Origin of the sequence: Pseudomonas sp. UBA6310 (genome assembly GCF_002438225.1) — a bacterium.
GTDB classification, from domain to species: domain Bacteria; phylum Pseudomonadota; class Gammaproteobacteria; order Pseudomonadales; family Pseudomonadaceae; genus Pseudomonas_O; species Pseudomonas_O kuykendallii.
On sequence record NZ_DJTK01000085.1, the window covers coordinates 52,739 to 105,497 of the forward strand.

Sequence of the window (52,759 nt, forward strand, 5' to 3'; positions counted from 1 at the left end):
TGAGAACCCCGCCAACGGTGACCGCGCAGGCCTGCACCGCCGCACCTACCCGGACGGCGCCGTGATCGAGTACGACTTCCTCGCCCACGTGCTGCGCGCTGAACTGCCCGAGGGCGGCGTCAGCCACTTGGTCAGTACCGGCGGCATCAACATCGTCGGCCCCATCAATCACCAGGGCGACTACACCCAGCAGGGCGACCAGCACGTCACCGGAACCGTGACCGTCAGCGACGACGTCATCGCCGCCGGCATCAGCCTCAACAGCCATCCGCATGGCGGCGTGCAGGCCGGCAACAGCCTCTCCGGCGGCCCACGATGATTGGTATGAGCGCGGCGACCGGCCGACCACTTGCCAGCAGCGCACACCTCGCGCAGTCGATTGCCGACATCCTCACCACGCCAATCGGCAGTCGCGTCATGCGCCGCGAGTACGGCAGCTACCTGGTTGATCTGATCGACGCCCCGCTCAACAGCGCCACGCGCCTGCAGGCCTATGCCGCCGTCGCCATGGCGCTCATGCGCTGGGAACCGCGCCTGCGCCTCAGCAGCGTGCTGCTCACGCCCAGCACCACCCCGGGCCAGGCCGTGCTGGACGTCGAGGGCACCCTCACCGACACCAACGAGTCGCTCAGCCTCCGCGTGCCGCTCAGCCTGGGGGCCGCATGACCACCTTCAGCCCCATTGACCTGTCGCAGTTGCCCTCACCCGACGTCGTCGAAACCGTCGACTTCGAGACCATCCTCGCCGAGCGCAAGGCCTACATCGTCAGCCTCTACCCCGACGCCGAGCAGGAAGCCATCGCCGCGCTGATCGAGCTGGAATCGGAACCGCTGAACATCCTTGCCCAGGAAAACGCCTACCGCGAGGTGCTGCTCCGTCAGCGGGTCAACGATGCAGCCCGCGCCACCATGCTGCCGTACGCGAACGGCGCCGACCTAGACAACCTCGGCGCGCTGCTCAACGTCGCCAGGCTCGTCGTCACCCCGGCCGACGCGACGGCGGTGCCCCCTGTAGCCGCGGTGATGGAGTCGGACGCGCGCTACCGCGCTCGCATCCAGCTGGCACTGGAAGGGTTCAGCACCGCCGGTCCTGTTGGCGCCTACACGTACCACGCCCTGGCGGCCTCGGCCGCGGTGAAGGACGTCGACATCAGTTCCGCGACCGCGGGCATCGTCACCGTCACTGTGCTGAGCACCGCCGGCGACGGCACAGCGGATGCCGCGCTACTCGCCACCGTGAACGCGGCGCTCAACGATGAGGACGTGCGGCCGCTCTGCGACACCGTCGAAGTACAGGCCGCCGAGATCGTCCCATACCAGGTCGCCGCCACCCTCACCTTCTACAACGGCCCGGACCTTGAGCTTGTCCGCGCCGCGGCCGAAGCCGCCGTGCGCAAGTTCGTAGCAGAGCAGCACGCCCTGGGCCACGATATCGCCCGCTCCGGCCTGTTCGCCGCACTGCATCAGCCCGGCGTGCAGAACGTCACCCTTGCCCAGCCGGCGGCGGACATCCACATCGACAGCCACCAGGCGGCCTACTGCACCGTGGTGTCAGTGCTCAGTGGTGGCGTCGATGTCTGACCAGCTGCTCCCGCCGAACGCCAGCGCACTCATGCGCGATATCGCCGCCGGGTTCGCGGGTATTAGCGACCTGCCCGTGCTCGGCCGCTACGTGCGCAACCCCGCCAGGTGTCCGGCAGCCCTGCTGCCGTTCCTCGCATGGGAACTCTCGGTTGACGAGTGGAACCCCGCCTGGGGCGAGGACGTGAAGCGCCGCGTGATTGCGGAGTCAGCCGCGGTGCACCGCCACAAGGGCACCCTCGGTGCCGTGCGGCGTGCGCTGGAGGCGATCTTCGTAGACATCCCCTTCCAGATCATCGAAGGCGCGGACGCAGGTTTCTACGACGGCAGCAAGCGCTACGACGGCCTGCACTTCTACGGCCGCGAATCGAACTGGGCGAAGTACTCCGTACTGATCAGCAGGCCGATCACGATCACTCAAGCAGCAAGCGTTCGCCGAATCCTCGCGTGGATCGCACCAGCCCGCTGCCACCTGCTCGCACTCAACTTTGAACAGGCCCTCAACGCATACGACGGGGCCATCCGCTACGACAACTCCTACACGTACGGTGTCGCCTGATGAGCAATCTGAATGAAACTCCAATCTGGGAAGAGGGCATTTACCAGCTCGAGCGACTCGACCCGGTGGCCGGCGGCGCTGACGGGATGGCCAACCGACAGGCCAAGCAACTGGGCAACCGGACTGCGTTTCTAAAGGCGCTGGTCGAGGCGATCCAGGAAGCGCTGGACCTCAAGGCGCCATCGACAAACCCAACCCTCACCGGCACGCCGAAAGGCCCCACAGCTCCGGTCGGGACCAGCACTACGCAGCTCGCCACGACCGCGTTCGTGCAGGCCGCAGTGGCCGCCCTGGTCAACCAGTCGCCGGCCACGCTGGACACTCTCGCAGAGCTCGCCACGGCGCTCGGTAACGACCCGAATTTCGCCACTACCATCACCACGCTTCTTGGACAGAAAGCCCCGCTGGCGTCGCCAGCGCTCACCGGAACGCCTACAGCGCCAACCGCAGTGGCTGGCACGAGCACCACCCAACTCGCGACCACGGCGTTTGTTGCCGCTGTACAAACGCTCCTGACCACGTTGATCAACGCCCGCGCGCCTACGGCCAGCCCCGCCTTCAGCGGTACGCCTACGGCCCCCACCGCCGCGACGGGAACCAGTACCACGCAGCTCGCAACCACGGCGTTCGTGCAAGCCGCCATTGCGGCGCTGGTGAATGCATCGCCGGCGACGCTCGACACCCTCGCCGAGATTGCTTCGGCGCTGGGCAACGATCCCAATTTCGCCACCACCATCACCACCCTCATCGGGCAGAAGGCACCCCTGGCATCGCCGGCACTCACTGGCAAGCCTACGGCCCCTACTGCGGCTGTAGGCCTGAGCGACGGGCAGCTCGCGAACACAAATTTCGTGCAAATCGCAGTGCAGAACGCTATCGCCGCCCTCGTTGCCGCGCTGCCAGTCGCTAATTACTACGAAACAACAGTCAGCTACACGAACGGGGGCACGTTGACTATCACGCACGGTCTCGGCGTGGCTCCGAAGCTTGTCATGTTTGAACTTGTTGCTATTGCCGCAGTAAACGGCTTGGCAGTGGGCGAGAGCGCTGAATTGGGGGCTCAAGACTGCAGCAATAACCTGAATTCCTGGGGCATCGAAGCGCGCAAGAAAACTTCATCGACCGTTACGGTCGTGATCGGTTTTAACGGCCTGACGATGTTCGCGGCAAATGGTGCTGTTAGCGGCGTAACAAGCGCGCAAGTACAAGTGAAAGTGAAGGTTTTTGCGTAATCAAGGGGTAAAGGCATGGAGTTAGATCAAGCAGTGGCCCAGGGCGAGCGGCTGAGCGTCCAGCGGTTCTATGTGAACGCTAACGGGGCATTTATCGGGTCGTGGGTGGATGCTCCCGAGCCTCCCGCAGGGGGAATCGAAGTGCCACTTGGCCCGGAATGGGCCGATCAGGTTTGGAACTTCAGGACAGAAACCTACGGCCCGAGCTTGTACGGGTCCACATCAGATGAGGACGCTTGGCGAGAGTCCGAACTGCTGCTCATCGCAGAGCAGTTGCTGATGATCGAAGACAACGATCCGGCTGCGGCACCGGGTTCAGCAGCCCAGTGGAGGGCCTACCGCGTCGCCGTAAGAGCATGGAAGGCAGGAAGCGGCGACTTCCCATTTGGAAGCCGGCCGACCAGCCCGGCCGCCCTTGAAGGAGCAACAGCATGACCACACTCGTTTTACCCTCTGGCCTCACCTGGCGCCTGCTCGCCTCTGGCCTGGTCCAAACCCTCGGCTTGCTCGCGCTGCGCCTGCTGCTGATCGCCGTAGGCCTGTTCGTCGTGCCGATGGCGCTGCCCTGGTGCAATACGAACCAATCGACCCGCACTCCTTTCACCGAAGCCCTCGGGGACTGGTTGCTCATCACCCTGCCCGGCTGGGCATGGCTCTGGAGCAACGACCGCGACGGCGCCGCCGGCGACAAGCGTGGCTGGTGGCATACCCATGCGCCCTTCGCCCTGGGCGCCTATCACTGGCTGTCACAGTTGCTCTGGCTCGCCTACCGCAACCCCGCGAACAACAGCAGGTTCACCCGCCTGATGGGCTGCCCTGTCACCGAGTGCGACATGCAGTTCTGGGGCGACGAGACCGTCGAGGATGATCCCAACAAAGGCGGCCTGCGCCTGCTGGTGGCCACCCATCGCGAAACCGGCCGGCGCTACGTCGGGCTGTACTGGGTGCACGAATGGTCACCGCGGCGCGCCCTGGTCGTGCAGATCGGATTCAAGGGCGAGCCCAGCGACTGGGCCGAGGACTACACCGCGGACCCGCTGCGGCAGTGGAAGGGCTTCACGTTCGAGATCAACCCGTTTAAGTCGATCGGCTCCACGCTGATCGCCTAACCCGAAACCCTGGGGAGGGGATTGCCCGGCTTCGGCTGGGCTTTTTTATGCGCGGCCCTGTAGCGCCTCCCGCTACAGCTCCGAGCGCTCGCCCCGCTTGCGCGCGCGCGTCACCCTCAAGGCTCACTGAAACGGCATCACGCCCACCAGGAGCCTCCAATGCCCAGCGACTTCCATCACGGCGTCCGCGTCCTCGAAATCAACGAGGGCATCCGCCCGATCCGCACTATCGCCACCGCCGTGGTGGGCATGGTCTGCACCGGCAGCGATGCCGACGCCGCCACCTTCCCACTGAACACCCCTGTCCTGCTCACCGACGTGCTCACCGCCTCCGGCAATGCCGGCGAACTCGGCACCCTGGCCCGCAGCCTGGACGCCATCGCCGACCAGGCCAGCCCTGTTACCGTGGTCGTGCGCGTTGCCGATGGCGAAGGCGAAGACGCCACCGCCAAGGCAGCGGACCAAACCAGCAAGATCATCGGCGGCGTCACCGCCCAGGGTAAGTACACCGGCCTCAAGGCCCTGCTGGCAGCAGAAGCGCAGCTCGGCGTGCGCCCGCGCATCCTCGGCGTACCGGGCCTGGACAACCTCGCCGTCACCACCGAACTGGCATCCATCGCCGAGCAGCTGCGCGCGTTCGCCTACGGCAGCGCCTGGGACTGTGAAACCGTCTCGGAGGCGATCGCCTACCGCGAGGGCTTCGGCTCGCGCGAGCTCATGCTCATCTGGCCGGATTTCGTGAACTGGGACACCGCCACCAGCGCCAACGCGCCGGCCGCCGCCGTCGCCCGCGCCCTTGGCCTGCGCGCCAAGATCGACGAGCAGGTCGGCTGGCACAAGACCCTGTCCAACGTGCCGGTCAACGGCGTCACCGGCCTGTCGAAGGACATCTTCTGGGACCTCCAGAACCCCAACACCGACGCCGGCCTGCTCAACGCGGCGGACGTCACCACGCTGATCCGCCGTGACGGCTTCCGCTTCTGGGGCAACCGCACCACCAGCGCCGACCCGCTCTTCGCGTTCGAGAACTACACCCGCACCGCGCAGGTGCTGGCCGACACCATGGCCGAGGCGCACTTCTGGGCCGTGGACAAGCCCATGCACGGCAGCCTGGTGAAAGACATCGTCGACGGCGTGAACGCCAAATTCCGCGAGCTCAAGACCGGCGGCTACATCATCGACGGCCAGTGCTGGTACGACCCGGCCGCCAACGACGCCACCACGCTCAAGGCCGGCAAGCTGTTCCTGGACTACGACTACACCCCCGTCCCACCGCTGGAGAACCTGCTGTTCCGCCAGCGCATCACCGACCGCTACCTGATGACCTTCGCCGAAAGCGTCCAGGCCTGACCCCATTCACCGCGCGGCACCGCCGCGCCGTAGGAGACCACCACCATGGCGCTGCCCAAGAAGCTCAAGCACCTCAACCTGTTCAACGACGCCAACAGCTACCTGGGCGTCGCCAAGACCCTCACCCTGCCCAAGCTGTCGCGGAAGATGGAAGCCTACCGGGGCGGCGGTATGGATGGCCCTGTCAAGGTCGACCTGGGCTTCGGTGACGACGGCCTGCAGCTCGAATTCACCCTCGGCGGCTGGGACCTGATCGCCGTGCGCCAGTTCGGCGCCGTGCGTGCCGATGGCGTGCCGCTGCGCTTCGCCGGCTCCGTCCAGCGCGACGACACCGGCGACATCAGCGCGGTGGAGGTCACCGTCCGCGGCCGCCACGAAGAGATCGACTTCGGCGAGGCGACCCCCGGCGAAGACACTGAACACAAGATCACCACGACCTGCAGCTACTACAAGCTCACCGTCGACGGCGAAGTCATCGTCGAGATCGACCTGCTCAACTTCGTGTTCATCGTCGACGGCGAAGACCTGCTTGCCGAGCACCGCCAGAACATCGGCCTCTGATCCACCGCCGCCGGCTCGCCGGCAGCGTTCCCCCCCTGAACCCGGAGCATCACCATGGAAACCAGTACCAACCCGAACGAAGAAGTCGTCACCCTCGACACCCCGATCACCCGCGGCGAAACCAAGATCGAGCAGCTCACCCTGCGCAAGCCCATGAGCGGCGAGCTGCGCGGCGTCACTCTGGCCGACCTGGCGCAGATGGACGTGCTGGCCCTGCGCAAGGTCCTGCCGCGCATCACCAGCCCCGCCCTCACCGAAATCGAGATCGGCCGCATGGACCCGGCCGACCTGCTGCAGTGCGGGGTCGCCGTCGGTAGTTTTTTGCTGAAGAAGTCGGACAGGGAAGCTATCCGCGGTGCGTAGAAGAGGCCATGGCCGACCTGGCCATGGTGTTTCACTGGGGCCCGGCGGAAATGAATCCGCTGGCCCTGTCTGAGCTGATGGAGTGGCGCGAGCGGGCCCGGACACGCTGGGAGAAGAACCATGGCCAATGACCTGAAAATGGAGCTGGTGCTCCAGGCCATCGACCGCGCCACCCGCCCCATTCGCGCCGTTACACAGGGCAGCGTGGGCCTTGCCGCCGCGCTGAAAACCAGCCGTGACCAACTCAAGGTGCTGCAGGCGCAGCAGAAGGACGTCAGCGGCTGGCGAACCCTGCGCACCGCCAGTGCCCAAACGGAAACCGCCCTGCAGGCCGCCCGCGACCGCGTGAAGGCCCTGGGGCAGGAAATGGCGGCCACCGGCGTCCCAACGCGCCAGATGACCCGCGACCTCAAGTCCGCCATCCGCGAGGCCACCGCCCTTAAAACGCAGCACCAGGAACAGCAGGTTCAGCTGCAGGGCCTGCGCACCCGGCTCAGCGCCGCCGGCATCAGCACGCGCAACCTGAGCCAGGCCTCCCGCGACCTCAAGCAACGCATCGACGCCACCAACGAATCCATCAGCGCCCAAGGACGGCGCATGCAGCAGCTGGTAGTGCAGCAGAAGCGCCTGAGCGCCGCGCGCGGCCAGTTCGACAAGGCCCAGCAGGTCGCCGGGGGCATGGCCGCCGGCGGCGCTGCCGGGCTGGGCACCGCCTACGCCATCTCCCGGCCGCTCAAGGGCATCGTCGATGCCTTCGCGCCGGCGGAAAACGCCGCCACCCAGCTCAAGGTGGCGATGATGGACAGCGCAGGCCAGGTCCCGGCCGAGTTCGAGAAGATTTCCACGCTGGCCACCGAGCTGGGCGACCGCCTGCCCGGCACCACGGCGGACTTCCAGGAAATGATGACCATGCTGCGCCGCCAGGGCCTCAGCGCGGCAAACATCCTGGGCGGTACCGGGGAGGCGGCGGCCTACCTCGGCGTCCAGCTGCAGATGCCGGTCACTGCCGCGGCCGAGTTCGCCGCGAAGATGCAGGACGCCACCCGCACCACCGAGGGCGACATGATGGGTCTGATGGACACCATCCAGAAGACCTTCTACCTCGGCGTCGACAGCAACAACATGCTGCAGGGGTTCAGCAAGATCAGCCCGGTGATGAACATCATCAAGAAGCAAGGGCTGGAGGCCACCAAGGTTCTTACGCCGCTGCTTGTGATGATGGACCAGGCTGGCATGGAAGGCGGGTCGGCGGGCAACGCCTACCGCAAGATCTTCCAGGGCGCGATGGCTAACGGTGACATCCAGAAGGCCCTGGACGGCCTGAAGGTCACCAAGGGCATCGACCTCAAGATGGACTTCACCGACGGCAAGGGCGAGTTCGGCGGCATCGAGAACATGTACGCCCAGCTGGAGAAGCTCAAAGGCCTGAGCACCGAAGTGCGCCTGGAAGTGATCAAGGACCTGTTCGGCGACGACAGCGAAACCCTCACCACCCTGAACACCATGATGGACAAGGGCATCGGCGGCTACCGCGACGTCGAAGCCAAGCTGCAGACCCAGGCCGACCTGCGCACCCGCGTGAACGAACAGCTCAGCACGCTCACCAACACCATCGAGGCCGCCGAGGGCAGCTGGACCAACGCCATGAGCGAGATCGGCGCCACCATCGCCCCGCAGCTCAAGGAGCTCATCAACGGCGTCGGCGAACTGGCCGTCAAGGTCAAGGATTGGGTCAAGGAACACCCCGGCCTCACTGCCGCCATCGTCAAGACGGCCGGCGGCCTCGCGATGCTGCTCGCCGCCGGCGGCGGCTTGACGCTGATGCTGGCCAGCTTCCTGGGACCCTTCGCAACGGTCCGCTACGGCCTTTCCCTCATCGGCATCAAGGGGCCAGGCGCCGTCATGGCGATCAAGGCCGTGGGTAGCGCACTGCTCGGGGTCGGCCGGGTGCTCATGCTCAACCCTATCGGCCTCGCCATCACCGCGCTGGCGGCCGCCGCCCTGATCTACGAAAACTGGGAGCAGATCGTCCCCTTCTTCAAGAACCTGTGGGCAAGCGTCACAGCAGGTGCCCTCGTGCTCTGGAGCGAGATCCAGACCGGCTTCTCCGGCGGCCTGTCCGGCATCCTGGAGGTGCTGACCAACTTCAGTCCGCTGGGTCTGTTCTACCGAGCCTTCGCCGGTGTGATGAGCTACTTCGGCATCGAGCTGCCGAGCAAATTCACCGAGTTCGGAGGCAACCTGATTCAGGGCCTGATCAATGGCTTCACCGCCATGTTCCCCAAGCTCTCCGCAGCCATCGGCGGCGTGGCGGACAGCGTAGTCGGCACCTTCAAGAACCTGCTCGGCATCCACTCGCCGTCCCGCGTCTTCGCGACCCTGGGCGGCTTCACCATGGCCGGCCTGGAGCAGGGACTGCTCCAGGGCCAACGGGGGCCGCTGGCCGCCGTTGTCGGCATGGGCAAGCAGCTCGCCACGGCGGGCGCCATCGGCATCGGCGCGGCCGGCAGTGCAATGGCCATGGACAACCGTCCGCCGTTATCTGCCAGCGCCGGCGCCCCAACCAGCATGCAGGCGGCAGCGCCCATCAGCATCACAATCAACCCAAGCCCGGGCATGAACGAACAGCTGCTCGCGAAGCTGGTCGCGGCCGAGGTCGCCAAGATCCAGCGATCGAGCCAGGCCCGGGGCCGCAGCTCACTGAGCGACCAGGAGTAACCCGCCATGATGATGGCCCTCGGCATGTTCGTGTTCGGCCTGCCCACCCTCGCCTACCAGGAGCTGCAGCGCACCACCGAATGGCGCCACGGCTCCACCAGCCGCATAGGCACCAACCCCGCCAGCCAGTTCCTCGGCCGCGGGGAAGACACCATCACCCTGCCCGGCACCCTGCTGCCCGGGCTGGCCGGCTCGCCGCTGGGCCTGGACACGCTGCGCATGATGGCCGACACCGGCAAGTCGTGGCCCCTGGTCAGCGGCACCGGCAAAATCTACGGCGCCTGGGTCATCACCCAGATCAGCGAGACGCAGCAGATCTTCTTCGACGACGGCACGCCCCGCCGTTACGAGTTCACCATCAACCTCAAGCGCATCGACGACGGCCGCATCGACCTGCTCGGCACCGTCACCGGCGTGCTCGGCGGCGTGCTGCGGCCGATCCTGAGCCGCCTGCTGTGAGCATCGTCACCCAAGCCACCGAGCTGCTCGACGCGGCCGCCCAGCGCTACCGCGAGCTCACCGCCTACCCGCGGCCGATCTGCCGCGTGGTGGTTGCCGGCAACGACATCACCGGCGCCGTGGTCGAGCGGCTGATCAGCATCGAGCTCACCGACAACCGCGGCATGGAGGCCGACCAGCTCGACATTGCGCTCAGCGACCATGACGGCCTGCTGGCCATCCCCCCGCGCGATGCCGCCATCGACCTCTGGCTCGGCTGGGACGACACCGGCCTCGTCTACAAGGGCCGCTACAACGTCGACGAAACCGAGCACAGCGGCGCGCCGGACACGCTGAACATCCGCGCCCGCAGCGCCGACCTGCGCGGCGCGCTCAAGGTCAAGCGCGAACGCAGCTGGGACAGCACGCCCCTGGCCACCATCCTCAACGCCGTCGCGGCAGCCCACGGCCTCACGCCGCTGATCGGCGCCGCCCTGGCCGCCCTCAACATTGCGCACCTGGACCAGACGAACGAATCGGACGCCAACCTGCTCACCCGCCTCGGCCGCGATCACGACGCCATCGCCACCATCAAGGCGGGCCGGCTGCTGTTCATGCCCACCGGCAAGGCCGTCACGGCCAGCGGGCTCAACCTGCCCCACGTGGTGCTCGCCCGGGCGGACGGCGACCAGCACCGCTTCCTGCAGGCCAACCGCGATGCCTACAGCGGCGTGAAGGCCTACTACTACGAGGTCAACAGCGCCAAGAAGCTGGAGGCCATCGCCGGCGCCGGCGAAAACCTCAAGGAGCTACGCCACACCTACGCGGACAAACACAGCGCCGTGCGCGCCGCCCGCGCCGAATGGAAGCGCCTGCAGCGCGGTACCGCGACGCTCAGCTACACCCTCGCCAAAGGCCGCCCCGACCTGGTACCGGACCAGACCTACAGCCTCACCGGCATCAAGGCCGAACTCACGGAAATCATCTGGCTCGGCGGCAATATCCGCCATTCCTTCACGGCAGACAGTTACACCACCTCGCTCGACCTGGAATCGCAGCTGCCCGACGACGACCTCGCCGCCCTGGCCGACTCCATCGAAGACATCAACGCGGGCTACACGGGCATCGTCGCCGTCTACCGCGACGCCAAGACCGGCAAGCAGAAGACCCTCACCGGCGGCGACCAGACGAAGCCCCGGCGCCTGGTGCACCTGTACGCCACCAAGGCCAGCGCCAAACGGGCGGTGGACCGCGAGCTGAAGAAGCTGCAGGCGGCGAAGGCAGGCTAGTCCGCGCGCGGTTCATCGGCTGGGTATTGCTCAGCGGCTGCGTCCCACAAATACTGTCTACACATACAGTATTTGGCAGCGCAAGCGATGGGCCGAAACACCATCCCGACCAACCCCCGAGCCCCATCGGTCAGCAACTGGCGTCGCCTGCTGGCAGACGAGCGCGAGCGGTTGAATTTTCCCGACCTGTTCTATCGCCAGCTCGAGGCCATGGCTGACGCGCTGCTGGCCAGCGGCGAGGTGGACGCCCCAGAGCACCAGAACATGATTCATCTGGCCGCCGCCGGCCGAGAGCACGCCCAGGACTACCAGCGGGAGGCCCACCAGGTGCACTGGCGCAACGGCACCTATCAGCTGGTCAACGCGGCGGGCGAATCCCCTGGCAAGCTGGTGGGCGGGCGCTACGTGCCGGACTACACCGCCGCCGAGGACGACCTCACCGCCAACGGCGTCGTCGAGCTCACACCCGAAGGCCTGCGCGTGGTGTGCCGCACGCTGGGCCACACCCAGGCGAGCATCGTCGACCTGCAGCTGGTCACCGCCAGCGGTTCGCTCTACGTGCTGCATCCGCTGAGCGTCCACCGGAACGGCGTGGACCTCCCCGTGCTGACCGATCCGGATGCCTTCGGCGCCCTGCTCGACGTCCTGTTCGCCGGCGAGCACCTTGGCGAAGCGCGGCGCGCGCACATCCGCCAGCGCCTTGAACTGTCCCTGTTCCACGTGTGCCAGCGCTGCCGCAACACCCTGCAGCGCGAGGATTGCCCCATCTGCTCCGGGCGCGGCTTCCTGCCGAGGGTCACGGCCGATGGAGTGCTTGCCAGGGCATCGGAAGATGAAAAAAGACTTGTTGAATACTTATATAATACTTATAATGGCCTCACCAACAACGAGGCGGACCATGAACACGATCAACTGGACACGGAAGGCAGTGAAACAGCTTGGCAAGGTAGCCAAGGCTGATCAGGCGAAAATCTACGACGCCGCCCAGGCGCTGGCCGCCATGCCCAACGTCCAGAACGTCAAAGCCCTGGTCCGCCACCAATACGGCTACCGCCTGCGGGTCGGCAACTACCGTGTCCTGTTCGATTGGGACGGCAGCGTCCGAATCGTCAATATCGAAGAGGTGAAAAAGCGCGATGAACACACCTACTAACGTCCAGATCATCAACGGCCCCGACGGGGCCCCGGCGTTCGTCGTCATCCCCTATGCCGACTACCTCGCCAGCCACCCGGCCGACGACCTGGTGCCGAACGAGGTCGTCGGGCTCATGGTGAAGGAAGGGCTGACCGCCATCGGCGCCTGGCGCCGCTACCTTGACCTATCGCAGCAGGAAGTGGCCGAACGCATCGGCATCACCCAGCCGGCCTACGCGCAACAGGAGCAGGCGGCCAAGCCGCGCAAGGCCACGCGGGAAAGGATCGCCCAGGCCTTCGGCATCGCGCCGACCCTGCTGGATCTATAGCGCGATGACGAACCGGTCCGACATGCTGAAGGCCAGGATCGAGCAAGCCTTCAAGCCGTTGAATTGCGAAATCACCGAGCAGCTCAGCAGCTTCGACCTGCGCATCTTCGATCTCGTTACGGGCGAGACCCGGCTAGTGGTTACCGGCATGCACATCGGCAAACTTGAATCGCCGTCGTCCGTGGACGAACTCATCAGTGAACTGGGCGTAGAGCTGCGCCTGACCACCTTGAGCGGCTGGCCGCCGGAGCGGTAGGGCGAAGCCAGATGCAAAAAGCCCCGGCACTGCCGGGGCTTTTCGTTTACGCGGTCATCTGTTCCAGCGCCTCCATGAAAAGGAGGATATCCTCCTGCGCTTTCGCCCCCAGGCACCGAAACAGCGCCAGAAACGCCCGTTCCCGCGCGCTCAGCGCATCCGATTGGCTGGGCTTGGCTGAGGTTTCAGGCTGACCGATCTGCTCCAACATGCTGATACTCCATCATCATCGGGCGCCCCGGCGCCACCTTGGCACCGACCACAACGCCCGGGAGCGCCGCATGCTGTGAGTGGCAGGCGGCGCAAGCCTAACCCTGCCAAGATGTCGCACCTTGCGCGCCGACAATGCCTGTACGGACGGTCGTCGGGGGTAGCCGGCCCTGGCTAACTGAAGAGAATTTCACCCGTCTGCACATTGACTACCGAACCCATAATCCGGTCGAGCCTGAACGTTCGCTCAGCGCCACGTTCGTGGCAGTGCCCTTTCAGATAGGTGCCGGTGATCGAGTGCACAGTAACCCTCCGATTCGTGATATCGCCCTCCGCGTCCATGTATGTGAACTCCACCACGCCCATGCTCCAGCCCGTGCGCATTGCGCGGCTCTTGCTCGGCTTCGGCTTCTGGGCCTTGCGCTTTCGCCTATCACGGCGGAGCTCAACTTGAGGGGCGTCGGATGATGAGCGGCGCCGAAGCACCTCCCGTGCATTAGCTACGGACTCTTTCGCCATAGAGACGCACGCCAATGCGATAACGACGGCCAGCGCGACCCATCCCCAACCCATTTCGGACTCACCGTCGGAGGGCCATATCAGCTTCACGAGCAAGACGGCGCCAATCAAAGCGATGATTGTGGCGAGGACACCGCAAGGTTTGTCCTTGGTTCCTTCATCAGTTGCCAGGAGAAAATAGGCCGCAACCCAAAGACTGATCCCGCCCCCGCTAACCGCCAAAATCGCCAATGCTTCCTTCATCGCTCACTTCCTCCCTGTAGAGCGCATAGACGGAGGCCACGATCTGCAATCAAATCGCTAACAAAAAGTGGAAACTCAGTCGTTTTTTTTGTCGCCAGCGCGACTAGCCATCGCAGCCAGGGCAGTGGTCAGGCGGGCGACAGATTCGCGGTCTCGCTCTGGTAGAGAGCGGAATTGACTCAGGACAAGCGCTTCATCGGCTTGGAGGCTGTCCGCCGGAGCCGGCGTCCGTATCCCGGTAACCACATACAGGACGTCGACGCCTTTCTCGGCTACTGCGGCCAGATACACCGCATCGGGGCTGCGCTCGCCCTTCTCGTAGTTCAGTTGGCTGTTCTTCGCCACTCCAGCAAAGGCGGCGAAATCTGATTGGTTTAGGCCGAGGCGTAGCCGCTCTTCCTTCAGGCGTTCGCCAAATCCCACAAATGATTACCTCTGACCGTTGACAATCAAACAATCGTGGGAAATACTGCGGTCGTCATCACACGAAATCACACGAAACCGCACTATGCCGAACGGATACCCAACCGAGCAAGCGCTCGAAAAGGCACGGACCCAGATCAGTCTGGCGGGCCGCAGCACCAAGGAATGGGCAGAGGCGAACGACCTTTCACCCTCCACCGTCTACGCCGTGCTCAATGGGCAGAAGAAATGCCTGCGCGGCGAAGCCCACCGCGCGGCAGTACTGCTCGGCATCAAGGAAGGCGTGATCGCCGGTAAAGCGCCCCAACACGGGCGCCGCAAGACGGACACCCTGGCCGAGCGCCGCGGTGACGCCCTGCTGGCTGCACCCGGCATCAACCCCGACGTGGCGGAACAGTAATGGCCCGCCCAACTGCTGAAAACGAGAAGGCCGCCCGGCCAGTTCTCGACAGCCGCCGCCAGGTGATGAGCGCGGTGATCGCCGCCTACCCAGGCGGCCGCGAGGGCGCCGCCGCGCTGCTGGGCATCGACCTCAAGAAGTTCGACAACCGCCTCTACGAAAACCCCGGCCACCGCCCGCTGACGGACGACCAGATTCGCCAGCTCGAACGCGTAACCGGCACCACCTTCCTGGCTGACTACATGTGCGGCCTCTACGGCGGCGTGTTCGTCGCCATGCCCGACGACACGTCCCTGGACAACCTGGACCTCTACGTCCGCTCGCTGGCCACCGACGTGGCCGAGGGCCGGGTCGATCAAATCATTGCCAAGGCGCTGGAAGATGGCCGCCTCGACGAGGGCGAGCTCGCCGACATCGTCGCCGCTCACCGCCAACACATTGCTGCACGCCACGCCGAAGTCGGCGCCGTTATCACGCTGCACCGGAAAAATCCGGGCAGCCAGGAACCGTAGTAGGCGCATGAAGCGCCGCCATTACTGGCGAAAGCCATGGCCGCACCTGGCGGTCGGGGAGAGAACGATGAGCACCAACCACGGCGGCGGGTACAAGGCCTTGTGCCCGGCTTGCGGCAGCCGAATGCGCATCCGCAATTCGGAAGAGCAAACACCCACCTTCAAGACCATGTACGGCGAGTGCACGAACCTGGGTTGCGGCGCGACCTATGGTGGCTCCCTTGCCTGGGAATACGAGCTGAACCCGTCAGGCGTGGACCGCCCCCGCGTCCGGCTACCGGTGGCCCCTTCCTTGAAGCGGATGCAGGCCATCCGCGACAGCGCCAGGAAGACCGATCAGCTCGACATGCTCGCCGTTCTGGAGGCTTGACCATGCAACCCGTTCAACTGACCCCATCGCTCGACGACTACCGCAGCGGCATGCAACGCCATGCGGCAGCCTTCATCGCTCAGCACCAGGCCGAGCACCTGGACGAAGAAGGGCTCTTCGACCGCACCGTTTCGCACCTGGTGCATGCCTGGAGCGTGCCGGTGTTCCTGGCCGACCGCATCGTCCATCTGGCGATGACTGAGCGCCTGCCCAAGGGCGCCCGCTGGATCGGTATCGACCTCGCCAGCGGCCCCGACTGCTGCCTGCTGCACGACTACCGCATCGGCAAGACCATCCCTGTGCGGGCGCGCGTGCTGCCGCAGCGCTATCAGGCCCAATTCCTTGCCCAGCTGGGTACGCGCGCCTCTCTAGCTCTCCCCTGAATCCTTAAATCGCCCTGCCCCATCCCGGTGGGTTTGGGGAAGTTGCACCCGTAATTCGAGGACGCGCCATGCACAACGCCGTTGCCATCCAGCTGGACATGCCCAAGCCCGTAGCCGAAGCGCTGCTCGCGAGCCTGCGCGCCGAGCTGCGCAGGGCGATCAATGAGCACTGGTACGAGGACCGCTACCGCACCGTCCCGGACGAACTGCGCACCCGCCGCATCCTTGATGATTTCCCGGCACTTGCCGGCCACAAACGCACCATCGGCGCCCTCCAGGCAGCCCTTGTCGCACCCCGTAAGGCTGTCCAATGAAGATGCAAGAGAAACTCCGGTTTGAGGTGCTGCGCCGGCTGGAGAGTGATTTCGGCCTCACCCACATGGCCGGTACGAACTACATGCGCAAGGGTGTTTGCCCGGCGCCGAACTGCGGCAAGAAGACCCTCTACACCTTCCACGATTCGCCCTGGATGCTGATCTGCGGCCGGCCGGAGAAGTGCGGCCACCGTGTTCACGTCAAGGAGCTCTACAGCGACCTGTTCAACGACTGGAGCGAGCAGGCGCCGTCAACGCCCGAAAACCCGACCGCCACGGCGCGTGCCTACCTTGAAATGGCGCGCGGCTTCCGCATCGAGCTCATCGACGGCTGGTTCACCCAGGAAAACTACTGGAGCCGCGACCTGGGCATCGGCAGCGCCACCGTGCGCTTCGCCTTGGACAAGGGCGGCTACTGGGAGCGGCTGATCGACCGCCCCGAGCGCTTCGGCAAGATGAAGGCCCGCTTCCGGCCAGTAGCGCCGGGCAGCGAGAGTTACAAGGGCATCTGGTGGCGCCCGCCGACCCTCGACCTGGTGCAGGTACAGGAGCTGTGGATCGTCGAGGGCATCTTCGACGCCATTGCCCTGATGCACCACGACGTGCCGGCCGTCTCCATGATGAGCAGCGCGCCATGCCCCACTGAGTCGCTCAGGGCTTTGAAAGCGGCCTGCCATGAGGCTGATACCCGCCTCCCGCGGTTGATCTGGGCGTTGGATAACGAGCCGGTGGCCAAGGCCAACATGCGGCGCTGGGCGAAGGAAGCCCGCGCCCTGGGCTTTACCTGCGAGGCAGCCGTCATCCCGCAGCGCGGTGCCAAGAAAACCGACTGGAACGACCTGCACCAACGCTGGCAATTCATCGAGGGCGACGACGAGCGCCTCGAACGCATCGAGCAGGACCTTACCGAGGCGCGCCATCAAGGCGCACTGCTACTGGCCGAGTCCGCCGAGGAAAAGGCCATGCTGATGTACGAGTGGGACGAGAAGAAGGAATTCCACTTCGCCTTCCGTTCCCGCCTCTACTGGTTCCGCCTGGACCTGGAGAAGTACGACCGCGCGATGCGCGACATGGAAACCGACGAAAGCCAGGACGCTGCCCTGCTCAACGACCGCCAGCGCCGCGACAAGGCGCTGCGCCAGAGCGGTTCGGTGATGCGCATCGCCAACTGCTACTTCCACGCCCTGTACTTCATGCGCAACGAGCAGACGGACGAGGCCTGGTACTACTTCCGCGTCGAGCGCCCCGAGGCGCCCATCGTCAAGAGCACCTTCACCGCGGCGCAGATTTCGTCGGCGCCGGAGTTCAAGAAGCGCCTGCTTAACGTGAGCAACGGTGCGCTGTTCAGCGGCACGCCGCAGCAGCTGGAGCGCATGCTCGAAGGACAGCTCGACATCCTCAAGACGGTCAACACCATCGACTGGATCGGCTACACCCGCGAGCACGGCATCTACGTGTTCAACGAGCTGGCCATCGCCGGCGGCAAGGTGCACAAGCTCAACGAAGAGGACTTCTTCGACGTCGGCCGGCAGAGCATCAAGTCGCAGAGCCAGTCCCCCGTGCTGCACATCAACGCCAACCTGGCCGACTACCAGGAAGGCTGGTTTGAGCTGTTCTGGCGCTGCTTTGGGGCGCGCGGCGTGGTGGTGCTGGCCTGGTGGCTGGGCGCCCTGTACGCCGAGCAGATTCGCCAGTTGCAGAAGAGCTACCTGTTCCTGGAGCTGATCGGCGAAGCGGGCTCCGGCAAGACCACCCTGGTGGAATTCCTCTGGAAGCTGGTCGGCCGCACCGAGTACGAGGGCTTCGACCCATCCAAGGCCACCCCCGCCAGCCGCGCGCGCAACTTCGCCCAGGTCGGCAACCTGCCGGTGGTGCTGATCGAGTCCGAGCGCGAGCAGAAGGAAGGCGCGCCGGTGAAGCACTTCGACTGGGACGAGCTGAAAACCGCCTACAACGGCCGCAGCGTGCGTTCCACCGGCGTGAAGAACAACGGCAACGACACCCGCGAACCGCCGTTCCGCGGCGCTCTGCTCATCGCCCAGAACAACGCCGTCAACGCCTCCGAGCCGATCCTCCAGCGCCTGGGGCACGTGCACCTGACCCGCGAGCATCAGACGCCGGACACCAAGGTCGTCGCCGAGCGCCTGGAGCGCATGCCGGTGGAGCACCTCAGCGGCTTCCTGATCAAGGCGCTGCAGCCGGAGGCGCAGATCGTGAAGCGCCTGGACGAGCGCACGTCTGGCTATGAGCAGCAGCTGCTGGCCCTGCCCGGCATTCGCACGGTGCGTATCGCGAAGAACCACGCGCAACTGCGCAGCCTGGTCGACTGCCTGCAGCTGGTGGTGCCGATGAACGACGACCAGCTCGCCCTGGTGCATGAGGAAGTAGCGGCCATGGCCCTGGAACGGCAGCAGGCCATCAACGCCGACCACCCCGTCGTAACCAGCTTCTGGGAGCTGTTCGAGTTCCTCAACGGCCCGCTGGACGAGCCAGGCGGCGCGCTCAACCACTCGCGCAAGAACACCTTCGTCGCCCTGCACCTGAACGAAGTCATCGAGATGGCCATGAACAAACGCCAGCAGGTGCCGCCGATCCACGAGCTCAAGCGCCTGCTCAAGACGAGCAAGTCGCCCAAATTCCTGGAGAGCAACAAGGCCATCAACTCAGTGCGCTCGACCGACATGTCGGGCGCCTCGAAAACCGTCCGCTGCTGGCTGTTCCAGCTCGCGTGACGACTACGCCAGGGCGCGGCAACGCCCCGGTCCCTACCCCAAGGAGAAGCACCATGCACAACACCGCCAACCAGCTCCATCGGCGCGAAACGCTGATCACCCTGGCCCTCAGTGGCCTGACCCTGGCCCTGCTGATCCTGGCCGGCTACCTCGCACCGTCCGTACTGGCCGCGGCCCTCCACTGACCCCTCCGCCCGGGCGCGGCAACGCCCGGGCAACCCTTCCCCAAGGAGAAGCACCATGCAGATGAACGTGATTCGCGGCGAACGCGCCACCGGCAAGACCACCAAGCTGCGCGAGCTGGCCCGGGCCGCCGGCCTGGGCGAGGAGGAAATCATCCACGCCGATTTCTTCGAGGACAACGAGATCGAGATGCTCGTCCGCAACCGCCTTGCCAAGGGTGCGAAGGTGGTGTGCATCAACGACTGCTACGAGGCAACCGTCACGCACCTGACCCGCGCCGCAAGCAGCTTCCCGGCCGATCTGATCATTCATGCCGTGGTCCGGGCGTAGGGGGGAAGTGCAGATGAGCCATTTGAATCGACTGAACCTGCTGTTCGCTTTCGAGGCATGGGCGAAGCCCTGCGGCTACGACCTGACCACCGACGGCACGGCTGGCAACTTCATCAACGGCGAAACCCGCAGCGCCTGGATAGGTTACGAGACAGGCCACAACGAGCGCAGCCGGCGTAACCAGCAGCTGTACGCCGAGATTAAGAAGTCCAGCAGGTACGCCTGCCAGGCAGAGCTGTGCCGTATCAACGGTTATGGCTACCCCTTCAAGGTGCGCATCGTCCACGACGGCGGCGGCGATTACGTCGTGAAAGGTGGAGTTGGCGGCCAGTACCGCTTGGCCGACGTGAACCTGTACGTGATCGACGGCGACAAGAAAATTCGCGTCCGTTGATGCCTGCGCCGCCCTGCCGAGCGGCAACTCGGCAGGGCCTGCCCCCAAGGAGAAGCACCATGCACCACCTACAACAGCACCACCGCTGGGCCTTGCTGGCAATGGTCGCCGCGCTGGCAAGCGTGACCGCCACGTCGGTGGCGCTGGCCATCGCCGCGCTGATCGAGAACGCCATGCTGGCAGCCCTGTTCGCGTCCGCAGCGGTCGTCCTGGACCTGTTCAAGTATGTCGCCTGGCCGCTGGCCCTCGGGCTGCTGCCTTCACGACGAACCCTCTGCGCGCTGCTGATGATGGCCTGCGCGCTCGCCCTGGGCGGCGTATCCGGCTGGGCCAGTTACGACCGGCTATACAGCTCGATCATCACCAGCCGCGCCGAGTACCAGGCCCGCCACGAACAGCGCAAGGTCGACCTGATGGAACAGCGCGACGCCGACGCCGCTCGCATCGAGCAGCTCGACACCGACGCGGCCGCCATCCATCTGCAGGCCAATGCCTTGCGCGAACGCGGCATGGTCAGCCGCGCCCTGGAGCTGGAGAACGCCGCCATGGCTCGCATCGACGCCGAACGCGAACGCGCCCAGGTGCGCAGAGACTCCGCATCGCAAGAGCTGACCACCCTACTCGCCCGCCCGGCCAGGGCCGCAGGCCTACCCCTCGAACTGGCCACCCTGCTCTGCGCCGGCTTTGCCGCCGCGCTGGAGGTTGTCCCGGCCCTGATCCTCGCCGCCCTGCGTTCCACCCCCGTCGCGGAGCGCTCCCCCGTAGCCGTAACCGAGAACCGGAAACAAGCCAAGGAACGCCAGCAGGAACGAACGGAAACCGACACGGGAACAGCCGTCGCCCAGGTCCTGCCGCCCGAGCTGCAGCAGCTCATCGCCAAAGCGCAGAGCGGCGCCAAGGTGGCAGTCAGGCAGGTGGCGAAGGAACTCCAGATAGGCAGCAGCAAGGCCACCCGATTGCTGCAGCAGGCCGCGGAACTGGGCCTGCTGCACAAGACCGCCGGCGGATACGTCGCGGCGTAAAAGACGGCCCCGGGGGGCGGCAACCCCCCGAGGCCTCACCAACCCCAAGGAGAAGCACCATGCAAGCACAAACCCCCGAAGTCAGCGGCGCCGAGGCTACCACGAACACGTTTGCCATCGGCGATAAGGTGTCCTACGTCGTTTCCAAGACCACTGGCCGCGGCGTTCGCTTCACTGCACGTGAAGGCAAGATCATCGCCATCGATGGCAGCGCTGCGACCGTTCAAGCACGCAACGGCAGCTGCACCACGTTGCCACTCGACCAGCTCACCCCCGAAGGCCAGCCCAACGCCCTCACCCGCGCGCTGATGGGGAGCAACTGACATGGCCCACCCCCTGACCTGGAACAACCAGAAACCAACCGCCCCCGGCGCCTACTACGTCCGCGGCTTCCGCCTCGGCGAGGACCATTCCCGCCACGCCCTGGTAGAGGTGGCCACCACCGCCAGCGGCGTGCTGGTCTGTAACATCAACGAGCGCAACATCAACGATGACCTGCGCGACTGGCCGTTCGTTGCCGATCTGGCCGACCGCTTCGAGTGGTGCGGGCCGCTGGTGGAGTCCCGCCCCGCGTCGGTCCTGCCGAAGGTAATCGCCGAGCAGGTTCGGGAGGTATTCGAGGCACACCACAACCCGGTTGCCGAGGCGATCGACTACTTCGAGGCTCTGCTACTCACCTTCACCCAAGCGACGCCAGCCGTTCCTGGCCTGGACCTGGGCATGAAGCTGCCGTGCGACGTGAAGCTGCCCGGCGGCATGACCATCGGCAAAGGCTGCACGCTGTCCACGCTACTGCTCGCCCTGCGCAACCGCGGCGACGACATGCCCTGGCGCCAGCGCTTCGGCGTCCCGGTCCCCTTCGATCCCAGGCTGGTGAACCTGCGCAACGAGCTACTCGCCAAGCAGACCGCGTGCGAAGGCGGTGCCCAATGACCCGCACCCGTCCAACCATGGCCAGCAAGGCACTGGACCTGCCCAGCATCTGCGACGTGTGCGGCAAGGCTCGCGCAACCCGCAAGCACCGCGCCTGCAGCCGTATCCGCCAGCAGCGTAAGGCGGTCGAGTGGGCGGCATTCATGGCCGAACGCGCCGCCATCCGCGAAGCGAAGGAGCGCCGCTATGTCCGTTGAGCCCGTCATCATCAACGTCCGCGAGTACACCGGCACCTACATCGCCAAGGCCCCCGGTATCAAACCCTCAGCCAGTTGCACGGCCGGCCCGCGCCACGCCGCCGACGCCCTGGTGAAAAAGCTCGGCCTTGCACCGGGCTTGATCCAGGAACAGCCCCGCGAGGGGCTTGCCTACGGCTGCTCGTGCTTCGCCCACCCCGGCGAGCTGGCAACCAACACCAGCGACAAGGCGCACTGCCCCAACTGCGGCATCTGCCACACCCGCGAGGAAACCTGCAACGAAGCCAAGTCCCGCACCGGAGGTGCCGCATGAAAGCGCTGAGCATTCGCCAGCCCTGGGCATGGCTGATCGTTCGCCCCGACTTGACCGACCCCGCCGAACGCGCTGCGGCGCTGGCCGCCGGCCACATCAAGGACATCGAGAACCGCAGCTGGCCGACTCACTTCCGTGGGCGCGTGCTGATCCACGCGGGCAAAGGCATGACCGGCGCCGAGTACACCGACGCCTACCACTTCGCACTCGAGGTCGGTATCAAGCTACCTCTGTTCAACGAGCTGGAGCGCGGCGGCATCGTCGGCATCGCTACCATCACCGGCTGCAGCGGCGACAGCCCTTCGCCCTGGTTCTTCGGCCGGTACGGCTTCGACCTGGCCGACGCCAAACCGCTCCCCTTCCTGCCCTGCAAGGGGCAGTTGGGCTTCTTCCAGGTTGACTACCGGGAGCTTCCAGCATGAGCGCCCTTCGTCAAGGCGACATCTTCGCCGCCGGCGCCCAGCGCCTGCAGATGACCGAAAGCATTGAGCTGACGATTCAGTCCCTGCAGGCCTACGGCGCCGATCACGATCACTGGGGCATTGCCTGGTCCGGCGGCAAGGACAGCAGCGCCACCCTCACTCTGGTCATTTGGCTAATTGACTCCGGCCGCATCAAGCCGCCCAAGACGCTCACCGTGTTCTACGCCGACACACGCCAGGAGCTGCTGCCGCTGGCCAATGCTGCGGGCCAGATCATGGACGAGCTGGAAGAGCGCGGCATCCACATCGAGGTTGTCACAGCGCCGATGGACAAGCGCTTTATGGTCTACATCCTGGGGCGCGGCGTGCCACCGCCGAACAACAACACGCTCCGTTGGTGCACGCGCCAGATCAAGATTGACCCGATGACCCAGGCGCTTGAGCAGCGCCTCGCGAACCTGGATGGCAACGTCCTGATGATCACCGGGGTGCGCCAGGGCGAAAGCGCGATACGCGACAAGCGCATCGAAATGAGCTGTGGCAAGGATGGCGCCGAGTGTGGCCAGGGCTGGTACCAGAAGATATTGCCCGAAGCCAAAGGCCTGAAAGGGCGCCTCGCTACCCTGGCCCCACTACTGCATTGGCGTGTCTGCCACGTTTGGGAATGGCTCAAGCACTGGGCTCCGCTAGAGGAGTTCGGCGACTGGTCGACCGCCACAATTGCCGACGCCTACGGCGGCGACGAGGCGGAGGAAATCAACGCGCGTACCGGCTGCACCGCCTGTCCCCTGGCTAGCGAAGACAAAGCGCTCGACACCATCCTGCTCAATCCATCCTGGGCCTACCTCGCACCGCTCAAGCGCATCAGGGCCTTGTGGCGCGAGCTGCGCGAGCCACAGCACCGGCTTCGCAAAGCGGGCATCGAGCGGCTAAAGGACGGCAGCATCGCCGCTAACCCGCAACGTATGGGGCCAATCCTGCTGGAGTCGCGCCTCTGGGCGCTAGAGCAACTGCTCGGCATTCAAGCGGAAATCAACGAGGCCGCGCTGCGCCTCGGGCGCCCGCTGGTGGATATGATCAACGCCGAGGAAGAGGCACGCATCCGAGAGCTGATCGCCGCAGAGACCTGGCCTGATGGTTGGGACGGCGACGAACCCATCGCCACCACCCCTCTCGACAAGGTGTATGCAGACGGCTCGGTGCAGCCCTTGCTGTTTCTGGAGGCGCAATCATGAGCCGCCAAGTCCTGATCACCGGCGGCCGCCGCTTCGGCAAGCGCATGCTTCGCCTGTTCCAATACGCCCAGACTCACGGCTGGTCGGCCGCAATGACCAATGGTGGGCACCTCCGCTTCACCAAACCCGGGCGCCCGATCATCCACACCAGCAGCACGCCGAGCGATTGGCGTGCCGTGGACAATGCCGTGGCTATGCTGGCCAGGGCCGACCGCAAATCCATGGTGGTGGTGCCCGAACATGGCTGATATCGATCACGGCCAGCGCCGCCGCGAATTCGAGGCTAGGTACTGGCTGCAGCGTGGCTACACCAGCAAGGAGAAGGTGGCGGAGCTTGAGCAACTGCTTACCCCGAAACGCGGCGCCAACGGCGTCGCTCACCTGGTGGAAGAAATGCGTCGGCAGTGGGGGCGGCGCGCCGAATGGCTGGGAGGACGGAATGGGTAAGTTGGACGTTTTCATGCGCGAGGAGGAAGTCTGCGCTGCAACTAGCTTGTCCCGGGCCACCCTGTGGCGAGAGGTGAAGGCAGAGCGCTTTCCCAAACCGATCAAACTCACACCGGGGCGTGTTGGATGGCGCTCTTCACATGTCGCCGCCTGGCAAGATTCGCCAGGAACCTGGAAACCATAGGGCCGCGTTGCGGCCCTTTTTTTGGTCCATCAGAAAGTGAAACGGCCCCCAAAGTGGACCCCATCGAAAATGGGGAGACCTTGGAGGCCGCATGGATTCTGGAGCGGGCGAAGGGAATCGAACCCTCGTCATGAGCTTGGGAAGCTCAGGTAATGCCATTATACGACGCCCGCTGAGGGCGCTCTTTTTACCAGAAAGCGTTTGGGAATTGAAGCGCGTTCGGCAGTTGAAGGCCAACCGCATCGACGGCCAGGGGGGCGCGTCATCATTTTCGCGGAGGTTCGCTGCCCGGCAAGAGCGGCGCCTGCGCACCTTTATAACCCGTTGATCTTCCGTGAAATAGCCGCGCATCCAGGTCAGGTGCCGGCATTTTCGCGTGATTCGCATGAGATCCGCTTCGACGAAAAACCTGCAGGAGTCACTTGCAGAGTGAAATTCACCCATTTAGATTACGACTGTAATTCTAAAGCCACAGGATCATTCGCGATGAAGAAAACCCGCTTCCAGAGCACGCAATGCCCCGTCGCGAGGAGTCTCGATCATGTGGGTGAGTGGTGGAGCATCCTTATCCTGCGCGATGCCTTCTATGGGCTGAGCCGCTTCGACGATTTCCGTAAAAGCCTCAGCATCGCACCGAACATGCTTACCCGACGGCTCAATGGGCTGGTTGACAGCGGGTTGCTGGAGCGCCGCGTCTACAGTGAAAAACCGCTGCGCCACGATTACCTGCTGACCGACCGTGGCCGCGACTTCCGACCGGTGCTGCTGACGCTCATGGACTGGGGCAACAGGCATTTCGCCAAGGGCGGTGCCAGCGTGTTGCTTGCCGACAAGGCCAGCGAGCAGCCCGTGCGATTGCAGCTGATCGACGCCCATAGCGGCGCGCCCATCAGTCGGGAGCGGCACGTGGTGCGCCCAGGCCCGGCGGCGGACGAAGCCCTGCATCGGCGTCTGGAAAGTGGCCGGCGGCGGCGCGCCGAACGTGATGCCCAGCTGCCCGCCACCTCGGTGACCCTGTCATGACTTCGCTGAGCGGCATCGAGCCCGCCACCCAGGCCACCACGCTGAAACCTGCGCGCGGCAAGCCGTTCAAGCGCGTCGTCGCCCTGCTGGCCTTGATCGCCCTATTGGTCGCCGCGGCACTCTATGCGCTGCACTGGTGGCAGGTCGGTCGTTTCATCGAGCACACCGACGATGCCTACATCGGTGGCGACGTAACCGTGATCGGGCCGAAGGTTGCCGGCTACATCACGCAACTGGCGGTGACCGACAACCAGCCGGTGCGCGCCGGCGACCTGCTGGTGAAGATCGACGACCGCGATTACCGCGCCCGCCTCGACCGCGCCGAGGGTGCGGTGGCGGCCGAGCAGGCGCTGCTGGCCAATTTGGACGCCACGCTGAACCTGCAGCAGGCGCTGATCAGCCAGGCCCTCGCGGATATCGAATCCGCCAGCGCCGAGCAGAACCGCGCGCGCAACGACAACCGACGCTACGTCTCGCTGGTCAGCAAGAACGCCGTTTCGGTGGAGAACGCGCAGCGCGTGGAAGCCACCTACAGGACCGCCCAGGCGAACCAGGCAAAGGCACAGGCCGGACTGCTCGCCGCCCAGCGCCAGCTGGAAGTGATCGCCACGCAGAAGCAACAGGCCCGCGCCGCGCTGATGCAGGCGAACGCGGAACGCGAGATGGCGCAGCTGGACCTGAGCTACACCGAACTGCGTGCGCCGGTGGACGGGGTGATCGGCAACCGCCGTGCGCGGGTCGGCGCCTATGCCGCTGCCGGTACGCAACTGCTGGTGGTGGTGCCGGCCAGCGGGCTCTGGGTGGATGCCAATTTCAAGGAAGACCAGCTTGCCGACATGCGCCCCGGCCAACCGGTGAGCGTGCGTGCCGACGTGCTGCCCGGCCGCGAGTTCCACGGCCACCTGGACAGCCTGGCGCCGGCGACCGGCGCGCAATTCAGCGTGCTGCCCCCGGAGAACGCCACGGGCAACTTCACCAAGATCGTCCAGCGCGTCCCGGTGCGGGTGATCCTCGATCCGGTCGACGGCCTGCTCGGCCAGTTGCGGCCAGGGCTTTCGGTGACCGCCTCGGTGGACACCAGGGCGCAGACCGAACCTGCCTCCGCGCCGCTGGCCAGCACGCCGTGAGCGCTGCCGCCGGCGCCCCGGCATTCGATCCCGCCAGCATGCCCACCGCCCAGAAGGTGTTCGCCTTCGCCGCCATGTGCGTGGGCATGTTCATCGCCCTGCTGGATATCCAGATCGTCTCCGCCTCCTTGCGCGACATCGGCGGCGGGCTCTCCGCCGGCGCCGACGAGACCGCCTGGGTACAGACCAGCTACCTGATCGCCGAGATCGTGGTGATCCCGCTGTCCGGCTGGCTGTCGCGGGTGTTCTCCACGCGCTGGCTGTTCTGTGCCTCGGCGATCGGCTTCACCCTGACCAGCCTGCTCTGCGGCCTGGCCTGGAACATCCAGAGCATGATCGCCTTCCGCGCGCTGCAGGGTTTCCTCGGCGGCTCGATGATCCCGATGGTGTTCACCTCGGCGTTCATCTTCTTCAGCGGCAAGCAGAAGGTCATCGCCGCCTCCACCATCGGTGCCATCGCGTCGCTGGCGCCGACCCTTGGGCCGGTGATCGGCAGCTGGATCACCGAGGTTTCGTCCTGGCACTGGCTGTTCTACATCAACCTGGTGCCGGGCATCTTCGTCGCCGTCGCGGTGCCGATGCTGGTGCGCATCGACAAGCCGGACCTGTCGCTGCTCAGGGGCGCCGATTACGCCAGCATGGCGTTCATGGCGATTTTCCTCGGCTGCCTGGAATACACCCTGGAAGAAGGCCCGCGCTGGAACTGGTTCAGCGACAGCACCATCGTCGCCACCGCGTGGATTTCCGCCCTCGCCGCCTTGGCCTTCGTCAGCCGCAGCCTGATCGTGTCCAACCCGATCGTCGACCTGCGCGCGCTGAAGGAGCGCAACTTCGCCCTCGGCTGTTTCTTCTCCTTCGTTACCGGCATCGGCCTCTTCGCCACCATCTACCTGACACCGCTGTTCCTCGGCCGGGTGCGCGGCTACAGCGCGCTGGACATCGGCCTCGCGGTCTTTTCCACCGGCCTGTTCCAGGTGATGTCGATTCCGCTCTACGCGTTCCTCGCCAACCGCATCGACCTGCGCTGGATACTGATGGCCGGCCTGGCGCTGTTCGCCGTGTCGATGTGGGATTTCTCGCCGATCACCCATGACTGGGGCGCCAGGGAACTGTTGCTGCCGCAGGCCCTGCGCGGCATCGCCCAGCAGCTGGCGGTGCCACCGGCAGTCACCCTGACCCTCGGCGCGCTGGCCCCGACGCGGCTCAAGCACGCCTCCGGGCTGTTCAACCTGATGCGCAACCTGGGTGGCGCGATCGGCATCGCCGCCTGCGCGACCCTGCTCAACGACCGCACCAACCTGCACTTCACCCGCCTGGCCGAACACCTCAACAGGAGCAACGAGGCACTGAACCGCTGGCTCGACCAGGTCGGCGGCAACTTCGCCAGCCTTGGCCAGAGCGGCATCGAAGGCAGCACCGCCAGCCTGCGCCAGCTCTGGCTGCTGACCTACCGCGAGGCGCAGACGCAGACCTTTTCGGATGCCTTCCTGACCATCATGTGCTGCTTCATCGTCGCCACCGCGCTGGTGCCGCTGATGCACAAGGTCGTGCCACCGGCCGCGCCGCCGGCGGATGCGCACTGAGCAGAAGCGCCGGTGCGCAGCCCTCAGCTACGCGGCTGGTCGTCCCAGAACGGGCGGTTGAATTCCTGCTCGACGTCCACGCGGGTCAGGCCGATGTCCTTGAGCGTCGCGTCGCTGAGGCTCACCAGGTGACGGCGCTGCGCCGCCAGGCGCTGCCAGCGCGCCAGCAGGGCAAGCAGCCGGCGCCAGTACGGGAGGCGCGATGCCGGGGATAGCTGCCCGCGCATCACCAGCGCATAGCCCTTCTGTTGTTTTTTCATCGCAACCTCCTTCCGCGCAGGCGGGTTTCGGGCGGCTAACGTGCCGGTGTTTCGAGGAATATCGCCAGGCGCTCGGCTTCGCTGGCGAAGGCGTCGAGCGCGGGATACGCGCGGGCATCGACCACATCGCCGAGCATCATGCGAGTGAAGCTCCAGACGACGGCGACGGTGATGCCGTCCCGGCCGATCGTCTCGCCGCCCTGCAAGGGCCGCCGTACCAGTTCAGCCTCCAGCTCCGCGTAGGCTGCGAGCAGTTGGCCGTTGGCCCGTTCCAGCCAGGGCGCGTGCTGTTTCTCCACCGGGCGCAGGTTCTGCTCATAGACGATCTGCACGGTCTTCTCCGCCGCGGCGAGCGCCAGGCCGATCACCCTCAACGCGCGCAACCGGTCTGGGAGTGCGGAAGGCATCAGGCTGTGGCCCGGCCCGGCAAGGGCCTCCAGGTAGTCGAGGATCAGCGTGGAATCCATCAACGATTCGCCGCCGTCGCAGACCAGCGTCGGCGCCTTCACCACGGGGTTGATCTGACGAAAGCGCTCGAAGGTGCTGAACACCGAGAGTGGCTCGTGCTCGAAGGCAATACCCAGCCGCCGGAGGGAAATAGCGACCCGGCGGACGTAGGGCGAATCCAGCATACCTATTAGTTTCATTAACGAATTCCTTTGGGTGTCGATAGCGCAAAGCTGTTTCCCTGGGCGCCATATGGCGGCTCGATGGCGATTAAATTAGCGCTTAATCGGCCGTGCGAAAATCGATAGAAATTAAGCAATTCTGTTAGATTTGCTTACATGACCACACTTCCTCCGCTCTCCGCACTGCGCAGTTTCGAAACCGTCGTCCGCCTCGGCAGCATCACCCTGGCGGCCGGCGAACTGCACGTCACCCATTCGGCGATCAGCCAGCAGATCAAGCTGCTCGAACAGTTGCTCGGTTTGTCGCTGTTCGTCCGCGAGGGCCGCGGCCTGACGCTGACCGAAGACGGCCGGCTGTATGCGCTGCAGATTCGCCACGCGCTGGCGAACATCGCCGAGGCGACGCGGCTGGTGCAGGACCGCCCCGGCCGCGACGACCTGGTGATCGCCGTGGTGCCCTCCTTCGGGCTGAGCTGGCTGCTGCCGCGCCTGCCGGGCTTCCAGGCGCGACACCCGCGTTACCGGGTGCGCCTGCAAGCCAGCCTGGGCCTGCAGAACATCCGCCAGGAGGCCATCGACGTGGCGATCCGCATGGGCCAGGGCAATTGGGAAGGGGCGACGCAGAAGAAGCTGTTCGACGACGATCTGATCCTGGTCGCCTCGCCACGGCTCAACGGCGGCGAGTTGCCGGATACCCCCGAAGCGGCCATGCGCCTGCCATTGATCCGCACCGGCGAGCCCTGGCTGCGCTGGTGCCAGGCGGCCGGCGTGGAGGAACCGTCCGACAGCGCGGGCCTGTGGATCAACGATTCCAACCTGGTGCTGGAAGCGGTGCGGCTGCAGCAGGGCATCGCCCTGGAGCGCCGCAGCCTGGTCCACGCCGCGTTGCAACGCGGCGAACTGGTGCAACTGACCTCGATCGCGGTGCCCTATGCGCATCCGTACTGGCTGGTCTGGCCGCCGCGCGAAAGCAGCCGGCGCAAGCAGGAGGAATTCGCCGGCTGGCTGGAGGAGGAAGTCGCGCTCTATCTGGCACAGTTGAGCCGCTAGGACGCGATCTGCGTTGCTCCGTCCAAGACCCGCGTAGTTCTCTCCAACCCGGCGCCGGGCGGGTTGCGCAGACTTCTGGCAGGCAAACCGACAGGAGACCTGCCATGAGTGACTACGTAATCGCCCCCAACGCCCTGCCCTCGGTGGCCGTCGCCGGCCAGTCCGCGCGCTTCCCGATTCGCCGGGTGTTCTGCGTCGGGCGCAACTACTCCGAGCACGCCCGCGAGATGGGCCACGATCCGGACCGCGAACCGCCGTTCTTCTTCATGAAACCGGCCGACGCGGTCGTCCCGGCCGAGGGCACCCTCGCCTATCCGCCGCTCACCGCTGACCTCCACCACGAGGTGGAACTGGTAGTGGCGATCGGCAAGGGCGGCGTCGATATCGACCCCGCGCAGGCGCTGGATCACGTCTGGGGATACGCCGTCGGCCTGGACCTGACGCGCCGCGACCTGCAGGCGCAGGCCAAGAAGATGGGCCGCCCGTGGGAATGGGCCAAGGCCTTCGACGGCTCTGCGCCCTGCAGCGCGCTGGTGCCGGCGAGCGTGGCTGGGCATCCGCAGCGCGGCGCGATCTGGCTCAAGGTGAACGGCGAGGCGCGCCAGCGCGGCGACCTGGCCGAGCAGATCTGGCCGGTCAGCGACGTCATCGCCCATCTCTCGCGATCGGTGCAGCTCAAGGCCGGCGACCTGATCTTCACCGGCACCCCGGCGGGCGTCGGCGCCTTGCAGCCGGGCGACCGCCTCGAAGGCGGCATCGAGGGCATCGCCGAATTCAGCCTGGGCATCGCCGCGCGCTGATTCCCGCGCGCAGCGGGCGAGCCCGCGAACTCTCCGGGACCAAGGCGCTCCCACAAGCAGGTAGGATGGCGCAGCGCACCTGCGCTCGCCCTCCCCGATCACCCTGCGGCCTTCACCGCCCGAGATTCCGGTTACGTCGAACATGCCCGATCCGTCCCGCGTGCCCACGTACGGCATGCACCAACGCAGCGACCGCGCGGACTTCTACATCCGCGACAAGCAGGCGCGCCCGGCGCTGACCGCGCCGCACCGGCACGAGTACTTCCAGATCCAGATCAACCTGGGCGGCGACACGCTGCAGCATATCGGCGGCGCGATCCGCCCGTTCCCGCGCAACACCCTGGCGTTCATCCTGCCGCATCGCCTGCACGTGATCCCGCACCCCGAAGACGGCAACTTCGTGCTGATCAACTTCGCCCAGGAGTTCCTCCTGCCGCAGGTGCGCTGCGACGCGCTGGACCTGGAGGACATTCCGCTCAGCGAGGCGCAGGAACTGGCGCCGTTCCGCTTTCAGGAGCACCTGGATTTCATCCTCGACGACGACGAATTCGGCCCGGTCGCCGAACTGCTGGAGCGGATGCGCGCGGTGGACAGCGCGCGCCACTTCGGCTCGGAGCTGATCCTCAAGGGCTACCTGCTGCAGTTGATCGGCCTGGTCTGCACGCGCTACCAGGACGAGTTGCTGGCGCTGTCGGCGAACAAGGCCGAGAAGCGCGGCCGGCGGGATGCCATGGGCCGGGTGTCCAAGTACATCCGCGAACACCTGCTCGACCCACGGATGAACCTCAAGGACGCCGCGGCGGCGGCGTTTCTGTCGCCCAACTACCTCACCCACCTGCTGCGCAAGGAAACCGGCAGCAGCTTCTCCGAACTGGTGCTGGAGCGGCGCATGCGGCTGGCGCGCACCCACCTGATCAACGGCAACAAGCCCCTCGCCCACGTCGCCCTCGCCTGCGGCTTCACCGACGAAGCCTACTTTTCGCGCTGCTTTCGCAAGCGCCACGGCATGCCGCCAGGGCAGTTCCGCCGCGAGCAGCAACGGGGCGCGAAACCCTGATCCAAAAACGGCGCCCTGCGGCGCCGTTCTCTGTCAGACGTTCTCCATCGGAGGCTTGGGGTAGACCAGTGCACGCAGCTTCTTCAGGCGATCCTTGATCCGACGCTTCAGCCCGACGCCCTTGCGCAGCGCGTTGAGCTTGATCTGCTGCAGCAGGTTGCCGGCCACGTACATCTGGTTGGTGGCGATGCAGAACACCGGTTTGCCGGTGATGCGCATGATCTCCTGCGCCTGGAACTCCTCGCTCTCGATGAACAGCCGCGAACTGAGGTTCTTGCCGTAGACCTCGGCCTTGAACTTGTGGTGGATGTTCAGGCGTCGCCGCTCCTCGGCCGAAGGCAGGTCGACCATGTACAGGGTTTCGTACTGAACCCCGTGCCGGGCCAGCCATGCTTCGGTTTCGCCACGGTATTTCTCCAACCGGCTGGTGACCAGCGCGGCCACCTTGGTGGACGGAATGAACAGCGGTTTGGCGGTGTTGAGGAACTCGATATAACGCGGGCCGTCGTCGTTCTGCTCGGGAGTGGGGTCTTCGCACAGGACACCATCGATATCCAGACACGCGGACATCAATAACGGGTGATGCATAATGTTCCACTCGAACAGTCGTGGCTGCGGGACAACTTCGAAGTGCACATCGACCTGCGCGGTATTATCGCTCTGGGCGAATACCGCCAGACTCACCACGTCGCCGGAATATGTGGCCCTGACCTGTTCCAGTGCGGCCTGCATGGACTTCCCCGTATAGATGCTGTCGTCCACCAGAAGAATCTTCTTCGCCTCCTGCGGTTTGCTCCGGGACGCGAACTTGTAGGTCCGGGTACTGCCCTTCTTCAGGTCGTCGTTGCGCAGGAACGAGTAGAGATCGGTCAGCGGCAGATTGAGTTTCAGGGAGATGATGCTGGCGGCCAGCATGCCACTTCGCGGAATGCCCACGACGAGGTCTACATCAGGCGGAATGCGGGTTGCAAAGCGCGTGGCCAGGTAGGACACGTCGTTGATGCTTCTGTAGTTCATGCACGAAACTCCTGGGCGCAGAATCCTTCTTGACGACAAACGGAGGCGCCTTGCGGGGCGTCCGCGAAGCGTTGTTCGGTAATCGGAGGGGGTAACCTCGGCGACTTCCCTGTTTGTCGGGAACGACTACGTCGTAGTGGTCATATACGCATCGGACTGCACTTCGCGGACTCCCGATCAAACCGGAGAAGTCCACGAATGCATGCTTTTGTCATTCGGGAATATATATGAACGAATTACCGAGAAACCCCGCTGGTCATAACTCGTAACACTCGCCGGTCTTCAGCCCCACGCGAAGGAAAGTTATCCGCCCTGTATTGCCTGGTCATATCTGGCCAATGACGTACATGCGGACACGCATATATGTGAAGTGTCGGGAAAGTGTGTCAGGAAAGTTGAACGCCAATCCCGGGAAGTTCGGCAACAACGCAGACGATCCGTCCGACGAAAGCCAGCGCGTCTGGCGACTCAGGCTTGGGTGGCGGCCGGTCGAGGTTTAAAATGGCGGTCCTCCTTGCAGTGCGGTTCTTCCTAATGAGCTTATCGATTTCCACGGCGGCCCCGGCTCCGCGCCCAGGTACGCCAATGGTCGCCATGACCCTGCTGCTGCTCGGCGCGGTCGCCCTGAGCCTGGGCGTCAGCGGCCGCCAGGCGTTGCTGTTCATTGTCGGCGCGGCGCTGGGCCTGGTGCTCTATCACGCCGCGTTCGGCTTCACCTCGGCCTGGCGGGTGTTCCTCAACGATCGCCGCGGCGCTGGCCTGCGCGCGCAGATGGTGATGCTCGCGATGGCGGTGCTGCTGTTCTTCCCGGCGCTGAGCGCGGGCACGCTGTTCGGCATGCCGGTGAAGGGCCTGGTCGCACCGGCGGGCACCTCGGTGGTGGTCGGCGCCTTCATCTTCGGTGTCGGCATGCAGCTGGGCGGCGGCTGCGCCTCCGGCACGTTGTTCACCGTCGGCGGCGGCAATGCGCGAATGCTGGTCACCCTGCTGTTCTTCATCGTCGGCGGTGTGCTGGCTACCCACCATCTGCAGTGGTGGTCGGCGCTGCCCAGCCTGCCGCCCACGTCGATCATCACCACCATGGGCATGCTGCCGGCGCTGATCTTCAGCCTCGCGCTGTTCGCCGCCATCGCCGCCCTGAGCGCGCGCCTGGAACTGCGTCGCCACGGCCAGCTGGAACGCGCGGCACCCAGCGAACATCAGGGCCTGCAGCGCTTTTTCCGGGGCCCCTGGCCGCTGGTCTGGGGCGCCGTGCTGCTGGCGCTGCTCAACTACGCGACCCTGGCGCTGGCCGGACGCCCGTGGGGCATCACCTCGGCCTTCGCCCTGTGGGGCGCCAAGGTGCTGCAAGCGATGGGGGTGGCGGTGTCCAGCTGGCCGTTCTGGCAGCAGCCGGCGAACGCCAGCGCGCTGGCCGCACCGGTCTGGCAGGACATCACCACGGTGATGGACATCGGCATCATGCTCGGCGCGCTGCTGGCGGCCGGCCTGGCCGGACGCTTCGCACCGAACCTGCGGATTCCGCTGCGCTCCCTGGTGGCCGCGGTGATCGGCGGGCTGATGCTCGGCTACGGTTCGCGCCTGGCCTATGGCTGCAACATCGGCGCCTACTTCAGCGGCATCGCCTCCGGCAGCCTGCACGGCTGGCTATGGCTGGTGGCGGCGTTCGTCGGCAACGGCGTCGGCGTGCGCCTGCGACCACTGTTCTTCCCCGGTGAACGCCGCGAAGTCCAACTGACCGGCTGCTGAACCTCAGCGGCTCAGGGAATGAGCCGCTGCTTGCGCAGGCGGGCGAACACGTCGAAGAAGGCGTCGTCGCTGGCCTGGTAGTCGAGAAAGCCCAGCTTGCGGCTCTTCGACATGTCGGTCACCACCTCGATGGGCCGACCCAGGTCGGCGTCGGTGTGCCAGGGCGAGATCAGCCGGTTCAGGTCCGCTTCGGCCAGATCGAACTTCGCCACCATCTCGGCCCAGACCTTGCCGTCATCCGCCATCTGCCGCTCCAGCGGCTGCAGGCTGCCGTCGAACGGCGCCGCCTCGAGGCCGAACCACTCGGCGATGCGTCGCCACATCCAGCTCCAGCGGAACAGGTCGCCGTTGACCACGTTGAACGCCTGGTTGGCCGCTGCCGGCGTGGTCGAGGCCCACAGCAGCTGGCGCGCCAGTTGGCGGGCATCGGTCATGTCGGTGAGGGAATTCCACTGCACCTCGGAGCCCGGGAAGCGGAACGGACGACCGCTGAAGCGGCAGATCGAGGCGTACACCGCCAGGGTGGTCGCCATGTTCATCGCATTGCCCACCGCCACGCCGGTGATGGTGTGCGGGCGGTGCACGCTCCAGCGGTAGCCATGACGCCCGGCACCGGCGAACACTTCGTCCTCCTGCGCGTAATAGAAGTTCTCGACGTCGAGGCGGCCCTGTTCCTCGCGGAACGGCGTTTGCGGCAAGGCGCCCTTGCCATAGGCCTCGAACGGGCCGAGGTAGTGCTTGAGCCCGGTGACCAGCGCCACGTGTTCGAGGCTGCCGCGCGGTCCCAGGGCGTCCAGCAGGTTGCGCAGCATGGCGGCGTTGACGCGGATGTTTTCCGCCTCGCTGGACTGGCGCGACCAGGTGCTGATGAACAGGTGCGAGGGCGCCAGCGTGGCCAGGGCGGCGTTGAGCGAGGCGGCGTCCAGCAGGTCCGCGCCGATCGGCGTGACGCCGGGCCGGGCGACCGGTTTGCGCGCCAGGCCGGCAACCTGCCAGCCCCGCCCGAGCAGTTCTTCCACGGTCGCGCTACCGACGATCCCGCTCGCCCCGACAACCAATGCAACCTTCGACATAATCGACTCCACGGATAAACGTTCCCGACACCATAAAGACCCCTGGACCGCTGTCCAAGTCGGCACCAAAAGGTAACCACCGATGAAACCCGGGACTCCCGAAGAGCAATGGCGCGAGGATTGTGCACCGCGCCGCGTGCTGGAACTGTTCGCCACCAAGTGGACCAGCATGATCCTGCACACCCTCCACGCCCGACATGGCGGGCGTGCGCGTACCGGCGCGCTGCACCGCAGCCTGTCCGGCATTTCGATGAAGATGCTCAGCCAGACCCTGCGCGAGCTGGCCGCCAGCGGCCTGGTCACCCGGCATGTGGAGGACAGCGTGCCGCCGGCGGTGGAGTATGCGCTGTCGCCGCTCGGCGAGCTGATGGTGCAGCCGATCGAGATGGTCTACGACTGGGCTCGGGCGAACGCCGCGGCGCTGGACGATCTCGAGCCGCGCGCCACCTCGAAGCGACGCTGAGGCTCAGGCGAACGGCAGCGGGCCGGTGAACGAGCCGATCGGCAGCCAGTGGGTGATCAGCCCGGTTTCGGCCCGCCAGTGGTGCAGCAACATCGCCGGCGGCTCGATGTAGGACGCTTCCTCGGCGTCCGGGTCCAGGCGCAGGGCGATGGCCGTGGTGGTGCTCGGCGCGGTGCACAGCAGCGTGCCGCCGAAGCGCAGCTGCATCGAGCGATGGATATGTCCGCAGACGATCCGCTCGACCGCCGGGTAGCGCGACACCAGCTGCTCCAGCCGGTGGCCGTTGCGGCATTTGTACAGATCGATGTACGGGATGCCGCTGTCGAACGGCGGCTGGTGCAGCATGATCAGCGTCGGCCGCTGCGGCTCGCGCGCCAGCGCCTGTTCCAGCCAGGCCACGGCCGCTTCGCTCATGTCGCCGTGGTGCTCGCCGGGCACGGTGACGTCCAGGCCGATGATGCGCAGCGGGCCGTGGTCGGCGGCGATGAAATGCAGCGGGCCGCCGGCGGGCAGATAATGGTGGTCGGCGAAGGCCGCGCGAAACGCTTCGCGCTCGTCGTGGTTGCCGGGAATGAGCAGCATGGGCTGGCGAACCCCGGCCAGCAGCGCCCTGGCCATCGCGTACTCGGCGGGAGAACCTTCGTCGACCAGATCGCCGCTGATGATCAGCAGGTCCGGCTGCGGATGCAGCTGGTTCAACTGGTCGATGGCGGCGCGGAACATCGCGTTGGAGTCCACCCGCCCCTGGTAGAGCGTATCGACGGGACGGATGTGCGGGTCGGACAGTTGGGCGATGAGCATTCTTTCCCCAGGGCTCGTATGATCGATGCCCCGGCGGCAATCACGCAGAGCATTCGGCGGAGTACCGCAGCAAGTAACGCGCCACACAGAAGAGCCCGGGGAAGGACAAGTTCATCTGGCGCTTCTCGGAAAAATCCATATATTGAATGCAAAATACAAAAAGAGAGGTGACGAAATGAATAACCCACCCCTTCGCCCGGTCACGGTGCGCTTCAAGGGTCCTTCGCTGCTGAGCACGCCGCTGCTGAACAAGGGCACCGCCTTCTCTGCCGAAGAACGCCGCGAACTGGGCCTGCTCGGCCTCCTGCCGAATCAGATCGAAACCATCGACCAGCAGGCCGCCCGCGCCTACCGTCAGTTCGAGGCCTGCAACACCGATCTCGAACGCCACGTGCTGCTGCGTTCGATCCAGGATTTCAACGAAACCCTGTTCTACCGCCTGGTCGACGAGCACCTCGAGGAGATGCTGCCGGTCATCTACACGCCGACCGTGGGCAAGGCCTGCCAGGAATTCTCGCGTATCTACCGCAGCCACCGCGGCCTGTTCATCTCCTACGATGACCGCGAGCAGATGGATGAAATCATCGGCAACGTCACCAAGGACAACGTCAAGGTGATCGTGGTCAGCGACTGCGAACGCATCCTCGGCCTCGGCGACCAGGGCGTCGGCGGCATGGGCATCCCGATCGGCAAGCTGTCGCTGTACACCGCCTGCGGTGGCGTCAGCCCGGCCTACACGCTGCCGATCGTGCTGGACGTCGGCACCAACAACCCCGAGCGTCTGGAAGACCCACTGTACTTCGGCATCCGCCGCCAGCGCGTGCGCGGCGAGGAGTACTACGCCTTCGTCGAGCAATTCGTCGCCGCGGTGAAACGCCGTTGGCCGAACGTGCTGCTGCAGTTCGAGGACTTCGCCCTGGCCACCGCGATGCCGCTGCTGGAGCGCTACCGCGACGAGCTGTGCTGCTTCAACGACGACATCCAGGGCACTGCGGCGGTCACCGTAGGCACCCTGCTGGCCGCCTGCAAGCTCAAGGGCGAGAAGCTCAGCGAGCAGACCGTGGCCTTCGTCGGCGCCGGTTCCGCCGGTTGCGGCATCGCCGAGCAGATCATCGCGGCGATGAAGGCCGAGGGGCTCAGCGACGCGCAGGCACGCCAGCACGTCTACCTGCTCAACAGCAAGGGCCTGCTCACCGACGACCAGGAAGGCCTGTACGACTTCCAGAAGCGCCTGATGCACAGCCGCGACGAAGTGGCCGGCTGGAAGACCAGCGCAACGCTGCCCTCGCTGCTCGACGTGGTCGCCAACGCCAAGCCCAGCGTGCTGATCGGGGTGTCCGGCAAGGGTGGGCTGTTCACCCAGGAAATCATAGAGACCCTCCACAGCCACTGCCCGCGGCCGATCATCATGCCGCTGTCCAACCCGACCTCGCAGATCGAGGCGCGCCCGGAAGACGTGCTGACCTGGACCAAGGGCCAGGCGCTGATCGCCACCGGCAGCCCGTTCAAGCCGGTCACCGTGGACGGCAAAACCTACCCGATCGCCCAGTGCAACAACTCCTACATCTTCCCCGGCATCGGCCTGGGCGTGCTGGCGGTGCAGGCCGAGCGCGTCACCGAAAGCATGCTGATGGCCTCGGCGCTGGCACTGGCCGAATGCTCCGCCAGTGACGAGATGCTGCCGCCGCTGAGCAAGGTGCAGGAAGTCAGCAAGCGCATCGCCTTCGCCGTGGGCAAGGCTGCGCAGGAAGCCGGCGTGGCGCCGGGGCGCAGCGACGACGAGCTGCACGCGGCGATCGAGGCGAACTTCTGGTACCCGCGTTACCGGCAATACCGCGCGCAGGACTGATAGTCCCGACGCGTTGGCGAAACCAGAACCCCCGGCTTGTCCGGGGGTTTTTCGTTAGGGGTCGCAGGTGCCAGTGGCCTGGATCGGTGGGCTGGACACCGGTGGGCTGAAGCCCACCCTACGCGCTGCGATTCCCGGGGTGATGGCGCAAACGAAAAGCCCCCGGCATCGCCGCCAGGGGCTCTGGAATTTCGCGCAACACCGTAGGGTGGGCTTCAGCCCACCACGGATACTGAGGGCGGTGGGCTTAAGCCCACCACGGATACTGGACGGCGGTGGGCTGAAGCCCACCCTACGTGCTGCGATTCCCGGGGTGATGGACGCGAACGAAAAGCCCCCGGCATCGCCGCCAGGGGCTCTGGAATTTCGCGCAACACCGTAGGGTGGGCTTCAGCCCACCACGGATACCGACCCCACCGAACGCGGCCGCCGGAGGAACTCAGACCAACGTCAACTCCACCGCCGGCAAGCCGGCGATGCTGCCTTTCACGGCACCGGCGCCTTCGGCGAAGTACATGCCGATGTAGGAACCGGTGGTGACCACGGTTTCCGGGGTCAGCACGATGCCCTGGGCGGTGCAGTGATTGACCAGCCACGGCAGCAGGCGGCGTGGATCGCCGGCGGTGTTGACCGCGGTCCAGTCCGGCAGGCGGCGCTCGCCGGCGAACTCGAAGGTCAGCGAAGGGGCGGCGAAGGGAAAGTCTTCCCGATAGGGGATGAACTCGCCGACCACCAGCGCGCCGTGGCTCATCAGGTCCGCCAGTTGCCAGAGCGGCTCGACCTTCGGCCAGTCGGCGTAGCGGCTGGTGACCAGCTCGATGGTCGGGCCCATGGAGCCGATGGCCTGCATCACCTCCTCGTCCGAATAACTGCGCCCCGGCTCGAAACGGCGGTTGAAGCGGAACGCTACCTCGAGCTCCAGCGCCAGCGGCTGGAAGTCGTCGCGGCGCAGTTGCACGCCGGTCGGATGCACGCCGTCGGCAGGCAACGGCGCCGCCTGGATCGGCCCGTCGGAGGATTTCGAGCCGACCTTCCAGCCCGCCACTCCTACATCGCGCAAGCCGAGAATCTGCTTGTGCACGGCGTAAGCGGCGGCCGGATTGGCGGGCGCCTGCGCCGGGTCCAGCCCGGTCAGCGGCTGGCGGTCCTGGCGCGCCTGATGAAGCAGGCTGGCGAGGGTTGATGCGGGAGCAGCGGTAGTCACGGCGGATTCCTCGTTTCGTTCGGTCGGCCGCTACCCGAGGGTGGCGGCCGAGGATCAGGGGGTGTGCGACCGTGTCGCTAGTGCTGCGCCACGGCGCCCACGGGAGCCTGCGGCTGGTAGGACTGGATGTCGAACTTGCGCTCGGGGTGCATGCGGAACGACAGCAGCACGCCACAGCCCATCAGCACCATGCTTACCACAAACGGCAGTTCCCAGCTGCCGTAGTGGTCGATGAGGAACCCGGAAACCACAGGCGAGAGGATCGCCGCGGCAGCCGAGCCGGTGTTCATCATGCCGCTGGCGGTGCCCGAGCATTCCGGCGCGATGTCCATCGGAATCGCCCACACCGGGCCGATCATCAGCTCGGCGAAGAAGAAGCCGGCGGACAGGCAGGCCATGGCCAGGTACATGTTCTTGGTGAAGGCCACCGGAATCAGCGCGATCAGCGCCAGGGTCATGCAGATGGCGATCATCCAGCTGCGCGAGCGCTTCAGGCAGTTGGTCTTCACCAGCAGGCGGTCGGTGATGATGCCGCCGAGGGTGTCGCCGATGACGCCGGCGAAGAACACCGCCGAGGCGAAGATCGCCGACTTCTTCAGGTCCAGGCTGTAGTTGTGCAGGAAGTACTGGGGAATCCAGGAGAGGAACAGCCAGAGCGTCCAGCCGTAGCAGAAGTAGACGATGGTCACCGGCCACATGCGCTTGAACAGCGGTCCCCAGGGGACGACGATCTTGACCTTCTTGGGTTCGGGCAGGGAGTCGATTTCCTCCTGGGTAATGCGCGGATGGTCCTTGGGGTTCTCGGTGGAGAGGAAGGCCCAGGCCGCGACCCAGATCAGACTGATGATCCCGCAGACGAAGAACGAGGCGCGCCAGCCGTAGATCGACATGATGCCGACGATGGCCGCCGGCGCCACGGCGTTGCCGATGCGCGCCGCCGAGTGGGTGATGCCCTGGGCGAAACCGCGCTTTTCCTTCGGCACCCAGCGCGACATCGCCGAGGTGGCTGCGGGAAAGGTCGCCCCTTCGCCGAGGCCGAGCAGCAGGCGTGCAATGAGCAGTGAAACCAGGCCGCCGGCGAAACCGGTGAGAATGGTAGCCGCGGCCCACATCAGCCCGCAGAAGATCAGCGTGCGGCGCGAGCCGAAGCGGTCGCTGACCCAGCCGCCGATGATCTGGAAGATGAGATAGGGATAGGCGAAGGCAGAGAACACCAGGCCGATTTCGGTGTTCGACAGGTGGAACTCGGGACCGAAGCCAGAGGCTGCGGTGCTCACGTTGACCCGGTCGAGGTAGGTTATGAAATACATCACACAGAGCATGCCCAGCACCAGGCTGGTGGCACGGAAACGAAGCAGTTTCATGTAGCTATCTCCACGTTCTTATTGTTCGTGCCTGGGCGGCACATGAATCGGGATAGTTGGTTCTGGAAAAGCGTGAGTGATGAGGCTCCGTGCGCAGAGGCAAGGGTGCTACGCCCTGCCCCGACGACGGATCGCCGGGGCAGGAATTCGATCAGCGATTGAACGGCACGCGTTGCGAAACCAGATAGTCCATGGCGGCGCTGACACCGCTTCCGGCGAGTTTCATGCCGGCGATCTGCATGCCCATCTCGCACCCGGTGAGGGTCGCCATCAGGGTCAGGTCGTTGCAGTCGCCAAGGTGGCCGATGCGGTACATGCGCCCTTTCATTTTGCCCAGGCCGGTGCCGAGGGACATGTCGAAGCGCTCGTAGATGGTCTTGCGCAACTGGTCGGCATCGATGCCTTCGGGCGTCATCACGCCGGTCAGCACCGGGCTGTAGACCGCGGGGTCGGCGCACTGGATTTCCAGGCCCCAAGCGCGTACGGCGATGCGGCAGGCCTCGGCGAGGCGATTGTGGCGGGCGAAGACGTTGTCCAGGCCTTCGCCGAGGATCATGTCCAGCGCCTCGGACAGGCCATAGAGCAGGTTGGTGCTCGGCGTGTACGGCCAGTAGCCGGTCTTGTTCATCTCGACGATCTCGTCCCAGCCCCAGAACGCGCGCGGCAGCCTGGCGGTCTTGCTCGCTTCGAGGGCTTTCGGCGAGAGGGCGTTGAAGCTGATGCCCGGCGGCAGCATCAGGCCTTTCTGCGAGCCAGAGACGGTGACGTCCACGCCCCACTCGTCATGCCGGTAGTCGGCCGAGGCCAGGCCGGAAATGGTGTCCACCAGCAGCAGCGCCGGGTGGCCCGCTGCGTCCATCGCCTTGCGCACGGACGCGATGTCCGAGGTAACGCCGGTGGAGGTCTCGTTGTGCACCACGCAGACCGCCTTGATGGTGTGGCCGCTGTCCTGGCGCAGGCGCGCTTCGATCTGGTCGGCCTGCACGCCGCGGCGCCAGCCTTCGATACCCGGCAGGCCGATGAACTCGGGATTCAGCCCGAGGTTCTCGGCCATCTTCTTCCACAGCGTGGCGAAGTGCCCGGTCTCGTACATCAGCACCGTGTCGCCGGGGCTCAGGGTATTGACCAGCGCGGCTTCCCAGGCACCGGTGCCGGAAGCGGGATAGATGACGACGGGATGCTGGGTCTTAAAGATCTGCTTGATGCCATCGATCACCTTCAGACCCAGTTCGGCGAACTCGGGACCGCGGTGGTCGATGGTGGGGTAGCTCATGGCCCGAAGGATGCGATCGGGGACCGGGCTCGGGCCAGGGATCTGCAGAAAATGACGACCAGCGGGATGGTAATCGAGTCGGAGCATGTAAGTGCCTTCTGTCTTTTTGTTTTTTGAATGCAAAATACAATATCAACGTCTGTCGATACGTCAATAGCGGTTTGATAATCTGCGGACATTGAATTCAGGGAACGCGCCTGCCGGCGTGATGGGGATTTTGTATGCCAGATGCGGGAATGAACGTCGAACGACCCGTTGCAGCGATTCCGCTCAAGGTGGAGCGCCAGCAATTGCACGACACCGTGGTCGGGCACCTGCGGCGGTTGATCATCGAAGGCGTGCTGGAGCCGGGCAAGAAGCTCAACGAACGCGAGCTGTGCGAAACACTGGGGATTTCCCGCACGCCCCTGCGCGAGGCGCTGAAGGTGCTCGCCGCCGAAGGGCTGGTGGAAATATCGCCGAACCGCGGGGCGAGCATCGCCAGCATGTCGGAAACCGAAATCCGCGAGGCGTTCGAGTTCATGAGCGGCCTGGAAGCCTTCGCCGGGGAGCTGGCCTGCGAGCGCATCTCCGCTGAGGAGCTGGCCGAGATCAAGTCGCTGCACGCCAGCATGCTCACCTGCAAGGCACAGAACGACCTGCCCGGTTACTACCAGCGCAACCAGGCAATCCATGACCTGATCAACCAGGCCGCGCGCAACGCCACGCTACGGCAGACCTACGTCTCGCTGAACTGGCGCATCCAGGCGCTGCGCTTCCATTCCAACCACCACGTCTACAAGTGGGATCGTGCGGTGCACGACCACGAGGAAATGATCGAGGCGCTGGAGGCGCGTGACGGCAAGCGCCTGAGCAACATCCTGCGCCATCACCTGCTGGAGAAGCGCGACGCCGTGCTGTCGATGCTCCAGGCGAACACGCTCAAGCGCTAGTCCCAGAGCGGACTGACAAGCTGATACAGCCCGAGCAGGATCAGGCTGCCGAAGAAACACGAACGGAACAGCGCCGGCGAGAGCACGCCGCGCAAGCGCTGGCCGAGGTACATGCCGGCAAGCGCCGGAGCGAGCATCGACAGCGAGGCGCCCACCTCGCCGCCCGAATAGCTGCCGTTGAACGCCAGGCCGATAGCCAGCGCCAGCGTGGAAATGCTGAAGGACACGCCCATCGCCTGGATCAACCCGTCGCGCCCCAGGCCCAGCGCCTGCAGATAAGGCACCGCCGGCACCACGAAGACGCCGGTGACGGCGGTTACCAGCCCCGTCAGCAGGCCGACCAGCGGCCCCAGCCAGCCTTCGGATCGCGCCGCCACCGTCGGCGGCGAACCGAACAACCCCCACAGCGCATAGGCGACCAGCACGACACCCAGCGCCACCCCGGTCCAGGCGCCGTGCGGCGCACCCAGGGCCGCGGCGCCCAGCCAGGTGCCCAGGCAGACACCCACCTGCATCGGCGCGATACGGCGCAGCAGCGGGCCCAGCGTGCGCCACGGCCAGACCTGCCAGAGGTTGGTCAGCAGCGACGGCACGATCAGCAGCGCGGCGGCCTGAGCCGGCGTCATCAGCACTGCCAGCAGCGCCATGCAGACCGTCGGCAGCCCGAGCCCGACCACGCCCTTCACCACCCCGGCGAGCAGGAACACCGCGGCGATCGCCAGGAACGACAGTGAGCCGAAGACGGAAAGTGAATCGGAAAAAGGCATGCGGCACTCCTTGGGCGAGGCGCCAGTGTGGCCGCCCTGCCCCGCGGGAAAAATCGGGAAGCCCCGTAGCCAGTCTCAGGCACAGCCTGAACCACGCATGTTAGGCTCGGCCAATGCGCTTCGATCTGACCGACCTGCGGCTTTTCCTGAATGTCCACGAGGCAGGCACCATCACGGCCGGCGCACAGCGCTCGCACATGACCCTGGCCTCGGCCAGCGAACGCATCCGCGGCATGGAGGAACTGCTCGGCGTGGACCTGCTCAAGCGCGACCGGCGCGGCGTCGAAGTCACCGCCGCCGGGCGCACGCTGGCGCAGCATGCGCGCATCGTGCTGCAACAGATGGACCGCCTACGAGGCGACCTTGGCCAGTACGGCCGCGGCCTGAAGGGTCAGGTCCGGCTGCTCTGCAACACCGCCGCGCTGAGCGAGCACCTGCCGGAAATCCTCGGCCGCTTCCTGCGCGGCAACCCGCAGATCTCCCTCAATCTGGAGGAGAAGCTCAGCTACGAGATCGTCGATGCCCTGCGCCAGGGACTTTGCGACCTGGGCATCGTCTCCGATGCCACGGACGTGCAGGGCCTGCAGGTGTTTCCCTTCCGCCATGACCCGCTCGATCTGGTGGTGCCCCGCGAACACCCGCTGGCGGGCAGCCGTGGCATAGGCCTGGCCGAAGTCAGCCACTACGATTTCATCGGTCTGGTGGAAGGCAGCGCGCTGCAGGATCACGTCGCCCATCACGCGCGGCGGCTGGGCAAGCGGCTGAACTACCGGGTGCAGTTGCGCAGCTTCGAGTCGATCTGCCGGATGGTCGGCCAGGGCATTGGCGTGGCCATCGTGCCGCGCACCGCGGCGATCCGCTGCGCGCGCTCGATGCCGATCAAACGCATCGCCCTGAGCGACGCCTGGGCCTCGCGCAGCCTGGTGCTCTGCGTGCGCAGCCTGGACGAACTGCCCGCCCATGCGCGCCTGCTGGCGCAGCACATCCTGCACGGAGGCGATGCCGCCGCGAGCACCGATGACGGCGCGCAGGCGCCCTAGAACTGCGGCCCCGAGCGAGTGTTGTTGCCTTTCGCCAGACGGTCGTAGAGCACCACGTTGACCGTGGCGGCGAGGTTCATGCAACCGTTGGTGGGGATGTAGACGACGTCCTCGCACCAGTCGCGGATTTCCTTGCTCAGCGAACCGTCCTCGGCGCCGAAGATGTAGAGCGCACGGTCCGGATGGGTGTACTCGGGCAAGGCACGGGCGCCTTCGACCAATTCCACGGCCACCGGGATGCAGCCCAGCGGGAGGATCTTGCGCAGGTCGTCGATGTTGATCAGCGGAATGCCCTGGTGGACCTTCTTGGTGTCGGTGATGAAGTCCTTCGCGCGGTCGTAGCGGGTGCCGGTGTAGAACACCGAACTGACGCCGTAGCAACCGGCGGCGCGCATGATCGAGCCGACGTTGGAGGGCGACTTGGGATTGCTCAGGCCGATGCAGGCGTAGCGTTTGCTCAAGGGAAGGTAACTCGCGGGAAAAACGCGATTATACGGACAGCGACGGCGGGCGTGCCCGTCGCGCGAAAGGGCCTCGTCCTCAGGCCGCGCGCGGCGCCTTGAATACCTTGAAGGCCAGCGGATAGCGGCCCTCCTTGTTGCGGCGCACGCGGTAGAGGTTCCACACCACCGTCGCCAGGGTCAGCGGCATGGCGATGAAGACGTTGAAGAACAGCGCCAGCTTCGGCGCCAGGATGAACAGCACCGCGGTGACGCCGAACAGGGTCAGCTGGAAGTTGAACGCATTGCGTGCGGCATCCACCAGCACCCGCTGATCGCTGTGACGCTGCGCCCACCAGTAGGCACCGGTGGAGATCACCGCGAGGAAGGTGCTGAGGATCACCGTCAGGCCCAAGGCGTGGGCGGCATAGACCTTCCACAACGGGTTCGCCTGCCAGGCCGCCTTCAGCCGGGTGAAGGCCGTCGGTTCGCCGCCCGCCGGAGTCTGCCCGGCAGCGCCGGCGGTTTCGGCCCAGGCGGCGGCCGGTTGAGCGGTCGGGCCGAGCGAGGCGACGAACAGGCGCACCGCCGCATGGACCAGGCTGGCGAGGATCAGCGACAGCAGCAGGTGCTCCACCAGCCCGTCGCCGAAGCGGTAGTCGAGGCTCCCGCGCACCGCGACCGACTCGCCGAGCAGCGCGCCGAACACGGCCACCACCAGCAGCGCGACGTAGCGACGGAGGTATCCGGTAACCAGGCCGTTGATGACCGCGACCAGGCCGGAAACGACAAAAGCACCCATTCGAAACTCCTCGTATTCGAGTGATGACGGCGGAAGGTGGATTCTTGTTGTGGAAGGCCGTGGGGAACGGCCGGACATGCAGTACCACTACCGACCACCGGGCGAACCCGTGAGTTCGCCCGCCGCGGTCATCGCGAGGTGCTTCGCCTTCAGTCGGGGCGCAGTTCCTTCTCGTCCTGGCTGTCCGCCTCGAACAGCCGCTCGAGTTCGGCGCGCGCCTCGCGGGCGGTCTGCATGACCTTCGCCGCATCGTCGTAGACGTGCTGCTGCGCTTCGAGCAGTTGTTCGTCGTGGCGCTTGAAGCGCGCCACCCGCGCCTCGGCCTGGGCCGGGCTGAGCCCCAGCCCGACCAGCATCCGCCGGCTCATCTCCAGGGCGGAGTGGAAGGTCTCGCGCACCGCCTGGGCGTCGAGGTCGACCAGCCGGTGCACGTGCTGGCGGTTGCGCGCGCGGGCGAGGATCTTGATGTGCGGGTAGAGCCTGCGCACCAGCGCGGCGGTCTTGATGTTGGTTTCCGGATCGTCGGTGGCGATGACGAAGTACTCGGCCTGCTCCACCTTCGCCGCGCGGAGGATTTCCGGCCGCAGCGGGTCGCCGTAGAACACCGGCACATGGCCGAAGCTGCGCGAGAACTCGATGGACTCCACCGCGGTATCCAGGGCGACGAAGGAAATCTTCTGCGCGCGCAGTATCCGCGCGATCACCTGGCCCATCCGGCCCATCCCGGCGATCACCACGCGCGGTGCGTCGCCGACGATGTCGCGGTATTCCTCGGGCACCTCCGCCGGCGCCGGCTTGGGTTTAGGCAGGCGCGACAAGGCCAGCAGGAGCAACGGCGTGAGCGCCATCGACAAGGTGATGGTCAGCACCAGGATGTCGTAGAGACCCGCCTCGAAGAGCCCGCGGTCGCGGCCGATCTTGAACACCACGAAGGCGAACTCCCCGCCCGCCGCCAGCACCAGCCCCAGGCGCAGCGCGCTCTCGCGGCCCAGCCCGCCGGCCATGCGCCCGACGAAATACAGCAACGGCAGCTTCAGCAGGATCAGCAGCAGGGTCAGCTCCAGCACCGCCACCGGCGCGCTGAACAGCAGGCCGATGTTGGTGCCCATGCCGACGCTGATGAAGAACAGGCCGAGCAGCAGCCCCTTGAACGGTTCGATCTGCGCTTCGAGTTCGTGGCGGTACTCGGAGTCCGCCAGCAGCAGCCCGGCGAGAAAGGCGCCGAGCGCCATGGACACCCCGGCCAGCTCCATCAGCCAGGCGGTGCCGATCACCACCAGCAGCGCGGTGGCGGTGGACACTTCCTGCAGGCCGGTCTTGGCGACGATGCGGAACACCGGGCGCAACAGATAGCGCCCGCCGATCACCACGATGGCGATGCTGCCGAGGATCTGCAGGCCGTGGGCCAGGTCGTTCTCGGCGTTGTGCTCGACGCCGGCGAGCAGCGGCACCATGGCGATCAGGGGAATCGCCGCGATGTCCTGGAACAGCAGAATGGAGAACGCCAGGCGCCCGTGGGGGCTGTTCAGCTCCTTGCGTTCGGCCAGGCTCTGCAGGCCGAACGCGGTGGACGAGAGCGCCAGACCCAGGCCGAGCACCACTGCGGCGTTCAGCGGCTGCTCGAAACCGAGCAGCGCCACCGCGCCGATCACCACGCCGGTCAGCAGCACCTGCGCCAACCCGACGCCGAACACCGACTTGCGCATCACCCACAGCCGCCGCGGCGACAGCTCCAGGCCGATGATGAACAACAGCAACACCACGCCCAGCTCGGAAATCTGCCCTACGCTCTGCGGGTCGCCCGCCAGGCCGAGCACCGCGGGGCCGATGACCACGCCGGCCAGCAGATAACCGAGCACGGCCCCGAGTTGCAGGCGTTTGGCCAGCGGCACGGTGATCACCGCGGCGAGCAGAAAAACCACCGCGGCCTGCAGCAGATTGCCTTCATGGGGCATGGGTCACTCCTGGTCGAAAAGGATCGCCACGCACCCTCCCGGCACGCGCGGCGACATGCTGCCAGCTCAGCGGCGTCGCAGTCGAGGCGCGCGTGTTGTCTCAGCCCCAAGTAGCTGCGGCGGAGACAGACCCAAAGGTGCGCCTACCCTCACGTAGGGTGCGCCGCGCGCACCGATGGAACCTGCGGGTTTACCAGGGCGGCTGAACCTGCGCCGCCGCTGCCCGGCGCGTCTGCGTTCGTGGGCTTCACCCCCTAGAAGATGGCGATGCCTGGTGTAGGGCGGGTGAAACCCGCGAGCGGCAATACCGGTATTACCCGACAGGCATACAGGAGGAATGGATCATCGACGACATGACCCTCGAGGCGCGCATCGGCGAACTGCTCGCCGCGCGCAGTCCCGACGCCTCGCTCTGCCCCTCCGACGTGGCGCGCTCGCTGGCCAGCGGGGAGGACGCCTGGCGGGCGCTGATGCCGGATGTCCGCCGCGTTGCCGCGCGCATGGCGGCGAGCGGACGCATCCGCGCGACCCAGGGCGAGCGCGAGGTGGACCTGGACGGCGAGGTGCGCGGGCCGATCCGCCTGCGTCGCGGCGACCGCTTCGACTGACGGCGAACGAAAGAAGCCGCCCGGTGGGCCGATGCCGTTCACGTTGCCGGGGTCGAACCCGATCGGTCCCTTCGCCCTCCAGCGGCGGGGAGACTGGCCGTTTCGCGGCGTTTCGCCCCCTCTCCCCCAGCCCCTCTCCCATGAATGGGAGAGGGGTGCGGTACGGACGAACCTGTAGTGAACGGCGTTAGCCCCGGCCAGCGGCCTCGTCTACGGCCCGATACTCCGATCAGCCGGCCGACACCGGCGGCACGCGCCTGCCGGGTTTCAGCAGCGGGCGTGCGCCCTCCTCCGTGGACGCCGCGCCAGGCTGCGGGCTGCCGCAGGCGACGAAGTCCTTCTGCCGCAACATCAGCAAGGCGATCAGCGAGGCGACGCCGGTGCCGACGTAGAAATACCAGGGCGAGGTGATGTCGCCGGTCCGCTGGATCAGCCAGGTGGAGATCAGCGGCGCGCTGCCGCCGAACACCGCGACCGGAATGTTATAGGCCACGGCGATGCCGGTGGAGCGGATGCGCGTGGGCAGCAGTTCGCTCATGGTCGCGTAGGTCGAGGACGCGTAGAGGCCGAAGAACACCGCCACCGCCATCAGCGGATAGATGAACGTCGCCGGTGTCGCCGTCGGCGCCGACTTGAAGAACCAGTACATCGACAGGCTGGCGAGTACGCCGACCACCATGAGGAAAGGCTTGCGCCCGTAGCGATCGGTGAACATGCCGCCCAGCGGCATCACCAGCGCCGAGGACAGGCTGGCGACGAAGACGTAGAGCAGCGTGGTGCCGCTGTCGAACTTCAGCACCTTGGCCATGTAGGTCGAGGCGAAGGTCAGCACCAGATAGAAGATCGAGCTGTGCAGGGTGATGATGAAGAACACCAGGGCGATGGCGCGTTTCCACTGCAGCACCTCGCGCAGCGGCGCCTTGGAGGTTTCGCCCTTGCTCACCAGGGCGAGGAATTCCGGGCTGTCCTCGAGCTTCAGGCGGATGTACATCGACACCAGGCCCATGGGGGCGGCGAACAGGAACGGAATGCGCCACGCCCATTCCTGCATGGCTTCGGCGCCGAGGAAGAAGGTCATGCCGTTCGCCACCACGCCGCCGAGCACCAGGCCGAGCACGGCGGTGACCATCAGCCAGCTGGTGGAAAACCCGCGACGGCCGGGGCCGGCGTATTCGGAGATGAAGCTGGTGATGGTGCCGATCTCGCCGCCGGCGGAGAAGCCCTGGATGCAGCGGATCAGCACCAGCAGGATCGGCGCGGCGATGCCGATCGACTCGTAGGTCGGCAGCAGGCCGAGCAGGAAGGTCGAGCCGGCCATCATCATCAGCACGGTCACCAGGGTCTTGCGACGGCCGATCTTGTCCGCCAGCGGGCCGAAGAACAGCCCGCCGATGGGCCGGATGAAGAAGCTCAGGGCGAAGGCGGCGAAGCTGCTCAGCAGGCTGGTCATCGGATCGTCGGAGACGAAGAACGCCTGGCCGATGTAGACGGCGAGGAAGCCGTAGACACCGTAGTCGTACCACTCGATGAGGTGCCCCGAAGTGGCGCCGATGAAAGCCCGGCGGCGTTGCCGGGCCTGTTCGCGGGTGATCGTGCTCATGGGGATGTTCCTTCTTGTTGTTGTTCTGTGGCTCGGAAAACCAGATTGGAGTCAGGACGCCGCGGCGGCCGATTCCAGCGACTGGCGCAACTCGGTCTTGAGGATCTTGCCGTAGCTGTTCTTCGGCAGTTCCTCGCGGAACAGGTAGCGCTTGGGCTTCTTGAACGACGCCATGCGCTCGACGAACCAGGCGTTGAGCGTCTGCTCGTCGGCACGCTGGCCGGGGTGCAGGACGACGAAGGCGACCACGATCTCGCCCCAGTCGGCTTCCGCCTCGCCCACCACCGAGACCTCGGACACCGCCGGATGCAGCGCCAGCACTTCCTCCACTTCACGCGGATAGATGTTGCTGCCGCCGGAGATGATCACGTCCTTGGAGCGGTCGGTGAGGGTCAGGAAGCCCTGCTCGTCGAGGTAGCCGATGTCGCCGGTGTAGAGCCAGCCGTCCACCAGGGTCGCGGCGCTGGCGGCGTCGTTGCGCCAGTAGCCGCGCATCACCGTGGCGCCGCGCACGGCGATCTCCCCCGGCACCCCGGGCGCCAGCGGCTGGCGCTGCGCATCCACCACCCGCACCTCGACGCAGGACTGCGCCTGGCCGACCGACGAGGCCAGCCGTTGCCAGTGCGGGTGCGTGCGGTCGGCGATCAGCTCGCGCGACAGCGCGGTGACGGTCATCGGGCTTTCGCCCTGGCCGTAGATCTGGATCAGCCGCGGACCGAAGGTGGCCAGCGCCTCCTGCAGGTCGGCGAGATACATCGGCGCGCCGCCGTAGACGATCGACTTGATGCCCTCGCCGGCATAGCCCTGGCGCCGCGCCTCGTCGGTCATCCGCTTGACCATGGTCGGCGCCGCGAACAGGCTCAGTTGCCCGTGACCGCGGGCCAGCTCGAACAGCTCTCCGGCGCCGAAGCCGCGCGACACCGGCACCACGTGGCGCGCGCCGCAACGCACGTGGATGAAGTTGTACAGCCCGGCGCCGTGGGACATCGGCGCGGCGTAGACGAAGGCATCGTTGGCATCCACCGCATCGACGTCCACCGGGTAGCACAGCGACATCGCCGTGAGGTTGCCGTGGCTGAGCATCACGCCCTTGGAGCGCCCGGTGGTGCCGGAGGTGTAGAACAGCCACGCGAGGTCGTCGGCGCTGCGCGACTGCGGCCCTGGCGCGGCGGCGCGACTCGCCTTGAGCCGCGCGATGGCTTCACCACGACCGGCCAGCTCGACGCAGCCGGCGTGCAGCTGCCCGGCGCCGAACAGCGCGCCGTCGTCGGTGAAGATCAGCCGCGCCTCGGCGTTTTCGGCGATCCAGGCCGCCTCGCTGCGGTGCAGCTTGCAGTTGATCGGCACCGCCACCGCGCCGGCCCACCAGATCGCGTAGAAGAGTTCGAGGTACTCGCAGCAGTTCTTCATGAACAGGGCGACGCGCTCGCCGGGTACGATCCCGTGTTCCTCGCGCAAGGCGACCGCCAGCGCGGCGGCGTCGGCGGCGAAGCCGGCGTAGTCGCTGACCAGGCGCTCGCCCTCGAACAGCGCCGGGCGCTGCGGCCAGCGTCGGGCCGCATCGTTGAGCCAGTTGGCGATGTTCATCCTCAGGCCCTCCGCGCGTGCA

The 52,759-nt window shown here is 66.0% G+C and carries 66 protein-coding genes, 1 tRNA gene and 1 pseudogene (1 of these 68 only partly in view); 49 read left to right on the top strand and 19 right to left on the bottom strand.

The window, feature by feature from the left end; genetic code table 11:
* The 18 genes from B3E91_RS21735 to B3E91_RS21820 all read left to right on the top strand — a co-directional run.
* On the top strand, positions 1-319 hold a 319-nt coding region (locus B3E91_RS21735), incomplete at its 5' end, for a phage baseplate assembly protein V (RefSeq protein ID WP_287031350.1).
* A complete protein-coding gene (locus B3E91_RS21740) occupies positions 316-666 on the top strand; it encodes a GPW/gp25 family protein (RefSeq protein WP_273228695.1) in 351 nt (116 codons plus the stop codon). The genes B3E91_RS21735 and B3E91_RS21740, both read left to right, overlap by 4 nt.
* Complete coding sequence (locus B3E91_RS21745; RefSeq protein ID WP_287031351.1) at positions 663-1,580, top strand: baseplate assembly protein; 918 nt, start codon at positions 663-665, stop codon at positions 1,578-1,580. Before B3E91_RS21740 ends, B3E91_RS21745 begins: the two co-directional genes overlap by 4 nt.
* Entirely contained in the window at positions 1,573-2,139 is a 567-nt protein-coding gene (locus B3E91_RS21750; RefSeq protein WP_287031352.1) for a phage tail protein I, read from the top strand. Before B3E91_RS21745 ends, B3E91_RS21750 begins: the two co-directional genes overlap by 8 nt.
* Positions 2,139-3,371, top strand: coding sequence for a hypothetical protein (locus B3E91_RS21755; RefSeq protein WP_287031353.1), 1,233 nt, complete (start codon positions 2,139-2,141; stop codon positions 3,369-3,371). Before B3E91_RS21750 ends, B3E91_RS21755 begins: the two co-directional genes overlap by 1 nt.
* Before the next feature lie 15 nt (positions 3,372-3,386).
* Positions 3,387-3,806 (top strand): hypothetical protein, encoded by a 420-nt coding sequence (locus tag B3E91_RS21760; protein WP_287031354.1) that lies wholly within the window; start codon positions 3,387-3,389, stop codon positions 3,804-3,806.
* On the top strand, positions 3,803-4,480 hold the full coding sequence (locus B3E91_RS21765) for a DUF7338 family protein (RefSeq protein WP_287031355.1): 678 nt from the start codon (positions 3,803-3,805) through the stop codon (positions 4,478-4,480). Before B3E91_RS21760 ends, B3E91_RS21765 begins: the two co-directional genes overlap by 4 nt.
* 159 nt (positions 4,481-4,639) lie before the next feature.
* Complete coding sequence (locus B3E91_RS21770) at positions 4,640-5,830, top strand: phage tail sheath protein (RefSeq protein WP_287031356.1); 1,191 nt, start codon at positions 4,640-4,642, stop codon at positions 5,828-5,830.
* Positions 5,831-5,875: 45 nt separating this feature from the next.
* The gene (locus B3E91_RS21775; protein WP_287031357.1) at positions 5,876-6,391 is read left to right on the top strand and encodes a phage major tail tube protein; all 516 of its coding nucleotides are present in this window, start codon (positions 5,876-5,878) and stop codon (positions 6,389-6,391) included.
* A 54-nt stretch (positions 6,392-6,445) separates the two neighbouring features.
* Positions 6,446-6,754, top strand: coding sequence for a phage tail assembly protein (locus B3E91_RS21780; RefSeq protein ID WP_273228703.1), 309 nt, complete (start codon positions 6,446-6,448; stop codon positions 6,752-6,754).
* Positions 6,755-6,762: 8 nt separating this feature from the next.
* The gene (locus B3E91_RS21785; protein WP_287031358.1) at positions 6,763-6,885 is read left to right on the top strand and encodes a GpE family phage tail protein; all 123 of its coding nucleotides are present in this window, start codon (positions 6,763-6,765) and stop codon (positions 6,883-6,885) included.
* Positions 6,875-9,472, top strand: a complete 2,598-nt coding sequence (locus B3E91_RS21790) for a phage tail tape measure protein (RefSeq protein ID WP_287031359.1) — start codon at positions 6,875-6,877, stop codon at positions 9,470-9,472. The genes B3E91_RS21785 and B3E91_RS21790 overlap by 11 nt, the downstream gene beginning before the upstream one ends.
* Before the next feature lie 6 nt (positions 9,473-9,478).
* The gene (locus B3E91_RS21795) at positions 9,479-9,931 is read left to right on the top strand and encodes a phage tail protein (protein WP_287031360.1); all 453 of its coding nucleotides are present in this window, start codon (positions 9,479-9,481) and stop codon (positions 9,929-9,931) included.
* The gene (locus B3E91_RS21800) at positions 9,928-11,199 is read left to right on the top strand and encodes a phage late control D family protein (protein WP_287031361.1); all 1,272 of its coding nucleotides are present in this window, start codon (positions 9,928-9,930) and stop codon (positions 11,197-11,199) included. Before B3E91_RS21795 ends, B3E91_RS21800 begins: the two co-directional genes overlap by 4 nt.
* A gap of 87 nt (positions 11,200-11,286) precedes the next feature.
* The gene (locus B3E91_RS21805) at positions 11,287-12,159 is read left to right on the top strand and encodes a hypothetical protein (RefSeq protein WP_287031362.1); all 873 of its coding nucleotides are present in this window, start codon (positions 11,287-11,289) and stop codon (positions 12,157-12,159) included.
* Positions 12,098-12,352, top strand: coding sequence for a type II toxin-antitoxin system RelE family toxin (locus tag B3E91_RS21810; protein ID WP_287031363.1), 255 nt, complete (start codon positions 12,098-12,100; stop codon positions 12,350-12,352). The genes B3E91_RS21805 and B3E91_RS21810 overlap by 62 nt, the downstream gene beginning before the upstream one ends.
* Positions 12,336-12,662 carry a helix-turn-helix domain-containing protein gene (locus tag B3E91_RS21815; protein ID WP_287031364.1) on the top strand — a complete coding sequence of 109 codons (327 nt, stop codon included), beginning with the start codon at positions 12,336-12,338 and terminating at the stop codon, positions 12,660-12,662. The genes B3E91_RS21810 and B3E91_RS21815 overlap by 17 nt, the downstream gene beginning before the upstream one ends.
* Before the next feature lie 22 nt (positions 12,663-12,684).
* A complete protein-coding gene (locus tag B3E91_RS21820; protein WP_287031365.1) occupies positions 12,685-12,918 on the top strand; it encodes a DUF1652 domain-containing protein in 234 nt (77 codons plus the stop codon).
* Positions 12,919-12,964: 46 nt separating this feature from the next.
* Here the strand turns inward: B3E91_RS21820 and B3E91_RS21825 are convergent, their stop codons facing one another.
* From B3E91_RS21825 to B3E91_RS21835, 3 genes are all read right to left on the bottom strand, one after another.
* Positions 12,965-13,129 (bottom strand): hypothetical protein, encoded by a 165-nt coding sequence (locus B3E91_RS21825; RefSeq protein ID WP_287031366.1) that lies wholly within the window; start codon positions 13,127-13,129, stop codon positions 12,965-12,967.
* A gap of 173 nt (positions 13,130-13,302) precedes the next feature.
* Positions 13,303-13,890 carry a WYL domain-containing protein gene (locus B3E91_RS21830; RefSeq protein ID WP_287031367.1) on the bottom strand — a complete coding sequence of 196 codons (588 nt, stop codon included), beginning with the start codon at positions 13,888-13,890 and terminating at the stop codon, positions 13,303-13,305.
* A 75-nt stretch (positions 13,891-13,965) separates the two neighbouring features.
* Entirely contained in the window at positions 13,966-14,313 is a 348-nt protein-coding gene (locus B3E91_RS21835; protein WP_287031368.1) for a helix-turn-helix domain-containing protein, read from the bottom strand.
* A gap of 85 nt (positions 14,314-14,398) precedes the next feature.
* On the opposite strand from B3E91_RS21835, the pseudogene B3E91_RS21840 reads away from it, so the two are divergent.
* From B3E91_RS21840 to B3E91_RS21930, 19 genes and pseudogenes are all read left to right on the top strand, one after another.
* Positions 14,399-14,602, top strand: a pseudogene (locus B3E91_RS21840) (DNA-binding protein); the annotation flags it as partial.
* A 110-nt stretch (positions 14,603-14,712) separates the two neighbouring features.
* A complete protein-coding gene (locus tag B3E91_RS21845) occupies positions 14,713-15,225 on the top strand; it encodes a YmfL family putative regulatory protein (RefSeq protein WP_287031369.1) in 513 nt (170 codons plus the stop codon).
* Positions 15,226-15,292: 67 nt separating this feature from the next.
* Positions 15,293-15,595: an ogr/Delta-like zinc finger family protein gene (locus tag B3E91_RS21850; protein WP_273228716.1), complete on the top strand. Its 303-nt coding sequence runs from the start codon at positions 15,293-15,295 to the stop codon at positions 15,593-15,595.
* 2 nt (positions 15,596-15,597) lie between these two features.
* A complete protein-coding gene (locus B3E91_RS21855) occupies positions 15,598-15,978 on the top strand; it encodes a hypothetical protein (protein WP_287031370.1) in 381 nt (126 codons plus the stop codon).
* A gap of 68 nt (positions 15,979-16,046) precedes the next feature.
* Complete coding sequence (locus B3E91_RS21860; RefSeq protein ID WP_287031371.1) at positions 16,047-16,292, top strand: hypothetical protein; 246 nt, start codon at positions 16,047-16,049, stop codon at positions 16,290-16,292.
* Between the two features lie 2 nt (positions 16,293-16,294).
* A complete protein-coding gene (locus B3E91_RS21865; RefSeq protein ID WP_287031372.1) occupies positions 16,295-19,024 on the top strand; it encodes a toprim domain-containing protein in 2,730 nt (909 codons plus the stop codon).
* Between the two features lie 53 nt (positions 19,025-19,077).
* Positions 19,078-19,209, top strand: coding sequence for a hypothetical protein (locus B3E91_RS21870; RefSeq protein ID WP_287031373.1), 132 nt, complete (start codon positions 19,078-19,080; stop codon positions 19,207-19,209).
* Positions 19,210-19,264: 55 nt separating this feature from the next.
* Positions 19,265-19,537, top strand: coding sequence for a hypothetical protein (locus B3E91_RS21875; RefSeq protein WP_287031374.1), 273 nt, complete (start codon positions 19,265-19,267; stop codon positions 19,535-19,537).
* A 13-nt stretch (positions 19,538-19,550) separates the two neighbouring features.
* On the top strand, positions 19,551-19,931 hold the full coding sequence (locus B3E91_RS21880) for a hypothetical protein (RefSeq protein WP_287031375.1): 381 nt from the start codon (positions 19,551-19,553) through the stop codon (positions 19,929-19,931).
* A gap of 101 nt (positions 19,932-20,032) precedes the next feature.
* Positions 20,033-20,953, top strand: a complete 921-nt coding sequence (locus tag B3E91_RS21885; protein WP_287031376.1) for a hypothetical protein — start codon at positions 20,033-20,035, stop codon at positions 20,951-20,953.
* Positions 20,954-21,012: 59 nt separating this feature from the next.
* Entirely contained in the window at positions 21,013-21,276 is a 264-nt protein-coding gene (locus tag B3E91_RS21890; protein WP_287031377.1) for a hypothetical protein, read from the top strand.
* Between the two features lies 1 nt (position 21,277).
* Complete coding sequence (locus B3E91_RS21895) at positions 21,278-21,886, top strand: hypothetical protein (protein ID WP_287031378.1); 609 nt, start codon at positions 21,278-21,280, stop codon at positions 21,884-21,886.
* On the top strand, positions 21,883-22,083 hold the full coding sequence (locus B3E91_RS21900; RefSeq protein ID WP_287031379.1) for a hypothetical protein: 201 nt from the start codon (positions 21,883-21,885) through the stop codon (positions 22,081-22,083). The genes B3E91_RS21895 and B3E91_RS21900 overlap by 4 nt, the downstream gene beginning before the upstream one ends.
* Positions 22,073-22,396, top strand: coding sequence for a hypothetical protein (locus B3E91_RS21905; protein WP_287031380.1), 324 nt, complete (start codon positions 22,073-22,075; stop codon positions 22,394-22,396). The genes B3E91_RS21900 and B3E91_RS21905 overlap by 11 nt, the downstream gene beginning before the upstream one ends.
* Positions 22,393-22,818, top strand: coding sequence for an ASCH domain-containing protein (locus tag B3E91_RS21910; RefSeq protein ID WP_287031381.1), 426 nt, complete (start codon positions 22,393-22,395; stop codon positions 22,816-22,818). Before B3E91_RS21905 ends, B3E91_RS21910 begins: the two co-directional genes overlap by 4 nt.
* The gene (locus B3E91_RS21915) at positions 22,815-24,053 is read left to right on the top strand and encodes a phosphoadenosine phosphosulfate reductase family protein (protein WP_287031382.1); all 1,239 of its coding nucleotides are present in this window, start codon (positions 22,815-22,817) and stop codon (positions 24,051-24,053) included. The genes B3E91_RS21910 and B3E91_RS21915 overlap by 4 nt, the downstream gene beginning before the upstream one ends.
* A 44-nt stretch (positions 24,054-24,097) precedes the next feature.
* Positions 24,098-24,301: a type II toxin-antitoxin system HicA family toxin gene (locus tag B3E91_RS21920; protein ID WP_287031416.1), complete on the top strand. Its 204-nt coding sequence runs from the start codon at positions 24,098-24,100 to the stop codon at positions 24,299-24,301.
* Complete coding sequence (locus B3E91_RS21925; RefSeq protein ID WP_287031383.1) at positions 24,294-24,500, top strand: DUF7696 family protein; 207 nt, start codon at positions 24,294-24,296, stop codon at positions 24,498-24,500. Before B3E91_RS21920 ends, B3E91_RS21925 begins: the two co-directional genes overlap by 8 nt.
* Before the next feature lie 13 nt (positions 24,501-24,513).
* Positions 24,514-24,684: a helix-turn-helix transcriptional regulator gene (locus B3E91_RS21930; RefSeq protein ID WP_287031417.1), complete on the top strand. Its 171-nt coding sequence runs from the start codon at positions 24,514-24,516 to the stop codon at positions 24,682-24,684.
* 99 nt (positions 24,685-24,783) lie between these two features.
* On the opposite strand, the gene B3E91_RS21935 is transcribed toward B3E91_RS21930, so the two are convergent.
* Positions 24,784-24,857, bottom strand: a tRNA-Gly gene (locus B3E91_RS21935).
* Positions 24,858-25,170: 313 nt separating this feature from the next.
* Here B3E91_RS21935 and B3E91_RS21940 point away from each other — a divergent pair.
* Genes B3E91_RS21940 through B3E91_RS21950 form a run of 3 tightly spaced genes read left to right on the top strand, consistent with a single transcriptional unit; the run spans position 25,171 to position 28,417 of the window.
* Positions 25,171-25,707, top strand: a complete 537-nt coding sequence (locus B3E91_RS21940) for a winged helix-turn-helix transcriptional regulator (RefSeq protein ID WP_287031385.1) — start codon at positions 25,171-25,173, stop codon at positions 25,705-25,707.
* On the top strand, positions 25,704-26,834 hold the full coding sequence (locus tag B3E91_RS21945; RefSeq protein WP_287031387.1) for an HlyD family secretion protein: 1,131 nt from the start codon (positions 25,704-25,706) through the stop codon (positions 26,832-26,834). The genes B3E91_RS21940 and B3E91_RS21945 overlap by 4 nt, the downstream gene beginning before the upstream one ends.
* Positions 26,831-28,417, top strand: a complete 1,587-nt coding sequence (locus tag B3E91_RS21950; RefSeq protein WP_287031388.1) for a DHA2 family efflux MFS transporter permease subunit — start codon at positions 26,831-26,833, stop codon at positions 28,415-28,417. Before B3E91_RS21945 ends, B3E91_RS21950 begins: the two co-directional genes overlap by 4 nt.
* Before the next feature lie 23 nt (positions 28,418-28,440).
* Here B3E91_RS21950 and B3E91_RS21955 read toward each other — a convergent pair whose 3' ends face one another.
* Both B3E91_RS21955 and B3E91_RS21960 read right to left on the bottom strand, forming a co-directional pair.
* On the bottom strand, positions 28,441-28,677 hold the full coding sequence (locus B3E91_RS21955) for a DUF1127 domain-containing protein (RefSeq protein WP_287031389.1): 237 nt from the start codon (positions 28,675-28,677) through the stop codon (positions 28,441-28,443).
* 35 nt (positions 28,678-28,712) lie between these two features.
* Positions 28,713-29,324 (bottom strand): glutathione S-transferase, encoded by a 612-nt coding sequence (locus B3E91_RS21960; RefSeq protein WP_287031390.1) that lies wholly within the window; start codon positions 29,322-29,324, stop codon positions 28,713-28,715.
* Between the two features lie 138 nt (positions 29,325-29,462).
* On the opposite strand from B3E91_RS21960, the gene B3E91_RS21965 reads away from it, so the two are divergent.
* The 3 genes from B3E91_RS21965 (at position 29,463) to B3E91_RS21975 (ending at position 32,213) form a co-directional block, all read left to right on the top strand.
* Positions 29,463-30,356, top strand: a complete 894-nt coding sequence (locus tag B3E91_RS21965; RefSeq protein ID WP_287031391.1) for a LysR substrate-binding domain-containing protein — start codon at positions 29,463-29,465, stop codon at positions 30,354-30,356.
* A 104-nt stretch (positions 30,357-30,460) separates the two neighbouring features.
* Entirely contained in the window at positions 30,461-31,156 is a 696-nt protein-coding gene (locus tag B3E91_RS21970) for a fumarylacetoacetate hydrolase family protein (RefSeq protein WP_287031392.1), read from the top strand.
* A gap of 142 nt (positions 31,157-31,298) precedes the next feature.
* A complete protein-coding gene (locus B3E91_RS21975; RefSeq protein ID WP_287031393.1) occupies positions 31,299-32,213 on the top strand; it encodes a helix-turn-helix transcriptional regulator in 915 nt (304 codons plus the stop codon).
* 33 nt (positions 32,214-32,246) lie between these two features.
* Here B3E91_RS21975 and B3E91_RS21980 read toward each other — a convergent pair whose 3' ends face one another.
* Positions 32,247-33,230 carry a phosphoribosyltransferase family protein gene (locus B3E91_RS21980; RefSeq protein ID WP_287031394.1) on the bottom strand — a complete coding sequence of 328 codons (984 nt, stop codon included), beginning with the start codon at positions 33,228-33,230 and terminating at the stop codon, positions 32,247-32,249.
* Between the two features lie 534 nt (positions 33,231-33,764).
* Here B3E91_RS21980 and B3E91_RS21985 point away from each other — a divergent pair.
* The gene (locus B3E91_RS21985) at positions 33,765-34,979 is read left to right on the top strand and encodes a YeeE/YedE family protein (RefSeq protein ID WP_287031395.1); all 1,215 of its coding nucleotides are present in this window, start codon (positions 33,765-33,767) and stop codon (positions 34,977-34,979) included.
* A gap of 11 nt (positions 34,980-34,990) precedes the next feature.
* Here B3E91_RS21985 and B3E91_RS21990 read toward each other — a convergent pair whose 3' ends face one another.
* Positions 34,991-36,052, bottom strand: coding sequence for an SDR family oxidoreductase (locus B3E91_RS21990; protein WP_287031396.1), 1,062 nt, complete (start codon positions 36,050-36,052; stop codon positions 34,991-34,993).
* 82 nt (positions 36,053-36,134) lie between these two features.
* On the opposite strand from B3E91_RS21990, the gene B3E91_RS21995 reads away from it, so the two are divergent.
* Positions 36,135-36,515: a winged helix-turn-helix transcriptional regulator gene (locus tag B3E91_RS21995; RefSeq protein WP_090229974.1), complete on the top strand. Its 381-nt coding sequence runs from the start codon at positions 36,135-36,137 to the stop codon at positions 36,513-36,515.
* A 3-nt stretch (positions 36,516-36,518) separates the two neighbouring features.
* Here B3E91_RS21995 and B3E91_RS22000 read toward each other — a convergent pair whose 3' ends face one another.
* Positions 36,519-37,316: a phosphodiesterase gene (locus B3E91_RS22000; protein ID WP_287031397.1), complete on the bottom strand. Its 798-nt coding sequence runs from the start codon at positions 37,314-37,316 to the stop codon at positions 36,519-36,521.
* A gap of 175 nt (positions 37,317-37,491) precedes the next feature.
* Here B3E91_RS22000 and B3E91_RS22005 point away from each other — a divergent pair, with 175 nt between their 5' ends.
* On the top strand, positions 37,492-39,165 hold the full coding sequence (locus B3E91_RS22005) for an NAD-dependent malic enzyme (RefSeq protein WP_287031398.1): 1,674 nt from the start codon (positions 37,492-37,494) through the stop codon (positions 39,163-39,165).
* A gap of 439 nt (positions 39,166-39,604) precedes the next feature.
* On the opposite strand, the gene B3E91_RS22010 is transcribed toward B3E91_RS22005, so the two are convergent.
* The 3 genes from B3E91_RS22010 to B3E91_RS22020 all read right to left on the bottom strand — a co-directional run bounded on the left by B3E91_RS22010 (position 39,605) and on the right by B3E91_RS22020 (position 43,006).
* Positions 39,605-40,369 carry a 2-keto-4-pentenoate hydratase gene (locus B3E91_RS22010; protein WP_287031399.1) on the bottom strand — a complete coding sequence of 255 codons (765 nt, stop codon included), beginning with the start codon at positions 40,367-40,369 and terminating at the stop codon, positions 39,605-39,607.
* Between the two features lie 77 nt (positions 40,370-40,446).
* Positions 40,447-41,733: an MFS transporter gene (locus tag B3E91_RS22015; protein WP_287031400.1), complete on the bottom strand. Its 1,287-nt coding sequence runs from the start codon at positions 41,731-41,733 to the stop codon at positions 40,447-40,449.
* 151 nt (positions 41,734-41,884) lie between these two features.
* Positions 41,885-43,006, bottom strand: coding sequence for a pyridoxal-phosphate-dependent aminotransferase family protein (locus B3E91_RS22020; protein WP_287031401.1), 1,122 nt, complete (start codon positions 43,004-43,006; stop codon positions 41,885-41,887).
* A gap of 236 nt (positions 43,007-43,242) precedes the next feature.
* On the opposite strand from B3E91_RS22020, the gene B3E91_RS22025 reads away from it, so the two are divergent.
* Positions 43,243-43,938, top strand: a complete 696-nt coding sequence (locus B3E91_RS22025; RefSeq protein ID WP_273228742.1) for a GntR family transcriptional regulator — start codon at positions 43,243-43,245, stop codon at positions 43,936-43,938.
* Here B3E91_RS22025 and B3E91_RS22030 read toward each other — a convergent pair.
* Positions 43,935-44,705, bottom strand: a complete 771-nt coding sequence (locus B3E91_RS22030; protein WP_286786025.1) for a sulfite exporter TauE/SafE family protein — start codon at positions 44,703-44,705, stop codon at positions 43,935-43,937. The genes B3E91_RS22025 and B3E91_RS22030 overlap by 4 nt on opposite strands.
* Before the next feature lie 113 nt (positions 44,706-44,818).
* Here B3E91_RS22030 and B3E91_RS22035 point away from each other — a divergent pair, with 113 nt between their 5' ends.
* Complete coding sequence (locus B3E91_RS22035; RefSeq protein WP_287031402.1) at positions 44,819-45,745, top strand: LysR substrate-binding domain-containing protein; 927 nt, start codon at positions 44,819-44,821, stop codon at positions 45,743-45,745.
* On the opposite strand, the gene B3E91_RS22040 is transcribed toward B3E91_RS22035, so the two are convergent.
* The 3 genes from B3E91_RS22040 to B3E91_RS22050 form a co-directional block, all read right to left on the bottom strand.
* Complete coding sequence (locus B3E91_RS22040; protein ID WP_090229996.1) at positions 45,742-46,206, bottom strand: RNA methyltransferase; 465 nt, start codon at positions 46,204-46,206, stop codon at positions 45,742-45,744. The two genes, B3E91_RS22035 and B3E91_RS22040, sit on opposite strands and share 4 nt — an antisense overlap.
* A gap of 79 nt (positions 46,207-46,285) precedes the next feature.
* Positions 46,286-46,987 (bottom strand): DUF4870 domain-containing protein, encoded by a 702-nt coding sequence (locus B3E91_RS22045; RefSeq protein ID WP_287031403.1) that lies wholly within the window; start codon positions 46,985-46,987, stop codon positions 46,286-46,288.
* Positions 46,988-47,136: 149 nt separating this feature from the next.
* The gene (locus tag B3E91_RS22050; RefSeq protein ID WP_287031404.1) at positions 47,137-48,942 is read right to left on the bottom strand and encodes a monovalent cation:proton antiporter-2 (CPA2) family protein; all 1,806 of its coding nucleotides are present in this window, start codon (positions 48,940-48,942) and stop codon (positions 47,137-47,139) included.
* Between the two features lie 353 nt (positions 48,943-49,295).
* On the opposite strand from B3E91_RS22050, the gene B3E91_RS22055 reads away from it, so the two are divergent.
* Positions 49,296-49,550 carry a DUF3253 domain-containing protein gene (locus tag B3E91_RS22055; RefSeq protein WP_287031405.1) on the top strand — a complete coding sequence of 85 codons (255 nt, stop codon included), beginning with the start codon at positions 49,296-49,298 and terminating at the stop codon, positions 49,548-49,550.
* Between the two features lie 229 nt (positions 49,551-49,779).
* On the opposite strand, the gene B3E91_RS22060 is transcribed toward B3E91_RS22055, so the two are convergent.
* The 3 genes in view from B3E91_RS22060 to B3E91_RS22070 are tightly spaced (at most 51 nt apart) and all read right to left on the bottom strand, a layout consistent with a single transcriptional unit that may run on beyond the window.
* A complete protein-coding gene (locus B3E91_RS22060) occupies positions 49,780-51,150 on the bottom strand; it encodes an MFS transporter (RefSeq protein WP_287031406.1) in 1,371 nt (456 codons plus the stop codon).
* Between the two features lie 51 nt (positions 51,151-51,201).
* Positions 51,202-52,737, bottom strand: coding sequence for a class I adenylate-forming enzyme family protein (locus B3E91_RS22065; RefSeq protein WP_287031407.1), 1,536 nt, complete (start codon positions 52,735-52,737; stop codon positions 51,202-51,204).
* Positions 52,738-52,739: 2 nt separating this feature from the next.
* Positions 52,740-52,759, bottom strand: the final stretch of a protein-coding gene (locus tag B3E91_RS22070; RefSeq protein WP_287031408.1) for an acetyl-CoA acetyltransferase. The gene runs 1,159 nt beyond the window's last position; the window shows 20 of its 1,179 coding nt (coding positions 1,160-1,179); the start codon falls outside the window, past its right edge; its stop codon occupies positions 52,740-52,742.

Excerpts from the sequence above, each read along its gene's own strand:
- B3E91_RS21970 (WP_287031392.1), top strand. The coding sequence starts at position 30,461 with ATGAGTGACTACGTAATCGCCCCCAACGCCCTGCCCTCGGTGGCCGTC.
- B3E91_RS21895 (WP_287031378.1), top strand. The coding sequence starts at position 21,278 with ATGGCCCACCCCCTGACCTGGAACAACCAGAAACCAACCGCCCCCGGC.
- B3E91_RS22065 (WP_287031407.1), bottom strand. The coding sequence starts at position 52,737 with ATGAACATCGCCAACTGGCTCAACGATGCGGCCCGACGCTGGCCGCAG.
- B3E91_RS21810 (WP_287031363.1), top strand. The coding sequence starts at position 12,098 with ATGAACACGATCAACTGGACACGGAAGGCAGTGAAACAGCTTGGCAAG.
- B3E91_RS21750 (WP_287031352.1), top strand. The coding sequence starts at position 1,573 with ATGTCTGACCAGCTGCTCCCGCCGAACGCCAGCGCACTCATGCGCGAT.
- B3E91_RS21785 (WP_287031358.1), top strand. The coding sequence starts at position 6,763 with ATGGCCGACCTGGCCATGGTGTTTCACTGGGGCCCGGCGGAAATGAAT.
- B3E91_RS21945 (WP_287031387.1), top strand. The coding sequence starts at position 25,704 with ATGACTTCGCTGAGCGGCATCGAGCCCGCCACCCAGGCCACCACGCTG.
- B3E91_RS22055 (WP_287031405.1), top strand. The coding sequence starts at position 49,296 with ATGACCCTCGAGGCGCGCATCGGCGAACTGCTCGCCGCGCGCAGTCCC.
- B3E91_RS22030 (WP_286786025.1), bottom strand. The coding sequence starts at position 44,705 with ATGCCTTTTTCCGATTCACTTTCCGTCTTCGGCTCACTGTCGTTCCTG.
- B3E91_RS21820 (WP_287031365.1), top strand. The coding sequence starts at position 12,685 with ATGCTGAAGGCCAGGATCGAGCAAGCCTTCAAGCCGTTGAATTGCGAA.
- B3E91_RS21780 (WP_273228703.1), top strand. The coding sequence starts at position 6,446 with ATGGAAACCAGTACCAACCCGAACGAAGAAGTCGTCACCCTCGACACC.
- B3E91_RS21915 (WP_287031382.1), top strand. The coding sequence starts at position 22,815 with ATGAGCGCCCTTCGTCAAGGCGACATCTTCGCCGCCGGCGCCCAGCGC.
- B3E91_RS21905 (WP_287031380.1), top strand. The coding sequence starts at position 22,073 with ATGTCCGTTGAGCCCGTCATCATCAACGTCCGCGAGTACACCGGCACC.
- B3E91_RS21975 (WP_287031393.1), top strand. The coding sequence starts at position 31,299 with ATGCCCGATCCGTCCCGCGTGCCCACGTACGGCATGCACCAACGCAGC.
- B3E91_RS21870 (WP_287031373.1), top strand. The coding sequence starts at position 19,078 with ATGCACAACACCGCCAACCAGCTCCATCGGCGCGAAACGCTGATCACC.
- B3E91_RS22015 (WP_287031400.1), bottom strand. The coding sequence starts at position 41,733 with ATGAAACTGCTTCGTTTCCGTGCCACCAGCCTGGTGCTGGGCATGCTC.
- B3E91_RS21880 (WP_287031375.1), top strand. The coding sequence starts at position 19,551 with ATGAGCCATTTGAATCGACTGAACCTGCTGTTCGCTTTCGAGGCATGG.
- B3E91_RS21920 (WP_287031416.1), top strand. The coding sequence starts at position 24,098 with ATGCTTCGCCTGTTCCAATACGCCCAGACTCACGGCTGGTCGGCCGCA.
- B3E91_RS22000 (WP_287031397.1), bottom strand. The coding sequence starts at position 37,316 with ATGCTCATCGCCCAACTGTCCGACCCGCACATCCGTCCCGTCGATACG.
- B3E91_RS21790 (WP_287031359.1), top strand. The coding sequence starts at position 6,875 with ATGGCCAATGACCTGAAAATGGAGCTGGTGCTCCAGGCCATCGACCGC.
- B3E91_RS21930 (WP_287031417.1), top strand. The coding sequence starts at position 24,514 with ATGCGCGAGGAGGAAGTCTGCGCTGCAACTAGCTTGTCCCGGGCCACC.
- B3E91_RS21995 (WP_090229974.1), top strand. The coding sequence starts at position 36,135 with ATGAAACCCGGGACTCCCGAAGAGCAATGGCGCGAGGATTGTGCACCG.
- B3E91_RS22045 (WP_287031403.1), bottom strand. The coding sequence starts at position 46,987 with ATGGGTGCTTTTGTCGTTTCCGGCCTGGTCGCGGTCATCAACGGCCTG.
- B3E91_RS21775 (WP_287031357.1), top strand. The coding sequence starts at position 5,876 with ATGGCGCTGCCCAAGAAGCTCAAGCACCTCAACCTGTTCAACGACGCC.
- B3E91_RS22060 (WP_287031406.1), bottom strand. The coding sequence starts at position 51,150 with ATGAGCACGATCACCCGCGAACAGGCCCGGCAACGCCGCCGGGCTTTC.
- B3E91_RS21755 (WP_287031353.1), top strand. The coding sequence starts at position 2,139 with ATGAGCAATCTGAATGAAACTCCAATCTGGGAAGAGGGCATTTACCAG.
- B3E91_RS21765 (WP_287031355.1), top strand. The coding sequence starts at position 3,803 with ATGACCACACTCGTTTTACCCTCTGGCCTCACCTGGCGCCTGCTCGCC.
- B3E91_RS21960 (WP_287031390.1), bottom strand. The coding sequence starts at position 29,324 with ATGAAACTAATAGGTATGCTGGATTCGCCCTACGTCCGCCGGGTCGCT.
- B3E91_RS22025 (WP_273228742.1), top strand. The coding sequence starts at position 43,243 with ATGAACGTCGAACGACCCGTTGCAGCGATTCCGCTCAAGGTGGAGCGC.
- B3E91_RS22035 (WP_287031402.1), top strand. The coding sequence starts at position 44,819 with ATGCGCTTCGATCTGACCGACCTGCGGCTTTTCCTGAATGTCCACGAG.
- B3E91_RS22005 (WP_287031398.1), top strand. The coding sequence starts at position 37,492 with ATGAATAACCCACCCCTTCGCCCGGTCACGGTGCGCTTCAAGGGTCCT.
- B3E91_RS21900 (WP_287031379.1), top strand. The coding sequence starts at position 21,883 with ATGACCCGCACCCGTCCAACCATGGCCAGCAAGGCACTGGACCTGCCC.
- B3E91_RS21805 (WP_287031362.1), top strand. The coding sequence starts at position 11,287 with ATGGGCCGAAACACCATCCCGACCAACCCCCGAGCCCCATCGGTCAGC.
- B3E91_RS21760 (WP_287031354.1), top strand. The coding sequence starts at position 3,387 with ATGGAGTTAGATCAAGCAGTGGCCCAGGGCGAGCGGCTGAGCGTCCAG.
- B3E91_RS21855 (WP_287031370.1), top strand. The coding sequence starts at position 15,598 with ATGCAACCCGTTCAACTGACCCCATCGCTCGACGACTACCGCAGCGGC.
- B3E91_RS22050 (WP_287031404.1), bottom strand. The coding sequence starts at position 48,942 with ATGCCCCATGAAGGCAATCTGCTGCAGGCCGCGGTGGTTTTTCTGCTC.
- B3E91_RS21865 (WP_287031372.1), top strand. The coding sequence starts at position 16,295 with ATGCAAGAGAAACTCCGGTTTGAGGTGCTGCGCCGGCTGGAGAGTGAT.
- B3E91_RS21845 (WP_287031369.1), top strand. The coding sequence starts at position 14,713 with ATGGCCCGCCCAACTGCTGAAAACGAGAAGGCCGCCCGGCCAGTTCTC.
- B3E91_RS22020 (WP_287031401.1), bottom strand. The coding sequence starts at position 43,006 with ATGAGCTACCCCACCATCGACCACCGCGGTCCCGAGTTCGCCGAACTG.
- B3E91_RS21860 (WP_287031371.1), top strand. The coding sequence starts at position 16,047 with ATGCACAACGCCGTTGCCATCCAGCTGGACATGCCCAAGCCCGTAGCC.
- B3E91_RS21740 (WP_273228695.1), top strand. The coding sequence starts at position 316 with ATGATTGGTATGAGCGCGGCGACCGGCCGACCACTTGCCAGCAGCGCA.
- B3E91_RS21830 (WP_287031367.1), bottom strand. The coding sequence starts at position 13,890 with ATGAAGGAAGCATTGGCGATTTTGGCGGTTAGCGGGGGCGGGATCAGT.
- B3E91_RS21925 (WP_287031383.1), top strand. The coding sequence starts at position 24,294 with ATGGCTGATATCGATCACGGCCAGCGCCGCCGCGAATTCGAGGCTAGG.
- B3E91_RS21815 (WP_287031364.1), top strand. The coding sequence starts at position 12,336 with ATGAACACACCTACTAACGTCCAGATCATCAACGGCCCCGACGGGGCC.
- B3E91_RS21745 (WP_287031351.1), top strand. The coding sequence starts at position 663 with ATGACCACCTTCAGCCCCATTGACCTGTCGCAGTTGCCCTCACCCGAC.
- B3E91_RS21885 (WP_287031376.1), top strand. The coding sequence starts at position 20,033 with ATGGTCGCCGCGCTGGCAAGCGTGACCGCCACGTCGGTGGCGCTGGCC.
- B3E91_RS21985 (WP_287031395.1), top strand. The coding sequence starts at position 33,765 with ATGAGCTTATCGATTTCCACGGCGGCCCCGGCTCCGCGCCCAGGTACG.
- B3E91_RS21850 (WP_273228716.1), top strand. The coding sequence starts at position 15,293 with ATGAGCACCAACCACGGCGGCGGGTACAAGGCCTTGTGCCCGGCTTGC.
- B3E91_RS21770 (WP_287031356.1), top strand. The coding sequence starts at position 4,640 with ATGCCCAGCGACTTCCATCACGGCGTCCGCGTCCTCGAAATCAACGAG.
- B3E91_RS21980 (WP_287031394.1), bottom strand. The coding sequence starts at position 33,230 with ATGAACTACAGAAGCATCAACGACGTGTCCTACCTGGCCACGCGCTTT.
- B3E91_RS21910 (WP_287031381.1), top strand. The coding sequence starts at position 22,393 with ATGAAAGCGCTGAGCATTCGCCAGCCCTGGGCATGGCTGATCGTTCGC.
- B3E91_RS21825 (WP_287031366.1), bottom strand. The coding sequence starts at position 13,129 with ATGTTGGAGCAGATCGGTCAGCCTGAAACCTCAGCCAAGCCCAGCCAA.
- B3E91_RS21875 (WP_287031374.1), top strand. The coding sequence starts at position 19,265 with ATGCAGATGAACGTGATTCGCGGCGAACGCGCCACCGGCAAGACCACC.
- B3E91_RS21955 (WP_287031389.1), bottom strand. The coding sequence starts at position 28,677 with ATGAAAAAACAACAGAAGGGCTATGCGCTGGTGATGCGCGGGCAGCTA.
- B3E91_RS21890 (WP_287031377.1), top strand. The coding sequence starts at position 21,013 with ATGCAAGCACAAACCCCCGAAGTCAGCGGCGCCGAGGCTACCACGAAC.
- B3E91_RS21990 (WP_287031396.1), bottom strand. The coding sequence starts at position 36,052 with ATGTCGAAGGTTGCATTGGTTGTCGGGGCGAGCGGGATCGTCGGTAGC.
- B3E91_RS21965 (WP_287031391.1), top strand. The coding sequence starts at position 29,463 with ATGACCACACTTCCTCCGCTCTCCGCACTGCGCAGTTTCGAAACCGTC.
- B3E91_RS21940 (WP_287031385.1), top strand. The coding sequence starts at position 25,171 with ATGAAGAAAACCCGCTTCCAGAGCACGCAATGCCCCGTCGCGAGGAGT.
- B3E91_RS21795 (WP_287031360.1), top strand. The coding sequence starts at position 9,479 with ATGATGATGGCCCTCGGCATGTTCGTGTTCGGCCTGCCCACCCTCGCC.